A 41232-nucleotide genomic window follows, 5' to 3' on the forward strand; every position below is an offset into this window, starting at 1 on the left:
CCGGAATCGTTACTGCATAGCCCAGGATGGCGGGAAAGATCAAAACCGCGGGTCGAAAGAGGCTGGCCGTGGCACTCCACTCAGTACCCCGGCATCGCTTCCACCTGACCAACCCAACGGTCTCCTCGCAAGCGCGCAAACCGCTGCGCCGCCACGTTTGAACGGCCCTGCCGCAGAGGGGCACGCTGCCAGCGTCTCGATGATCAGCCGCATTTGGTGTAGAACGCGTCGCGAGATTGGACGAGTGAGTCCTGAAGGAGGAACGGTTCATGACGCTGCAAGACATCGACTTCGATCTGTCGGAAGAGGAACGGAACATCCGCGACCTGGTGCACCGGTTTGCGGAGGAGGTCATGCGGCCGGCGGGACAGGGGCTCGATCGCCGTTCGGCGGAGGAGGTCATCGCCCGCAATTCGATCTTGTGGGATGTCCACAAGAAGTGGGACGACCTCGGCCTCCGCGTGCTGACGGGCGGGGAATCGGAGTTTACGCCCGCGCAGCTCGCCCGGCTGAACTGCATTGTCACCGAGGAGCTGGGTTGGGGTGATGCCGGGCTGGCGATCAGCATCGGTGCCGCCGAGTTTCCCGCCATGTTGGCGCAGACCTCGCAGAACCCGGACCTGGTGTCGGCGTTCCCGGTGAACAAGATGGGCTGCTGGGCCGTCACGGAGCCGGATCACGGCAGTGACTCGCTCGACCTGAGCGACAACGGCAAGCGTCCGGGCCTGCAGAAGCCGAACTGCGTCGCCCGCCGCGATGGGGACTTCTACGTCATCACGGGCCAGAAGGCGGCATGGGTATCGAACGGCCCCGTCGCGGAGACTGCGGCGCTGTACACTGCCGTGGACAATGGCGACGGGGTCAACGGTTGCGGCGTGTTCCTCGTGGACCTGACTTCGCAGGGAGTGTCACGCGGTAGGCCGTTGGAGAAACTCGGGCAGCGGGCGCTGCCGCAGGGAGAGGTGTTTTTCGACGCGGTCCGCGTCCCGATGATGAACATGGTGATTCCCCCGGAGATGTACGCCATGGGGATGGAGCTGACGCTGTGCACGGCCAACGGCTACATGGGGTCCACCTTCGTGGGCTGCGCCCGGGCCGCATTCGAGATGGCGCTCGAATACGCCAAGCAGCGCGTGCAAGGGGGCGTGCCGATCATCCAGCACCAGGCCATCAAAATGAAGCTGTTTGAAATGTTCCGGAAGGTCGAGGCCGCCCGCTCCCTCAACCGGCGCGTGGTGCTCTACAATACCGTCAACAACCCGTTCTTTGGTGCGGCCCCGGGTAGCTTCCCCGCCGTCCAATACGCCATCGCGTCGAAGGTGACCTCGACACAGACGGCCTTCGAAGTGGCAACGGAAGCGCTGCAGGTGTTTGGCGGCAACGGGTTGAGCCATGAGTACCCCATCGAGAAACTGCTGCGCGACGCACGGGCGTCTCTGATCGAAGACGGGACCAATGAAGTGCTCGCGCTGCATGCCGCGGAGAAGCTCTAGCGAGGCCGCGGCCTCGCGCATATGGCTGATGGCGGATGGCATATGGTCAGGAACCCATAAGCCATATGCCATATGCCATATGCCAGAACCGGCGCTATCCTACTGGCTCTGGCCGAGACGCAGGTAGGTGCGGAACCACTCAAGCGCCAGGTTGATGGCGGTGGTACGGTGCGGCAGGTCGTAGATCTCGTAATGGCCGATATCCAGGATCTCCAGCCGCTTGGGCTGCCCGGCAGCCGCATACAAGTGACGCAGCTCGCTGACTGGGGCCGCGGTGTCATGCCGGGCGCCAATGAGCAGGAGTGCCCGCGGTGCGATCTGCGTGACGACCCGCTCGGGCTCGTACTCCATAATGCGATCGAGCGCTTCGAGTGGAAGCTGGGTGGCGAGCTGTGGAAGCGCCTTCAATCCGGCGCCGAAGGCCACCACGGACTGCTCATCGTTGAGCACCATTCCTGGGTCGATGAGTGTTGACACACCGGTCTGCACGCGTTGCGCGGCATCGGCAGCCAGCATCTGACGGAGGTGCTCCATCTGCTCCGGATCGGCCTTCTCCCGCATGACTCGCGGCAAGCTGCCGAACCCGACCTGGCCGACGACACACTGCGGGCGCGGATCGATTCCCGCGGCCTGGATCACGTTGGCGCAGCCGAAGCTGGTGCCCCAGAGACCGATACGCTGCGGATCCACCCCGGATTGCACACCGAGGAACGTGATGGCGTTGCGAATATCTTCAACCTGCTCTTGCGGCACGAGTCGGCCGCGCGCGCCATCGCTCTCACCGAAACCGCGGTAGTCGAAGGTCAGCACCGCGAAGCCCGCGGCGCAAAAGGCCTCGGCGAACGGCGGTAACAGCCATTCCTTTATTCCGGTGAAGCCGTGGCAGATGACGATGCCAGGACGCGGCGCCTCGGCGCGCGCGCCGTCCGGCGACCACAGCACCGCTGCGCACTTCGTGCCGCAGCTGAAGAAATCTGTCGGACGTGGTTTCATCGACTTGCCCTCCGAACGCCAACCACCCTACTCGCCGGTGTACTCCGGCAGACCTTTCCCGCTCAGAAAGCGGGCACGCGCTTCCGTGGGATCGCGCCGCGCCAGTTCGAGGTAGGCCTGCATACCGACTCGCGCATCGCGCGAGCACATGACCTTGACGAAGCACTCGCGCTCGATGGCCAGGCCGCGTTCAAAATCCGCATCGCCGCCCTCGTACACGGCACGCTTGATCATTGCCAACGCCTTGGGCGGCTGCTTCGCCAGCTGTCGCGCCCAGTCGAGTGCGATGCCCATGAGGTCATGTTCCGGAACCACCCGGTGCACCAAGCCGAGCGGCGCGGCCTCGTCGGGTTGGTAGACGTTGCCGAACAGCATGACCTCGAGGGCTTTGGCCGCACCGATCAGGCGCGTGAGCCGCTGCGTCCCGCCGCCGCCGGGCAGGATGCCCAAGCGGCTCTCCGGCAGCCCGATGAGGTACGGACCGCTGGCGGCCAGCCGGAAATCGCAGGCCAGCGCCAACTCGAAACCGCCGCCCATGCAGTCCCCGTTAATGGCCGCGATGACCGGTTTGGGGAGCCGCTGCACACCGCTCAACAGGGCGTGAAAAGCGGCCAGGCCCTCGCTGCCGCTTTGCCGATACTGCTCGGGGTCGGAAGCGAAGTGCGCCAGTTCCTCGACGCTGAAGTGCGTGATGAATTTTCCTTTGATGCCGCCGGTCAGAACCACGCATCGGACGGTGCGGTCACCCGCAAGTTCAGCCGTCAACTGAGCCAGTTCGAGCGCCATCGCCCCAACCAGGTAGTTCATCGGCGGGTTGAATATCGAGCAGACAGCAACGCCATTCGTCCGCTCCACACGAAAATACTCCATAGGATTCCTCCTTCAGACGGGGGTCACGGGCGGCCTGGAGTCCGTCCGAACGCAGGGCGTGTTGGTCGTTGCGGTGGCGCCGGGGTTTTGTTGGGAGCGGGGCAGAGGTCGCTGATCACGCATTCGTAGCACTTCGGTTTGCGTGCGACGCAGATGCGGCGGCCGTGGAACTGCAGCAGATGACAAAAATGAATCTGCTCAGGCCTCGGCACGATGGCCGTGAGATCGGCTTCGATCTTGTCGGGATCGTCGTGCCGCGTGAATCCGAGCCGCTGTGAGAGGCGCATCACATGCGTGTCCACGCCGATCGCCGGCTCCCCAAAGGCGTTGCCAAGCACGATGTTGGCGGTCTTGCGTCCGACCCCAGGCAACGAGATGAGGTCCTCCAAGGTATCCGGCACCCGGCCGCCAAATCGCTCGATCAGCTGCTGGCAGCAGCGCTGGATGGACTTGGTCTTGTTACGAAAAAACCCGGTCGGCCGAATGTCCGCTTCCAGCTCCTCCGCTGGGGCGTGAGCGTAATCCGCCGGAGTTCGGTATTTCTTGAAGAGCAGAGAACCCGTCACTTCGTTGACTTTCTCGTCGGTGCATTGTGCGGCGAGAATCAGGGCGACGAGTAATTCGAACGGCGAAGAGAAATTCAGCGCCAGCTTCGCGTCCGGGTGGGCTTTCTTCAATCGGACGATGATCTTCCTGATCCGTTGCCCGTTGTTGATGGGGGGCTTCGCTGCGGCTCGCATCGCACCATCCATTGTGCCAGAGCGGGCTTCCCTCGCGATCGTATCGGGTCCGGCTCGGACTGCGGCAATGTACTCAAGCACGCTACCGCCCGCAATGGCTCCGGTACGTCACTTGACAGTAGCGCAGGAGACAGTAGGATCAATCCATGACGGCACCGGTCACTCGGAATTGCTCACCAGCCCACAGGCCCTCACCGAGCGTGGTGCGGGGCTGAACCCGCCCAGCCGCCAATCACCTTCCATGAAACGCATGCGATTTCTGCTCCTGCTGGCTGCATGTGGCGCGTTGGGTCTCATGGTCGCGGTCTTTCGCCCAGCGGCCGAGGAGGTGGACGAGGGCGAACCGTCAACGGTCAGTGAATCCGACGTGCAAGTCTACATCAAGGTCTACACGGCGATGCAGGACGATCATGACCTGACGGTCGACAACGCCGTCACGCCGCACCACATCTCGCTCGATGACTTCCGCCAACTGGAGCGGCGCATTCAGAACCAGCCCCGGCTCGTCGACCGTGTACGGGAAGCGCTCCTGGAAGATCGCAGGGCACACTCGGCCTTCGCTGAATCGGCCACGCCGACGCCGGTGCGGACCCCCGAAGCAAAGCCGCGGCAGCACAAGAAGAAGTAGGCTGTCGGGATTCGATGTTTGTGGACGTGAGCTGCAAGAAGTGCGGCCACCGCAAGCGGCTCGACGTCGGCCAACCGCGTGCCGGTCAGCCCATGGAGGAGCACCTGCGCTTCCTTCTCGACCGCCTGTCGCATCAGCCGAGCTTCGACTGCTTCGGCGGCCACTTTGAGCTTTCGCCACCCGTGCCTGGCTTTTGGGAGGTACACTGGGATACACTTGCTAACTCCTGAATCGGCCCTTTTTTCAACGCTTGCACTCGCCGCGTATCCCGTGCAGACTTTGATTGCTGGTCTCCGTAGTAAAAGGAGCAACAAATGCCCGACGATAGTAACCAATCCACTGCGGTCGATCCGCAGGAAGCGCTACGGATGCTCGACGAGGCTCGTAGCCGTCTCCGCACGGTGATCTGGGCGCTACACGGGATGCATCAGGATCTCGGCGCGCTGACGGTCGATGACCTCGCCGACATTGAGCATCTTCTGACGGAGATTCTCGATAGCGCTCTCACGCCATCGTACGAGGCAATCAGTCAGCTCCTCGGCACGGGATCGGGCGGCACCGTAACAACCCACTAGGCCGCGCTTCCTTCTGGGCTTTCCAAACCTCGCCGCCAGCGCACACCGGCGACGGGAGCGTTCGCATCGCGGGTTCATCGTGTGCGGTGTTCACCGCGGGGCACCGTCTCCCAGCACCCAGATCCAGATGGCACCGAAAGACACCCGGCAAGCCACGCGCACGGTTTCGCGCCAATCTGGCGCCGGGCTGCAGGCAGTATGCGCCGAGGTCATCGTCTGCCGTCGTTGCCCGCGCTTGTTAGACTACCGCGAGCACGTGGCGCGCGAGAAACGGCGGGCGTTCCGCGACTGGGAGTACTGGGGGCGGCCGTTGCCGGGGTTCGGCGATCCGGCAGCCCGGATCATGGTGATTGGCCTGGCCCCCGCCGCGCACGGCGGCAACCGTACCGGACGCATTTTCACCGGCGACCGCAGCGGCGACTGGTTATTCGAGACCCTCTATCGATTCGGTTTCGCCAGCCAGCCGACCTCGACGCACCGCAACGACGGCCTGCGCCTCACGGATACGTACATCAACGCAGCGGTGCGGTGCGCCCCTCCCGATAACAAGCCAACCAGGGAGGAGGTGAATAATTGTCAGCCGTATCTGGCACGTGAGCTGCAACTGCTCCGCAATCTGCGCGTCATCATCGCGCTGGGACGCTTGGCGTTCGACGCCTACCTGTCCACGCGCCGTGCCCTCGGGCAGCCGGTACCGCCGCCACGGCCACAATTCGCTCACGCCGAGGTGTACGAGCTTTCGAACGTCTGCCTGATCGGCTCCTACCATCCGAGCCAACGCAATACGCAAACAGGCATGCTCACGCATGAGATGTTCGACCGAGTCTTCTCCGCCGCGCGGCAGCTCCTGCCTCCCTCCCTTTCACCCTCCGAGAGACGGCCAGGGTGAGGGCTCGGCAGCGGTGGACAATGCGGCGCAGTGAGTATACACCCTCGCGCCTGATGTCCACGACCTCGCGCCCCCGGAGCGGGGCTCAGGGTGCTGCTCTCCCGCTGCACTCATTGCATACGCGTCTGGCCGCAGCCGGGTACACGCCGGAGGCGCTAAAGCATACGCTCGGCATCACCCAACCCGACGACGTCGGGTTCCTCAATCACGCCCCGGCGCTGGAGCGCGTCAGGGACGACCGCACTGCCGCAGCGACTTTGATTCGATTGTTTTTCCTCGAGGATCAGGAAACCGAGCGACGCGTTGCGACGGCGCTGTCCCGGAAGCTCTACAAAGAACTCGTCGGCGCCGGCCTCCTGCGAAGCTGTGGCGGGGAGGTCTGTGCTCAGTTACGCATCGATCCGGTCGACGACCAGTATTTCCTGGCTGACAGACGCTTTCGTTCGCTCGTCCCCAAAGCCTTGCAGTTGCCGGGACGTGATCCCGTCTATCCGCCGAGCAGCGACTCCCTGATGCTCCGCGAGGCGATCATGGCACCCAACGCCCGTCGAGTCCTGGACCTGTGCACCGGCTCCGGCGTACAGGCCTTGCGGCAGGCGCACGCCGCCGAGCGGATCGTCGCCGTGGATCTCAACCCGCGCGCCGCGGCGGTTGCCCGGCTCAATGCCTCACTCAACGACGCCGCTCATGTCGATGTGCGCCTCGGTGATCTGTATGCGCCCGTTGGCAACGAGCGCTTCGATCTGATCATCGCCAATCCGCCGTTTGTCGCCTCGCCCTACAGCGGTGGTCCGGCCTACCACTCCGGCGGACAGACCGGCGACAGCGTGCTGCGACGCATCATCGCCGGGTGGACAACGCATCTCGCCCCAAGCGGCCGGGCCTTCGCCATCACTCATCTCGCTGTGCGAACCAGCGAAGAGATCGAGACGGTCGCCACGTCATGGTTCCGTCGATTTTCCGGCCGTGCCGTCGTGTTGGTGCTCGAGCGGGGCACAGCCGTCGATCTCGCCGCCGCGCAAGCGCTCTTCGCGCTGAATCATGGGCTAGCGGCCTATGCGCGAGAGGTGCGGCTGTGGGTCGATCACTTGCGCCGGCTTCGCATTCATATAGTGGCGCTGTTGCTCGTCGTGGCGGAACGCAGTGACCGGCAACACCTCGAGGTCATCGAAGCGCAGCCTCGCATCCTTCCCATCCCGTTGACGCCATCGGTACCTGACCGAATCGCCAGCTGGTTGGGCGACGCACTCGGCGTCCGGCCGACGATCGCCAACCCGGCTAGGTGATGTTCCGGTATATTTTCTTCATTGCGGGTTTTGTAGACCACCCGCAGCCTGGCGTCGAGACGCCTCCCCTGCCCTCTTCCCTGCAGCCGTTTGGCACGCGGCTACCCACTTGACGGGATTCGTCCGTCGGCATACGTAAGCCTTCCCGAAGAAGAACTCTGCCACCCGGCACACGGAGGAAATATGACCAGAGCCGCAGTGATGTACAACTACAACGAACCGCTGAAAATCGAGACCGTCGAGCTCAAACCGCCACGGGAAGACGAAATCGTCGTCAAGGTTGTGGCCAGTGGGATCTGCCATTCCGACCTATCAGTGATCAAAGGCAACTTGCCGTTGCCACCCCCAGTGGTCCTCGGCCATGAAGGCGCCGGGATCGTCGAAGAAGTCGGCAAGGGCGTAACGGACCTGAGGCCGGGCGATCACGTCGTCCTGTCCTGGGTGCAGAGCTGCGGCAAGTGCCACTACTGTATCGCGGGGCGGACCCACCTCTGCGAGTGGGGTTATCAAGCCATGATGCAGGGCACGGAGGGCGTGTTCCTCAAGGATGGCATGGAGATCAACCGGATGATCGGCGTCGCTTCGTTTGCCGAGCGAACCGTTGTCCGCGCTGCCGCGGCCATCAAGATTCGAGAAGACGCGCCGCTGGATAGGGCTTGCCTGGTCGGCTGCGGTGTGATGACGGGCGTAGGTGCCGTGATGAATACGGCGAAGGTCCGTCCCGGCGAGACTGTGGCGGTATTCGGTTGCGGCGGAGTTGGCTTGAACGTCATCCAGGGCGCCGCACTGTGTGGCGCCGCAAAGATCATCGCCGTGGATCTCGTCGAACAGAAGCTCAAGTGGGCGAAGGAGTTCGGGGCCACCGACCTGGTGAACGGCAAGGACGTGGATGCCCCCGACGCCATTCGCAGCCTCACGGACGGCCTCGGCGTGGATTACGCCTTCGAGGTCATCGGCGCGCCCGCTCCGATTACCCAGGCCTTCATGTCCCTCAAGCGTGGAGGCGCCGCGGTCATCGTCGGTGTCCCACTCTTCGGGCAGGAGATTTCAGTGCCGGGAGCCATGCTACCGCTGGAGGAGAAATCGCTGATCGGTTCGCTGTATGGGTCGGCAAACATGCGCCGGGACATTCCCAACTTGATTGCGCTCTACATGCAGAAGCGGCTCAAGCTCGATGAGTTGATCTCTCGCCGCATCAAGCTCGACGACATCAACGCCGCCTTCGACGCCATGGAAAAGGGCGAGGTAGCACGCAGCATCATCATGCACGACTAGATTTAACCTTCGGCACCCGCGCCTACATCTCATGGGTCAGAGGAGGCGCGGTCCAATACCGCTTCGGTCAGTTTCCCCTGCGTAGGGAAGAAGTGGAACGGGCCACTGCTGTGGACGATGGGGCGCTCATTCGCGGGGCTCTCGCTGGGCGGCGGGAGGATTTCGATGCCTTGGTCGAACGCTATCAGAAAGCCCTGTACGCGTTCATCTACCGGCTCGTCCACGAGCACGCACAGGCCGCCGACATCGCGCAAATGACTTTTCTGCAGGCCTACACCCACCTCGGACAGTTTGCGGGACGCGCCAGCTTCAAAACCTGGCTGCACCAGATCGCGCTGAACCAGTGCCGGGCAGCGTATCGTGCGGCACGCGGGCGCCATCACGTATCGCTGGACGAGATGAGTGAGGCGGCTCTTCACCAGGCGCGCCTCGACACGGCGAACGCCGCCACCGCCACAGCCGGCGGCGATGCCGGCGGGTCGGACTGGAAACCAGTCTTGGAGCGCCTGATCGCACGCCTGCCGTTACGCCAGCGGTCGGTGGTCACCCTGCGCATCTTCAGCGACTTGCCGTTCAGAGAGATCGCACGGGTCACGGGCATCAGCGAAAACGCCGCCAAGGTGAATTACCACTACGCCATCACGCACCTGCGCCAGTGGCTGCGCGAGGACGAACGATGAGCCGCTGGCGCTGCCGCTTCTATGCGGTGCTGCTGGTGGACTACGCTGGCGGGATGCTGGCCGACCGGCAGCGGCAAAGGCTGGAGCGCCACGTGGAACGATGTTCCGCCTGTGCGGAGGAGCTGGCGGCGCTCCGTGATGTGCCTCCTATCCTCCAAAGCTCCGTGGTTCCTGACCCCGGCGAAGAATTTTGGCGGCAGCAGCGCCAGGCGGTTGGGCAGGCGCTCCGCAGTCTGCCCACACCACAACCGAGCTGGCCGCCGGCCTGGCGGTGGGAGGATCTGCGCCTGGGTGTTTGGCGCTATCCGCTCGCCGCCACCGCCGCACTGTTGGTAGCACTGTTCGTTTATCGGTTCGCCGAGTATCCACAGACGCCTCAGCCCACTGCGGCCGAGTCACAGTTCGCCGCACTCGACACCGACTCGCTTTTGGTAGTGCACGAACTCATGAAGGCGTTAGCGCCGCGCTACGAACAGATGCCCCAAATTCCACCCGACGACGACACGTTACTGGCCGCGCTTTCGGCCGGAGATCTCGTCGGCGTCAATCCGTCGCCGGAAGCACCACAGGTAACGGATCTGACGGAGACTGAGCTGGAGGGAATTGGCAAGCTGGTCGGCGAACTCGGCTAACCGGCACTTCTGCGCTTGCATACGGAGGAGTCATGAAACGAATTCAATTGACCATCGTGTTGCTGGGGTTAGTGGTCGTACCGCTCTGTGTATCAGCCCAACCGCCGGCAGAGGGACCGGGACGGGATCGCGCCCGCACGTTTCTGGTGTTGCGGATTGCCGACGCCCTGAAGCTCAACGAGCAAGAGGCGCTCAAGGTCAGCAACGTGATCCGTCAGTCCGACGACCATCGGCGTGAGCTGGTGCAGCGACGGCAAACTCTGGAACAGCGGTTGCGCGAAGCACTCGCCAAGCAGCCGCTGGACGCACCGACGCTCACCACGCTCATCACCGAAGGCAACGACATCGATCAGAAGCTGGCGATGGTGCCGGAGGAGAGCTTTCGTGAGCTACAGAAAATATTGACGGTGGAACAGCAGGCGAAGCTGATGCTGTTCCGGCGCGAGTTACAGGGCGAGATTCGCCGCGCCCTGCAGGGTCACCGTCCCGCTGGCGGCCGCAAGGGCCGTGGCGCCGCCGGTGGCCCGCCATCTGACTAGGGCGCAGCACGCCCCTACGGGGCAGGCGGGGCAACCGACCACAGGCTGGCTGACGCCCGCGGGAGGGAGGCGGGATCGAACAGGTCGGACGGAACATTGCTGCGCTCGCCCCAGCGTAACCTGAAGGCGGCGCGCGTACGCAACTTGAATGTTTCCATGGAAATGGTCGTCGGCATCCATTTCCGACCGATCAAGACATAGTCACTGTGGCGGCCCATCTTGACGAGGTTGCTGAGCGTGTCGCGGTAGTACAGTGTCTTGAGCGGCACCTTCTTCTGCCGGTCGAAGGTGATGACCTCCAAGCTGTACTGCGATACCTTGGGGACCAGCATCACCGTAAGCTCGGTCGCGGAGTCGTCGGCGATGCGCGGCTGCGTGTAGTGCGACAGCCGGAACGGTTCCAAGTCCTCACGCGTGAAATCACTCTCCGCAAAACTGGCATCCGGCGCGAAGTTATCCCCACGGGTTGCGCCCGCCTTGCGGTAAAATGCCTGGCCGCTGGTGTACAGCAGCAGCGTTTTGATTCCTTCCTGCTGCAGCTCGATGAACGCGTCGGCAGCCGGGCGGATCACCAGCGCCACCTGATCCCGCCGGGTCCCCTCCGGGGAGGTCACCTCGAACTGGCCGTCGCCCCGCACTGGCACCGTCACCCGTGCCGCCTCCTCCGCCTCCCGAAGGAACTGCTCCAGATTGAGCGTGTCGGCCAAGACGGGACCGACCGGGAGTGCGCAGAGCAACACGAGAATCAGGGCCCACACCAGCGCGCCCAGAGAGGAGGTGCACGCAGCGCACCCGGCGTTCACCGGTATTGCATTCCCGGTTCCCCGTTCGCTGTTTTTCATGGTCGTCCGCGCCTCCGAGCCGGCATCCTGCTACAGCTTCAATACCGCGGCTAGCTGCTCCGGCTGGAAGCGAGCGCCAATGTAGAACGAACCGAACAGACCGTACAGGGCACTGGCCGGATCGTAGCGCAGCTCGTAGACGATGTCGCGGATTGCCCTGATATCGCGCGAGAACAGCGTCACCCCCCATTCCCAATCGTCAATGCCGGTGCACGTGGTGATCAGCTGTGTCACGCGGTCGGCAAAGCGCCGGGCCCCTTCGCCGTGTCCGATCATGTACCGTTTGCGGGCATCGAAACCCAGGCGATACCAGTTGTTCGGTTCCTGGCGTGACTTGGCCATCGGGTAGAAGCACAGGATCGGGTAATTGTCCGGCAGCTGCGGATGCAGGCGCGACTCGGCGTACATCATGGTGCGCTTACGCAAGGCGGCCAAGCGCGTGGCAAACTCGGGCGCCGCCGGATCGAGCTTCTGCTCGGTGGTGAGCTGCTTGGTCCAGTCGATTTCATTCGTGATGTATTCACTCGCTTCCGTGAGCGACAGGAACGAGTACGCCGGCACCAGGCACGAACCGAATGCGCCAGCGGGAATCTCCTGGCTCAGTTGCTGAATTCGCCAGAGATCGGGGTGGATGGCCATGAAGCCGATCTCGCATTTCGTCACGCCCGCGAAGGAAATCAACTGCAGGCCGTCTTCACGGGTTCGGTCATCGAGCCAGCTACTGAACTCGCTGATCGCTGCCTCGCGCTCGGCACCGGTAAAGCCCTGCCAGCGGGCGCGATCGATCCGATAGAAAAGATGGATGACGGTCCATCCAACCGATTGCACCAAACCTCGTGGGTCTTCACTCATGACGCAACTCCTCGCCAACCACCGTAGCGCACAGTGCAATCATCATCGCACTCGAAGCAGGGACGCTCAAGTTCTGACGCGAGGCGACGCCTCAGACCGACGAGGCCGTGGCCTGGCGCATATAGCCTATGGCGGATGGTTGGAGGAGCCCCTGGGCAATAGGCCATACGCCCTATGTCAGGGCGTGAGGCCGCTCCCGGTTGGGTCGCCCTTCGACGTCGCTCAGGACATGCTTCGGGCGGTCCGATGACACTCGACTCAAGCGCGGTGAGTTTCGATCACCAAGCCACGCTAGCGGCCGCGCCGTCCACCGCCGTCGAGCTCGCGGCCGGTGTCCGCAACGGTAGCGAGGAAATCGTCATTGCGCTCGATCGCCGCGTGCGCGATCAGGTAATTGAAGAACTGCTCAATCGCCTCGGTTTTGCGCCGCTCCTCGGCCTGCTTGATCAGCTTGTCCTTCTCGCCGTTGAATTTCTCGTCATCAGCGGGGATGCGCTCTTTCAGTACCGCGACGATGCTGCCTCCAGCCACGGCATACACGGACGGGGCGACCGGCTTTTCCGGTGTGAGGCGGAACGCATCCTTCTTCAGCTCCGGCGAAGTGCCGGCCTTAGGTACGGAGGAGACTTGCCGCGAAAAGGGTCCGGTTTCGTCCACTGTGGCATGATGTGCCTTGGCGACGGCATTGATATCCGGGTTTTTCTGCAACTCCGCCAGCGCCGTTTCGGCGGTGCTCTTCGCCAAGGCATCGGCGCGCTCAGTCCGCGCGGCACTTTCCACGCGGTCTCGGATCTCGGAGAGTTCCGGCAGGCGCGACGGGAGCTTCTCCGCTACCCGAAACACCAAGAAGCCCTTGGGCGTGTCGATCACCGGTCCAACGTCGCCGGCAGCGGCGGCAAAGGCGGCCTTGGCGACACCCGGGTCGCGGCCGATTCCCGCAATCGCCTCATTTTGCGCAAAAGGCGACGGCGTGGCGAGGCTCAGCGCGGCAGCCTGGGCCACGCTGGTCAGCGTCTCACCCCCGGCAACCTTGGCTCGGGCCGCTTCGGCCCGGGCGCGCGCGAGCTCGCGTGCTTTCTCTTGCCTCAGCTTGGCAACGATTTGCGGCCGCACCTCGTCGAGCGTTTGGGTACGAGCCTCCTCTTTCCCTTCGACCTTGATGATGTGCAGGCCGAACGGCGATTCGACGAGGTCGCTGGTTTCCCCCGGGGCCAGCGCGAAGGCGGCTTGTTCGAAGGGCGGCACCATCTTGCCCCGCGAAAAAGATCCCAAGTCACCGCCCTGGGCGGCACTGGCGTCCTCGGAATACTGCTTGGCAAGCGCGGCAAAATCCCCGCCGGCCTTCACCTTCGTCAGCACCTCTTCGGCGTGCTTGCGGACGTTCGCCTTCTCTTGGTCGTTGGCGTCGGGCGCGTAGCGCAGCAGGATGTGTCGCGCCTGTACCTGCTCTGGTTTTTCGTACTCGGCGACGTGCTCGTCGTAATAGCCTTTGGCATCGGCATCCGAGATCTGCGCCTCAGCGGCGAATTTCTCCGGCTCGTACAACACGTGCTCGATGCGTACTCGCTCGGGCTCGCGCCACGTCTCTCGGTTCTTATCAAAGTACGCCTGCAGGTCCTGGTCGGTGAGCTTCACCTCCGGCACAAAGCCCGATGCGTCCAGCTTGATGAAGCGCAGGTTCACCGTTTCGTTCTCGAATCGGTAGCGCTCACGGACCTCGGCCTCGCTGACGTGCACGCCGGCGAGGATGAGATTCTGCAGCCTGTCCACCAGCAACTCGTTCTGCTTGGAGTCCTCGAATTCGCCCGGCGTAATGCGGTTGGCCCGCAGGACGCGCAGATACAGGTCCTTGCTGAAGCGGCGATCCTGTTGAAAGGCCGGCATGCCGGCAATGGCGTCGCGCACTTCGGAATCGCCGACGCTCAACCCGAGACGTTGGGCCTCTTGGCGCATGAGGTTGACGCGGATCAACTGATCCACCGCCTTCCCCTTCAAATCGATGGCCTTCATCAACTCGGGCTTGAAATTGTCCTTGTAGATATCCTGGTAGAGCCGCAGGAGATTGTTATAGGCGCGGTAGAAATCCGACGGTGGGATCGCGTCCTTGTTGACCCGCGCAACAAACTGCGCCTTCTCGCCACCAACGATGCCGCCCATGCCCCAGAAGATGAAGACGACGACAATGGCGACGAAAATGAACTTGACCCACGCCGCGTCGGCGTTTCGACGAATGAACTTTAGCACCAGGATTGCCCTCGGCGGGGGACGATAGATGACCATCTCCATAAAATCAATTGCACGGGGCAACCCGCGCCGGGGCCCAGTCCAACATTTGCGGCTGGACAGTCCCTCGCCGGAGCGTTCCAGCCGTGCCTTGACGGCGAACGCCGGAGGCAGGAAGGCCCGGCACAGGTCTCCAACATTCGGCAGCGACGGGTTATCAACAGTTGCTTCGCGTCGTGAAATGCGGGAAACTCCTTGAGTCCACGTGCGGAGAGGTGCCAGAGTGGCCGAATGGGCACGCCTGGAGAGCGTGTGTACCCACAAGGTACCGTGGGTTCGAATCCCACCCTCTCCGTTTTTTGCCGGCTAGCCGGGGAGTTCACCGCCACTGGACGCACGCCTTGAGACATGCGAACATCAGTGCACGTCGGCAACGGCGCAATAGGAGTGGTGGTCAGTGGCGATAGCTAGGTCCCGCGCAAGAGGGCGTCGCGAACCCCGTCAGATCCGGAAGGAAGCAGCGGTACCGATTGCTTCTCTGTGCCGCGGGGAAACCTAGCTATCACTAGTGGTCACCGCTCGCATATGGCTGATGGCATATGGCTTATGGTCACAAAGAAAAGAAACCTGTGGCGGACGGTCGAGCGATAAGCCATAAGCCATAAGCCAAATGAGTTACCTCGTTCTCGCCCGCAAGTGGCGCCCGCAGACCTTCGACGAAATCGTCGGACAGGAACACGTCGTCCAAACCCTGATGAACGCGATCCGTAGCGATCGCGTGGCGCACGCCTTTCTGTTCACCGGCGTCCGCGGTGTGGGCAAGACCACGGCGGCCCGCGTGCTGGCGAAGGCACTCAACTGCGTCAAAGGGCCGACGCCAACGCCGTGCAATGACTGCGTCAACTGCCGGGAAATCACCGCCGGCAACGCCGTGGACGTCCTGGAGATCGACGGTGCCTCGAATACCGGCGTCGATGACGTCCGCGAGATCATCGAGAACGTGCGCTACCAGCCGGCGAAGAGCCGGTTCAAGATTTACATCATCGACGAAGTGCACATGCTGTCCACGAGCGCCTTTAACGCGCTGCTGAAGACGCTGGAGGAGCCGCCGCCACATGTGAAGTTCATCTTCGCCACCACCGATCCGCACAAGGTGCCGCACACCATTCACTCCCGCTGCCAGCGCTACGACTTCAAACGCATTCCGTTCCGGCTCATCGCCGATCGCCTGGCGCAGATTGCCCGCAGTGAAGGGATCGCCGTCAGTGCGCTGTCCTTGGCACTGATCGCCCGTGAGGGCGAGGGCAGCATGCGTGACGCGCAGTCGCTGTTCGATCAGGTGATCGCCTTCGCCGGCAAGGCTATCGGCGATGAGGACGTCATCACCGCCCTGGGCCTCGCCGATCGCAAGCTGCTCTACGGCGCCGCCGAAGCCATTCTGGACCGCAATCCGGCAGGCGCGCTGGAGCGGTTCGATGAGTTGCACCGGTACGGCTATGACATGCGCCGTCTGGCGCGGGAACTGCTCGAGCATTTCCGCAACCTCGCGGTAGCCCGGCTGCTGCCGGACGTGGATTTGCTGTCCGAACTTCCGGACGAGGAACGCGCCGAAGTCGGTCGGCAGGCGCAGAAATGGAGCAGTGAAGACCTCGACCGCGCCTTCCGCCTCCTCCTCGGCGCCGAGGGCGAGGTGGGCCGTGTGCCCTACCCCAAGCTCGTTCTCGAAATGACCCTCATCAAGCTGGCGACGCTGACGCCGGTCGTTCCGGTGAGCGCATTGCTGGATCGGATCGGTGATCTGGAGCGTCGTTTGAATGGCCGGCCGCCCGCGGCAGGCAGCCCGATCCCGCCAGCAGGCGAAAAAGCCCCGGCGCCGCGCGAAGTGGCCAACCGCCCGCAGCGCACCGCCGCCGTGCCAGAATCCTCTGCCCCATCTCCTTCTCCCGCACCGGCTCAACCTGCTGGTCCGCACACCTGGAACGAGTTCCTGAACTTCGTCGGCAAGGAGAAAATCACGCTGCTTCCATATCTCAAGAGCAGCCAGCCAGTGAACTGTGACGGGCCGGAACTCACCCTGAGGGTACCCCAAGGCTATTACTACGACTATTTGGCGCAACGGGACCATGCCGGACTGGTAGAAGACATGGCGCGACGCTTTTTCGGCCGGCCAATGCGCCTCACCGTCAAGACACCCGAAGGTGCGCCAGAGCCCGCACCGGCAGCGCCAGAGCCCCCGGCAGCTTTGCACGCCGCCGCGCTCGGCAACCCGGTGGTGCGCGCCGCCGTGGAAATTCTGGGGGGCGAGGTGCAAGAAGTGAAGTCACGACCGCGTCGTGAAAGAGGAAGCAAATGAGCAAAGGACTCGGCCCGCTGGGCAACATCGTCAAGCAAGCGCAGGAGTTGCAGGAACGCCTCGGTCGCATCCAGGAAGAGGCGGCCGCCAAGACCGTCGAAGCGACGGCCGGGGGCGGCATGGTGACCGTCGTCGTGAGCGGACGCTCACAGGTGGTGGAACTGCGCATCGAGCCCGAAGTGATGAAGGGCGGCGACGTGCAAATGCTGCAAGACCTTGTGATCGCCGCCGTCAACAAGGGCATCCGCGCCGCGCAGGAGATGATGGCGGAAGAGATGAAAAAGGTGACCGGCGGCCTGCAGATCCCCGGCCTGACGGTGTGAGGGACAGTTCACCGTTCATCGTCGACAGTCGCCCGTTCTCCGTTCGCCCTTATCGCCATCGACGATCAACCATCTCCTATCGACTTCTGCCACCATGTCCGCGCTGCCGCCACCGTTAGCCCGATTGATTCACGAGTTGGTGAAACTCCCCGGCATCGGAGAGAAGACCGCGACCCGACTCGCCTTCCATCTCCTGCGCACGGAACGGCGCGATGTCGAGCTGCTGGCGCAGTCGCTGGTCACGATGCGCGACGAAACCAAGCTGTGCTCCATCTGCCTGGGGCTGACGGCGGAAGATCCGTGCGCCTTGTGCAGCGATCCGCGACGCGACGCGACGGCAATTTGCGTCGTCGAAGGCCCCGCCGACCTCATCGCCTTGGAGCGCTCCGGCCAGTTCAAAGGCCGCTACCACGTTCTGCACGGTTGTCTGGCGCCGCTCGACGGCGTCGGGCCGGAGGATCTGCGGATTGCGGAGTTGCTGCAGCGCTTGGAAGACGGCAGCGTACGTGAAGTCGTCATTGCCACCAACCCAACCGTCGAAGGCGAAGCGACCGCGCTGTATCTGGCGCGTCTCATCAAGCCGCTCGGCCTGCGCGTCACGCGCATCGCGCACGGGTTGCCGATGGGTGCCGACGTCGAATACGCGGACTCTATGACTCTCGGGAAGGCACTCGAGGGCCGGCGCGAGATGTGAGGTCGACGTTTCGGTTGCCCGCCACGCACCGGCGGCGATCCACTTGGCGCAGGAACGGTGGCGCTCCTAGTGGACTTTCGTTCACTGCAGGGTAGCATGCGTGCATGGACCGCTGGCCGGAGCATTATTCAGCGAAGGTCGTTGATGCTGCTACAGCAGTACGCCGCGTGTCTCGTGGCAGCCACGTGTTCGTCGGATCAGGCTGTGCCGAGCCGCAGTGTCTGGTGGCGGCTCTCGCCGCGCGTGGCGAGGAGCTCACCGACACCGAGATCTTGCACATCCTGACCCTCGGCGTCGCACCGTACACGGCCTCGAAGTTCACCGGACGCTTTCGGCACAACGCATTCTTCATCGGCGCGAACGTGCGCGACGCGGTCCTGGAAGGGCAAGCGGATTACACCCCCGTCTTTCTCTCGGAGATATCCCGGCTGTTCCGCACCGGCCGGGTGCGGATCGATGTGGCATTGATCCAGGTGTCCCCGCCCGACCGCAACGGCTACTGCAGCTACGGAGTCTCGGTGGACGTCGTGAAGGGCGGAACCGAGAGCGCGAAGCTGGTGATCGCCGCGGTCAACCCTCGCATGCCGCGCACGCACGGGGACAGTTTCATACACGTCGATGATATCGACTACCTGGTCGAATGCGATGAACCCATCCTGGAGGTGGCGCCGGCCCAGCCGGACGAGGTCTCACGGCAGATCGGCCGCTTCATCGCCGATCTGATCGAACCGGGTGCCACCCTCCAATTGGGCATCGGCGCCATCCCGAACGCCGTCCTGAGCTACCTCGGGGATAAGGAGGATCTCGGGCTCCACACCGAGATGTTTACGGACGGCATCATCGACCTGATCCGGCGCGGCGTCATCACCAACCAGCGCAAGACCTTGCACCCGGGGAAATCGATCACGTCGTTCTGCATGGGCACGCGGCAGCTCTATGACTTGGTCGATGACAATCCGGCGTTCGGCTTCTATCCCAGCGATTACGTCAACGATCCCATGGTCATCGGCCAGAACGATCACGTGGTCGCGATCAACTCCGCGCTGCAGGTCGACCTCACCGGCCAGGTCTGTTCCGACTCGATCGGGCACCGTTTCTACAGCGGCATCGGCGGCCAGGTGGACTTCATTCGCGGCGCCGCCCGATCGTACGGCGGCAAGCCAATCATCGCGTTGCCCTCCACTGCCAAGGGTGGGACCGTCTCGCGCATTGTGCCAATCTTGAATGAGGGAGCGGGCATCGTGACCACCCGCGCCGACGTGCACTACGTCATCACCGAATTCGGCATGGCCGATCTCTACGGCCGCAATGTGCGTGAACGCACGTTGGCACTGGTGAGTATTGCCCATCCCGACTTTCGCAATGAGCTTTTGGCCGCCGCCAAGGCCAGGCGGTTCGTCTATGCCGAGCAAATCCCCTTCCCCGCGGAAGGCCTCCCCTACCCGAAAGAGCTGGAACGGTGGGTGACGCTGCGCGACGGCGTGGAGATCTTCTTCCGTCCGATGAAGCCGGCGGACGAACGGCTATTACGCGACCTCTTCTACTCGCATTCTGAAGAAACCGTGTACATGCGCTACCTCACGCCGGTGAAGAAACTCTCCGTGCGGCAGATCCAGGAGTTCGTCACCCTCGACTACAAGGATCATTTGGCGATCGCGGGCTTCCTGGTGCACGACGACATGGAGGAGATGATCGCAGTGGCCCGGTATGTCCTCGATCCCAAGACCAATATGGCCGAGGTCGCGTTCACCGTGCACGACGATTACCAGAACCGAGGCATCGGGCACTTTCTGCTCGAGTACATGAAAGACATCGCGCAGCAGCGTGGTATTGGCGGCTTCACCGCCCAGGTGCTGGGGTCCAACAGCCGCATGCTCCACCTCTTCCACAAAGTGTACTCGCCGTTGCGCAGCGAAATCGAAGCAGGGGTGTACAACATCTCGTGCCGATTCACCGAGATCGATCAGTATAGGCGGCAACACCGGCCGGCGGGGCCACGCGCTACTCCTCCGTCACCGCCGGAGCGCAACCCGCCCCCTCGTCGAACCCGCCCTACAGTGAGAACTCGCAGGTAAAAATGGCGAAACACTCCACAGCGGGAGTGTTTCGCCAAGCCTGTGCTCCAGAGGGATCAGGCTGCCGGCTTCAGGCGCACTGGGTGGGTTTCCGTCTCGATGCGCATGCCGTAGAAGGAGCGGTGCACGAACACCAAGGACGCGAGAAAGAAGGCAAGGGCAAGGAAGTGGGTAACTCCCGACGGCAGGCTGACCGCCAGCTCGACTGCGAGGAGGCCAAAGAGCGTCGTGAACTTGATCACCGGGTTCATGGCGACCGAAGAGGTGTCCTTGAATGGGTCGCCGACGGTATCGCCCACCACCGTCGCCGCGTGCAGGGCGGAACCCTTCTCCTTCAGCTCGACTTCGACCACCTTCTTGGCGTTGTCCCACGCCCCGCCGCCGTTCGCCATGAACAAGGCCTGGAAGAGGCCAAACAGCGCGATCGAGATCAGGTAGCCGATGAAGAAGAACGGGTTGAGGCAGGCGAAGGCAAGCGTGGAAAAGAACACGGTCAGGAAGATGTTGAACATTCCCTTCTGGGCGTACTGCGTGCAGATCGCCACCACCTTCTTGGAGTCGGCGATTGATGCCTTCTCCGTGGTTTCCAGCTTGATGTTTGCCTTGATGAACTCAACGGCGCGATAGGCACCCGTGGTCACCGCCTGCATCGTGGCGCCGGTGAACCAATAGATCACGGCTCCGCCGGTGATCAAACCAAGCAAAAAGAGCGGGTTGAGGATCGAAAGCTTACCGAGGTGCTCCGGCTGAAGGCCATCCGTCAGCGCGACGATGATGGAGAAGATCATGGTGGTCGCACCGACGACCGCCGTGCCGATGAGCACCGGTTTCGCGGTCGCCTTGAAGGTGTTTCCGGCGCCGTCATTTTCTTCGAGGAAGTCCTTGGCACGGTCGAAGTTCGGTTCGAACCCGAACTCTTTCTTGATCTCTTGCTTGATGTTGGGGAGGGTTTCGATGACCGACAGCTCGTACACGGACTGGGCGTTGTCGGTCACTGGGCCGTAGGAGTCCACCGCGATGGTCACGGGGCCCATGCCCAAGAAGCCGAAGGCCACCAGCCCGAACGCGAACACCGGGGCGGTCATGTCCGCCGTTCTGGCGGGCAGCGCGGTGCGCAGCTCGTCGAGGCTGAAGAACCACGCCATGCCCATGAGGATGACGAAGACAATTCCCATCCAGTAAGCGGAGAAGTTGCCCGCGACCAGACCCGACAGGACGTTGAGCGACGGGCCGCCTTCCCGCGAGGCGGTGACGATCTCGCGTACGTGACCCGACTTTGTCGAGGTGAAGACTTTGACCACCTCCGGGATCACCGCGCCGGCGATGGTTCCACAGCTGATGATCGCCGAGAGCTGATACCAGAGTGAGCCACCGCCGAGATCCCCGATGAGGAGGTACGAGACAATGAACGTGAGGACGATCGACACCACCGAGGTGAGCCAGACCAGGGCGGTGAGCGGCTGCTCGAAGTTCATCTTGTCCACGTGGGCGAGGCGGGCACGCTGGATGCCGTCGTTGATGAGGTAGGAGAGACCGCTGGCGACGATCATCATGATGCGCATGGCGAAGATCCAGACGAGCAGCGTGGTCTGCAGCTTGGCGTTGTCCCTGAGCACCAGCAGGATGAAGGTGATGAGCGCCACGCCGGTCACGCCGTAGGTCTCGAAGCCGTCAGCTGACGGTCCCACCGAGTCGCCCGCGTTGTCACCCGTGCAGTCGGCGATCACGCCGGGGTTACGCACGTCGTCCTCTTTGATGTTGAAGACGATCTTCATCAGGTCGGACCCGATGTCGGCGATCTTCGTGAAGATGCCGCCGGCGATGCGTAGGGCGGAGGCGCCGAGCGACTCACCGATGGCGAAACCAATGAAACAAGGGCCGGCGAAGCTCGCGGGGACGAAGAGCAGGATGATGAGCATGATCAGCAGCTCGGTGGAGATCAGCACCATGCCGATGCTCATGCCGGCCTTCAGCGGGATCTCGTACGTCAGAAAGGGCTTCCCCCTCAACGCCGCGAAGGCGGTTCGCGAGTTTGCAAATGTGTTCACGCGAATGCCGAACCAAGCGACGCCGTAGCTGCCGCCGATGCCGATCAGGCTGAACATCAGCACGATCAGGACCTTCACCATGTCGCCCTCGAACGCGCGCGTGAAATACACCGCCATGATCGTGCCGATGAAGAGTTCGAGAAGAAGGATGAACTTGCCCTGGGTGATGAGGTAGGTCTTGCACGTTTCGTAAATCAGCTCGGAGATCTCGCGCATGGCCTTGTGGACTGGAAGGGTCCTGAGCTGCTGGTAGATGGTGATCCCGAATCCGAACCCGAGCGCGCACACGAGCAATCCCCCCGTGAGGAGTGTCCGTCCGCTGATCCCGAGAAAGTCGACCGCTGAGAAGTTCGGAAGAACGAGATTCATCTCGCCGTGCTGTTGACCCTCCGCAGCCAACGCCTGGCTAGCGACAGCTAGGAACATGCCGACCCAGCCGACAAGCGACCATGTTTTTCTGCGTGTGTGTACCATCCCCATTTCACTCCTCGGATTTCGTGCAGGCCCACTCTGTCCCTAGGTGGGTCTGGCTGGGCAGTAGAGTTCGATTGCCTCGCAACCGCGCGTCCACCACGACCGCAGGCTTCGGCGTGTGCGTGGAGGCCCCGTCACGCGGGCTAATTTAAACTGGCGGGTTATGGCAAAACTCACCTCGAAACACAACTCCCCAAGGCGCCAGTCCACGCCCGTGCGTTGACCGGCAGGGGGTGGCCTGCTACTTTTCGGCCTGACATTGACAACCTATCGCAATCCGGTACCGACGGTAGACGCGATCATCGAAGTTCCCGACGGTATTGTTCTGATCAAGCGCCGCTTCCTGCCTATGGGCTGGGCATTGCCCGGCGGTTTCGTTGAGTACGGGGAGACGGTCGAAGCGGCAGCCAGGCGCGAGGCAAAGGAGGAAACCGGCCTCGATGTCTCCCTGACCGAGTTGTTCAATGTCTACTCCGACCCGCTCCGGGATCCCCGTCAGCATACGATCGGCATCGTCTTTATCGGTACGGCCGCCGGTGTTCCCGCAGCGGGTGACGATGCTGCGGAAGCAGGCATCTTCACTGCACAGTCTTTGCCAGCACCGCTTGCTTTTGATCACGGACAGATCCTCGAGGATTATTTCACCTACAAGCGGACTGGCCAGCGACCCCAGCCTCGGTCATGAGCGCCCAACCACCGATCTTTCTTTCGCTGACTGCTGCCGAACGGCGCGAACTGTTGTGGCTGGCGCGCCAGAGCATCCGCACGGCTTTGGATGGTGGGACGCCGCCGGCATGTGCCACCATCACTCCGGCCCTGAACGAACCGGCCGCTGCATTCGTGAGCCTGCATCAGGATGGGCGCCTGCGCGGTTGTATCGGCGCCGTGGCAGCAGAGCGGCCGCTCTACCAGGCCGTCGCACGGCTGGCGGTGTCGGCAGCCTTCGATGACCCGCGTTTTCCGCCGCTGACCAAGGCGGAACTGCCGGCCACAGCTATTGAGATTTCACGTCTCAGCCCCTTGACTCCCGGCCTGGCGGAGGACATTTTCCCGGGCCGCCACGGTGTATACCTCACGCGGGGGGAGCACTGCGGGGTATTTCTGCCGCAGGTTGCGATCGAATATCGTTGGGACCGCGAAACTTTCCTCAGCCAATTGTGTCGGAAAGCGATGCTCCCACCCGATGCCTGGAAGCATCCGGAGACGACGCTGATGCTCTTCGAGGCCGAGGTCTTCTCTGAAGAGGACGCCTATGGTTCATAGCTTATGGCTCATGGCGTATCGCTCGGAAAAGAACCCTGGGCCACAAGCCATAGGCCACGCGCCACAAGCGGGGCCGAAGGCCCCCTACGCCAGCTGGCGTAGCGCAGCGTCGATGCGGTCCAAGCCGCGTTCGAGATTCTCCATCGAGGTGGCGTAAGAGATACGAATGTTCTCGGGGGAGCCAAAGTCACTGCCGCCCACCACCGCGACGTGCGCCGATTCGATGAGGTACGCCGCCAGATCGTCGCCGGTCTTGAGAGCCGTGCCGGCCGCTTCCCGATTGAGGTACGCCGAAACGTTCGGAAAGACGTAGAACGCCCCCTGAGGCTTCGTGCAGCGGATGTTGGGAATGGCCCGCAAGCGTTCCACCACGAACTCCCCGCGCCGTTCGAATTCGCGAACCATCTGTGCCACCGTATCTTGCGGGCCCGCCAAGGCCTCAACCGCCGCCGCTTGCGCGATGGACGAGGGATTCGACGTCATTTGCCCCTGCAGGGTGCACATGGCTTTGATCACATGCGCCGGCCCGGCCGTGTAGCCGATGCGCCAGCCCGTCATGGCGTACGTTTTCGACACCGAGTTGACCACCAGCGTCCGCTCGCGCAACTCCGGCCGCAGGTGGAGAACGTGCGTGCGGCGGAACCCCCCGTACACCATCATTTCATAGACATCGTCTGAAATGACGATCAAATTGTGCCGCGCAATGACGTCAACGAGAGGAGCCAGCTCCGCTTCGGCGTACGCCGCCCCGGTCGGATTGCTGGGGCTGTTGAGGATGACCGCTCTGGTATGCGCGTTGATTGCGGCTTCCAATGCCTCCGGGGTGAGCCTGAACCCGTTCTCTTCGGTGGTGCGGACGATCCGTGGCGCGGCCCCCGCCAGCACCAGCATGTCCGTGTAGCTGACCCAGTAGGGAGCCGGGACGATGACTTCGTCGCCGGGGCCGAAGAGCGCCTGAAACGCCACGAAGAGAGAGTGCTTGCCCCCGCAGCTCGCCAGCACTTCGCGCTTGTCGTACACGAGGCCATTGTCACGTCGTAACTTGGTGACGATGGCCGACTTGAGCGCGTCGGTGCCGCCCACCGGGGTGTACTTGGTTGCCCCGCAGCGCATCGCTTCAACCGCAGCGTTCTTAATGGGCTCCGGGGTGTCGAAGTCCGGCTCACCGGCACCGAAGTCGATGAGATCGGTCCCCTGCGCGCGCAGCGTCGTTGCCCGCTCCGCAACGGCCATGGTGGCCGAGGGCTTGATCAGACTCACTCTGCTGCTCAATTTCATGGCTCAATCTCTACAAAGCCATACCGACACGCGGCTGGCCATCGGCATGGGTGGGTGCTGCTCCGACAAATGTGAAGTTCAACGTTGCGGCCGGATTTTCTTCAAGAGACGGTGGTAGACAGCATCCGGGACCAATCCCCGCACCTCGCCGCCCAAGCTCGCGACCTCTTTGACCAGCCGGGATGCTGTATAGAAGTGGGTCTCCCCCGCGGCCATGAAAAACGTTTCGATGTGCGGCTTGAGGTGGCGATTCATCATCGCCATCTGAAACTCGTACTCGAAGTCAGACACTGCCCGCAGACCGCGGATGATGGCACGTGCGCCCACTCTTTCGCAGTAGTCGACGAGCAGCCCAGTGAAGCTGTCGGCGGTGGCCCGAGGAGCCGGATCAGCGAGTGCCTCCCGGATCATGGCTACGCGCTCTTCCGCGCTGAACAGGGCGCGGTCCTTGTGCGGATCGCTGGTACCGCCTGCAACCGCAACGATGATCTGATCGAACACTTCGAGGGCTCGGCAAACGACATCGAGGTGACCGTTGGTGAACGGATCAAACGATCCCGCGTACACCGCACGGCGGGCAGGTTCCACATTGCTTGGTTTGTTGGGCATACCTTCTTCTGCCACGTACAGCGCGAGGCTTGTATTTCCATAGCGCCGACTCTGGGTCAATCGCAATGGCCCGCAGGCTGGTGGCAGGGGCTCGGTCACCTGCTGTTCGGCAACCAGCCAGGCACCCGGTCGCAGCAACCCGTGCTCAACCACCAGCGAGAGGGTGCGCTCGGGCAACCCTTGTCCGTAGGACGGATCGAGCAGAATGCCATCAAAGCAGGCACCTTCCCGCCCGAGCTGCGCCAGGGCGCGGCCCACGGCGATCGGCAGCACACGGCAGCGCTCCTCGAAGCCGCACAGCCGCACGTTCTCGCGTAGGACCTGCAGCGACGCGGGCGCTTGCTCGACAAAGGTGACAGCAGCGGCACCGCGGCTGAGTGCCTCGATGCCCAGAGCGCCCGTGCCGGCAAACAAGTCCAGCACCTGCGCCGATTCCAACGTGAAGCGGCTTTCCAGAATGTTGAAGAGCGCTCCCTTGACCTTGTCAGCCGTCGGCCGGAGCGCCATGCCACGTCCGGCACGCAGTCGGCGCCCTTTCGCCGTACCGGCAATGACACGCATGGCTAGCCAATAGTGAATCGCAACAACCATGGCAACGCCGGCAGCGCCCTGCATGCAGGCTCCCCAGCGCCGGGCAACACAGCGCCGCGGCAACCCTTGTGTCCCCCCCTGGCGGCGGCTAAAAGAAGGCGACGCGCATTTCCGAAGGAGGCTCTATGCGACACGTTGCTGCCATGAGTATGCTGGTGCTTCTCGCTGGTTGTGGAACGAACAGCGAGGACATGAAGAAGTTACAGGACTCGCAGCGCCAGATTCTGGCGAAGCTGGGAGACCTGGAGAAAAAGGTCGAGCAGATCTCAGCCAAACCCGCAGCACCGCAAGCGCCTCAGATCGACCCGAACAAAGTCTACAACATCCCGGCGGGGAACTCTCCCTTCAAAGGCCCGGCCGATGCTCCGGTGACCCTGGCGTTGTTCTCCGACTTCCAGTGCCCTTTCTGCTCCCAGATTCCCGGTTTGGTGGATCAACTCCTGAAAGCGTATCCGAAAGAGGTCAAGTTCGTGTATAAGGAGTTCCCGCTCGTCACCATCCACCAAAACGCGATGCCCGCCGCGCGCGCGGCTGTGGCGGCAAGCAAGCAAGGCAAGTTCTGGGAGATGCACGACAAACTTTTTGCCAACCAGCGCGCCCTGCAGGCGGACAACCTGAAGCAATACGCGAAGGACATCGGGCTCGACGCTGCCAAGTTCGAGCAAGACCTGGCTTCGCCCGACGTGCAGAAGGAGATTGACGACGACGTCAGGCTGGCCCAGCAGTCTCAGGTCAGCGGCACGCCGACGCTCTTCCTCAACGGCAAGCGGGTAACGAACCGCACCTTCGAGGGCTTGAAGCAAATGGTGGAGGAAGCCCTGAAACAGAAATCGTGACGTGTGATTCGTGACGCGTGACTCGGGAAGAGTCGACGCCGAATCACGGATTACGCCTCACGAATCACGATCATCACGTCCGATAGGCTGAGTTGAAGCGAACGTAATCCAGGCTGAGGTCTGAGGCCATTCGATACGCCTGGGCCTTGCCTGCGTGGAGGTCCAACGTCAGGGAGAATTCCGCGCGCTGGGTCACCGCAGCGGCACGCCGCTCGACTTCTCCAACGATCTCCCGCCCGCGGCGGACGACCTGTACATCATCGAGATACACATCCAGCTTCTGCGGATCGAAAACGGCCCCACTGTAGCCGGCAGCGCACACGAGACGGCCGGTGTACGGGTCACCGCCGAAGAACGCCGTCTTGCACAACGGTGAACGAGCAATGGTGTCCGCCACGCGGGCCGCATCACGGGCGTTGCGGGCGCCCCGGACAGTGATATCGACCACCTTGGTTGCACCCTCGCCGTCTTTGACGATGAGCCGCGCCAGCCGCGTCATGGCCCGTGTCACCGCCTGAGAAAACGCCGGGAAAGCACGCGAGGCCGGCGTCAGGGCAGCATTCTTTGCCAAGCCGTTTGCCATCAGCACAACGGTGTCATTGGTACTCGTATCCCCGTCGACAACAATCGCATTGAAGGAGTCCGGCAGCGCCAACTGCAGGGCTCGCCGCAAACCCGCCGCCGACACCGCCGCGTCGGTCAGGACATACGCCAGCAAGGTGGCGTGCCCGCCGGGCGTTCCGGCTACGGCCATGCGGGGAGCGATCATGCCCGCCCCCTTGGCCATGCCGACGATAGTCACCGTCGTGCCGCCGATCTCAATCGTTTCCGTGGTGAACTTCGCAAACGCGTCCGTGGTCATCATGCCTTCGAGCGCATCATGGAAGCCATCCACAGCCAGGCGTTTGCACGCCGCGCGCACGGCACGTTGGACACGAACGCGCGGCAGGGGAACACCGATACGGCCGGTTGAAGATGGGATCACCAGGTCTGCCCCGATGCGAAGTTCGCGGCTGACGATGGCGCACATCTCGCGCGCCACGGCGAGACCCTCACGGCCGGTATAGGCGTTGGCATTGCCGCTGTTCACGACAATCGCCTGCAGGCGGCCGGCGGCCAGGCGTTTGAGGCCGACCTGCACCGGTGCGGCCTGCACCCGGTTGGTCGTGAAAGCGGCGGCCGCCGCCGCTGGCACATCGGAACAGATCAGGGCCACGTCACGGGCACCACTTTCCTTCAGTCCACCGTGGACGCCGGCAAATCGGAAGCCCTGCAGGCGCACAGGCTTTCGTGGCACGCGAACTTTCATTGTCTCCTCCCGCCGGGGCGCATACCTAAGCCGAACAGCATCGGCGGTCAAATCGGCTACGCGTGACGCGCCTTGCGCCGCGAGCCTCCAATCACATATAGTTGATGCACGGAGACCCGCGCATGTTTGGAATGGGCATCGGCGAGTTACTGGTTATTTTGGTGATCATCCTGATCATCTTCGGCGCCGGGAAGCTGCCCGAGATCGGCGAAGGCGTAGGGCGTGGGATCCGGAACTTCCGCAAGGCCATCAAAACGCCGGATGAAATCGATATCACGCCGAAGAACGACGACGAAACAAAGAATCAAACTTGATGTTGCGCGGCAACGACCTGCGCGCTGAACTCCGCGGGCTCTCGGGGCGGGTCCATGAACACGATCACGAACGTTGACGACTCGCCCGGTTCGATCATGAAGCGTTTCGGGGGGCTGAGCTTCTGCAGGATCGACAGTTCACGCGGCGTAAGGTCCTTGAGCACCTTCGCCGAAATGACGTTGCCACAGTAGATGGTTTTCTCGTCCAGCGCGCGGCCGTCTCGGCCGTACAACTTCCCGGCAATCTGCACACTATGCAGGGCCACCGGCGCGGTGTTGAGGGCCTTGCCGGTGATCACGAACACGTCCTTGCCGTCCTTGATGCGCTGGTAGTTGCCCACCACGTCGGACAGCGCCACTTTGCGCCTCAGCAGGCGGTCGTCCCCCAGATGGCCAATTATCGGCAACCGTCCTATGAGCCGATCGCACAGGACCGGGCTGGCGAAGAGCGCGCGCGCCAGCAGGCCATAGGAGGCAACGACAATGCCGAGGAAGATGAAGATGGGGGTGATCGTACTTGACTCGCGGCGACGCGGTTCCCGGGCGGCAGTACGCCGGCGCGGGGCCCTCTCGACCTCATCCTGTTCCTCATCCTCCTCAATACGAGGGGGAGCCGTGCGCGTCACCATGGGCGTGTCCGCTTCCTCGGGAACATCATCGGGCAAAGAAAACTCCTCGGACTTCTCTTCCATGCCCAGGGTGTACTTCTCGTCGGGTTCGGAAACAGTGAGTTCATCGGCCGGGGCCGCCGTTTGCTCTTTCCATGCGGGTTCGTCAAAAGGTAGCGTCAGGTTCTTGTCCGCGGCTGGCGTGGCCTCCTCAGCAACGGGCGGAGCTGGTGCCGGGCGCTTTTTGGACGTTGGCGCCGGGAAAGTGCGTTGGCACCGCGAACACTTGAGCATCGGGCTCTTGCCGGTGAAACGGGCCGAATCGATCTCGTAGCTCGTAGAGCAGTATGGGCACTGAACGATCATGTCCCGACCAGGGCTGGGGGAAAATTGTATGGCGAACGAATCAAAAAGCAAAGCTCCAAGCGGCACCGTCCACGAGCTGTCGGTGGTCTTGCCCGCCTTCAATGAAGAAGCCAACGTCGAAAGGGTGGTGCGGAGCTGTGCCGCCTACCTCGACGCGCACATGCCCGACTACGAGTTGCTGGTCGTCAACGATGGTAGCCGCGACCGTACCGGCGAGATCCTGAATCGGCTGCAAGGGGAGTTTGTCCGGCTGCGCCCGTTGCACCATGCGCAAAACCAGGGGTACGGCGCCGCGTTGCGCACCGGCTTCGGCGCCGCCACCAAGCGTTTTGTCTTCTACATGGATGGCGACGGCCAGTTTGATATCGGCGACCTCGATCACTTGCTGCCTCTGGCGACTGACGAAGATCACATCGTCACCGGTTTTCGCATCGAGCGGCGGGACCCTTTCATTCGCCGCCTGAACGCCAAGCTGTTTGGTGGCTGGCTGGTGCGGATCATGCTGGGCGTCCGGGTGCGCGACCTCAACTGCGCCTTCAAGCTCATTCCGAAGAAGGTGCTGGATAATATCATCCTGGAGTCACCGGGGGCCCTCATCAATGCGGAGCTGTACGGGCGTGCCGTGCGGCGGGGATTCGGCATCAAAGAAGTCGGGGTACACCATTATCCTCGTTCCGCCGGCGTCCAGACGGGGGCCCATCTCGCGGTGATCATCCGGGCCTTTTATGATCTCTTTCGCCTGCGCCGGAAGATTCTTGCCGGTGATCAGTGATCAGGGTTCAGCAGTTCGCATCGGAGCTGAAGGCTCACAGCTGAACGCTTCTATTTCGTTCCCGGCGGCAGAATGAACTTCTCGATCCGGTGGTTCATGGTGTCGGAAACGTAGACGGCGCCTTGCTTGTCGGCGGCAATGCCGATCGGCCGGTTGAACTCTCCGCGGCCGGTGCCGCTCTTGCCCCACGAGGACACCAGGCTGCCGTTCGAATACCGTGCGCAGCGATGGTTGAAGGAGTCCGTCACCACTAGATCCGCGCCCCGCATGGCCACGTAGGGTTCGGTATAAAACTCCTCCCAGCCCGAGACGAAGTGCTCCTTCACGAACTTCCCCTGCCGGTCGAAGTACTGCATGCGGTGATTGCCGGTATCGGCGACCGCAACCTGCCCGTTGTCGTCCACCGCAATACCAACCGGTTCGATGAACTCTCCCTGTTTGGAGCCCTCGTGGCCCCAGCCTGACAGCTCTTTGCCGTTGGTGTCGAAGCTCACCACGCGCTTGTTGCCGGTGTCCGTGATGTAGACCGCACTGTTATCGGGCGCAACGGCGATGCCACGCGGCCCCCAGAGGTTGGCCTGTGCGTGCCACTCTTGGAGGAATTTGCCGCTGGCGTCGAATTTCTGGACCCGGTGGTTCCATGTATCCGCCACATACACCGAGCCATCGGGCCCGACGGCAACGCCGCACGGGTCCTTGAATTCGCCAGCCCCCTGCCCTTCGTGTCCCCAGGTCAACAGTGGTTTGCCATCGGCGCCGAGCTTCTGGATGCGGTTGTTCTTGCTGTCGACGACGTAGAGATTGCCGTTGGCGTCGGCGGCAAGTCCACGCGGCTCATTGAACTGGCCGGGAGCGGTCCCCTTCTCCCCCCACACCGCCACCGGCTCCAGCACCGACGGCCCCATGGAGTAATTTCGCGCCGCGGGAGGCGGGTTCACAGCTACCGCGGCGAAGGTCATCCCCGGTTTGACGTCTTTCAGCGCGAACATCACGGCATCGCTGGAACCCACCGGGCTGAAGGTCTCGCGGGTGAGGAGGAAGCGCACGAAATTGGTCAGATCGAGCTTGCTCCAGTCCGGTTCCCACCAGCCGCGGATCTGGAAGGGAATCCTTTCATAGCGGTCGCCCAACGCTTGATCGATGGCCTTGGCAGCTTCCGGATCGATGATCACCACAGGCGTATCAACCGTGCGCACATCGGCCGCCCAATTCACCGGGTAGTGACGCAGATACCAACTCAGGGGCCAGGTCGCGTTACCGGACACCGCCAGGCGGGTCTGCGTTCCCGTGCCGAGCGTGCGAGCGATCGCTTCGATCCGATCCATCACCTTCGTATGGATGTCGTATGTCGATTGCACGTAGGCCAGGAGCTCCGCATGGCGTTTGGCCGGCGCCTCCTCCGGATGCGGCGCATCGTAGAGATAGTTGCTCGAAATCAGGGTCCACACCGTGAGCGTCCCACACAAGGCCAACGCCAGCGCCGGCGCCGGCCGCAAGAGGGCGCGCCGCTGGATGAGCTGGCCGAACCACATGGCCGCCAGCAGCGCGGCGGGGACCAGCATCGGCACCAGAAGCCACGGCACCTTCTCCTGGGCCCAGCTGTAGAACCCGATGTTGCCCATTGCCCAGATCGTCAGGAAGCGAGTGAACCGGTCCGGGAGCCATCGCCGCATGAGCGTCGGTCCGGCCAACGCCAGCGCCATCAACAGCACCAGGGGGGCGCGGGTGGGCGCCGCAAAGAGGCACACGACGAACCCGGCGGTCGCCGCCGCCGTGGCGTACGCCAGTATACGTGTGGATGCAGGTTCCCCTGTCCGAGCGCGCAGCAAGGGCCCCAGCAGGAGCAAGAGCGCTGGGAAAAAAATCAACGGTTCGTAAGCTACGAAATGGGGGAAGTAGTACCACCAGGGCCCACCGATGCGTTTGATCTCGTGCTGTCCCCACCAGTAGCTCAGAGCCCGATTAACGGAATTCCAGTTCTTCGTATGGGTGAGTAGCGAGGTGTACAACAGGAGCCAGATCACCGCGAAGATGATGGCCGTCGTGACCAGCGGGATGAGGGCACGCCGCAGCAGCCCCGTCGTCTCACTGGTCACGCCACGCAGGGCCGTCCGCCAATCGGCCGCGTGAACGACTTCCCACACCGCCATGCTGAGCAAACTGATGAGGAAGACCGGGAACAGCGCGTACATGTCTTCCTTGGTGCAGAACGCAATCGCCAGCCCGGCGCCGGCGAGATAGAGATTGCGTGCCTGGCGTGTCTCACCGTAACGAAAGACAAAGTAGATGGCCGCCAGATTGCCGAACGCCATGTAAATGTCGTGCCGCAAAAAGCGGGTGAAATACGTCAGGCTGGGCGAGAAGGTCGCCAGCACCAGGAACGAGAGCGCCCCCCAGCGCCCGAGATAGCGCCGCAGTGGCCACGCGAAGGCGAGGAGCCCCAACCCGAATGCGACCGGGCTGAGGCGGGCGGTGAAGTCGGAGTCACCAAAGAGGCGGAGAGCGAGCGCGGTGGTGTAGTACAAGAACGGCCCGTGGTACACCGGATCGTACTCATAGGCACCGACGCCGTCTTGCGTCACCTTCCAGGAAAAGAACGCGTGGATCGATTCGTCGTGGTGATAGGGACGCACCCCAAGGAGATACAGACGCGCGAACACCGCGATGGCGAACACGGCGATGTACACACACCGCTCCAGGCTCAGGTTGCCGACGACGATCCGATCAAGAACGCTCGGAGATAGCTGCTCGCCCCGCGGGCGCGCCGCCGAGTTGGTCATGTTGCGATCAAGAGCACTCTCTGCCATAGGACCCAAATGTCACGCCGATCTCAGCCTGCGGGGAAAGATGCCCGTGTGTATATGTGGCCGGTCGCCTTGTCAACAAACGCTGCTGCAGCCCAATGAAGCTTTCCGTCGTCATCCCGGTCTTCAACGAAGCCGCGCGCATTCTCCCGTCGCTCGAGTGCCTCTTCGCCTACATGGATCAGCACCACCCCGACTACGAGGTGCTGCTGGTCGATGATGGCAGCACGGACGGCACCGCCACCCTCGTACGGCAACAGTTCGCGCGCCGCTCACAGCTGCGCATCCTGTCCTACACCGGCAACCGAGGCAAGGGCTACGCCGTGCGTTTCGGCTCCGTGCGTGCCGCGGGTGACACGGTCTTGATGACGGATGCCGATCTGTCGACGCCGATCGAAGAACTCGAGAAGCTGCTGCCGCTGCTCGCGCAAGGGTACGATCTGGTGATCGGCAGCCGGGCGCTAGCGCAGTCCGAGATCCGCAGGCGGCAGCCGTTTTACCGCGAAAGCGGCGGCAAGGTGTTCAATCTGCTGGTCCGTTTGATCGTGTTGCCAGACGTGCATGACACCCAGTGCGGTTTCAAGGTCTTCCGGCGGGAGCCGCTGTTGCCGGTCCTGGAGCAGCAGCAGATCGACGGCTTCGCTTTCGACGTCGAGATGATCGCACTGGCGCGCGCACGCGGCCTGAAGGTGGCCGAAGTGCCCGTCGTGTGGATCAACTCTCCCACGTCGCGCGTTCGCATGCGGGCCGCCCTTCGCGCCTTCGCCGATCTCGTGCTGATCCGCAGGCGAGTGCGGCAGGCGGGGACGAGGACGCAACAGGTCAGTGCGGCGCGGCCGGACGCACCCAACTAGTGTCATGAGTCGCAACTTCCTTGAAGATATCTTTTGGAATGAACCGTTCGTCGAGGTTCCCCTCCTTACCAAGGAGGGGCCAGGGGAGGTTGGAAAGCTGACGGTGTCGACGGCTGGCGATGGGATGACGACCTGCCGGGGTTCGGCCTGCGCGTACCCCCGTCCGGCGTCAAAACGCTGCGGCCGAAGCCGTGGGCGCCCGCCTTGCAGCGGCGATGGCACGGCAGAGCAAGAAAGCCGATAATGTGGTAACCTTCGAGCGTAAAGCATCGCAACCGAAGCGAGGGTGAGCAATGGCGGATCATACCTACACCGTGAGAGCCGAATGGGACGGCGAGGAGGCAACATGGGTTGCGGAAGGCGAAGACGTGCCGGGCCTGGTGACCGGTGCCGATACCTTCGAAGCGCTCGTTGAGAAACTCCGGGTGATGGTGCCGGAGATGCTGGAGCTCAATGGCGTGCTGTCGGCGGAGGAAGCGGCTGCCGCGCGCTTCACGGTGATTGCCCACCGTACCGAGCACGCCCGCGCTGTGGCGTAGGTGGCGGACTACACTCCGGAGTTGAAGCGCCTCTTGCGCTCCGCTGGTTGCCGCTTCGAGCGTAACGGGAAGGGCAATCACGAAATCTGGTTCAGCCCGATCACCGAGCACCGGTTCCCGGTCGACGGCAAGATCAAGTCACGGCATTGGGCCAACATCGTGCTGAAGCAAGCGGGGTTGCCGAAACAGTTCTGAAGTCTGCGGCGAGCGGCCAAGACGGTTCGGCCGGTTCTTCACCGCCTAGTTTTGCGGCTATACGTCCAGGACTACCGTCGCCTCCCACCCGCCATTTGTCCGCCGCATATCCAACCGATGCAAGGTCACGGCCTTCACGTCAGCCGACAACTCATGACGGATCGGATCAATACGTTCGCCCTCCAGCGTCGCATCCACCACCCAGCGGCCAGCCTGCTGCATGATGCGGACGCTGGTGGGTCGCAGCAGGAGTTGTTCGGTGTCCTTGTGGTAGATGAGCTCCTCCAGAAACTTGAGCAGCGCCAGGTCCAGCGCTTCGTGTTCGACGTGGAGTCCACGCCGTTCCCGCAGCCGCAACGCCGCAGCGTTGGCCAGCATCACCTCCAGGGTCGCCGCAGCCGCGGCCGTAAAGCATTCTTCCCGCGTTGCCCCGGAGGCAATGAACCCGACATCCGCGGTGAACGCCTCTTCAAGAAAGCGGTAAGGCATCCGCGTCAACCCTTGACGCTACCCACCGGTGTCGCCCGCTGAGGCAGGGCCGAACGGGCAGCGCCTGGAGCACCCATGCCCATGAGCCTACCATCACCGGCTGGCATCGCAACAACCCTGCCGCGAGTTGGTGCCGGCCCTGGAGCTGTGCATCCGGCGGATTCAATGTCAACCGGAGTCGGAGGAAGATGATGAGTGCCAAACAGCCGTGCCACTTATCCTCGACAACGTCCGAACCTTCGAAACCTAAGCCGACGCGAAACCGGTCGACCTCGTGGAGCCGCCACGCGGCGTCGGCATGCATGAGACGGCGCTCCGCGCGGATTTGTGTTACGATGCGGCGATGGTAGACAAGGTGAAAAAGCCCAAGGTAGTCCGCACCCAGCAAGAGAGCGAAGACACAACGCGGCCTGTGAACCCTGATGAGGATGATGCGCTCATCCTAGCAGGTGGGCTCGCTGTACTTCCCATGCTTTTCCGTCGTCGCCCTCCTTCACGCACTCGACCCCGGTCTTGATCGTGCCGCACCACCATGAGCCGCAGATTCCCCTCGCCCTGGAGGCCGTGGTCACACGCCTCGGAGAGCTCGAGGTCGTTTTGGGAACGCAGGTCGCCCCGACGCTGGCGGCCGTGCGGGCCACCTTGGTAGCCGCCATGAGCGCACGTGACCGGGGCGACGTACCGGCCGCAATCGGACACATCGGGCAAGCGATGGATCGGCTCACGGCCCTGGCGGATCAGCTCGATCCCGCGGAAGCCACGCTCATGCGGGCGCTCGCCGGCACCTTCCGCGCGGCCTTGCTGCAGGGTGACGAATCCCGGGTCAAAGAGACGGCTGCGACGATGTTCCAGAAGTCGGGGGCCGTGGAACGGACGAAGAACTGAAAGGGTTCCAGGGTTCCAGGGTTCCGGGGTTCCGGGGTAACTGATCTGATCCGGAGAACGCCGACCCGAACCCTCGAACCCTTGACCCCTCACCTACAGCGATACGTCTTTTGCATTGCCGTTCTGCTCTGCTCGGCAGTGCCGCTTTCTGTTCGAGGAGGCGAGTTCTCCGGTTTCGGGCCGATACCGGTCCGAAACTTTCAGCCGATCCAGTTGATCTTTCTCAACCTGCCGTTTGAGCGCGCCCGGGTGCTGCAACCAGGGGAGTTCACGCTGTATCTCGAATCGGTCGAATCCAACGAAATCGCCACCAACCAAGACACCATCGATGCGCTGCTGAAGTTCGAAACCAATCGGACGGTGCTGGGCGGGAGTCTGAGCCCGGCGCGCAACCTGGAGCTGGGGCTGGGCGTGCCCTTCATTTCGCGGTTCGGCGGTTTCCTTGACCCGTTCATCAACGGCATCGAAGACGTCTTCCAGACGTCCAACCCCGAACGGCACTTGTTCCCCGACAACACCTTCGGCGACTTCTCTGTCCGCCGTGGAGATGTGCCGCTGTTCCAAGGCAGGAAGCAGCAGTTCGAATTGGGAGATGTCTGGGCCAGTGCCAAGTACGAAGCCTGGCACGCGCCCGGCCTGCCGATCGTCGCTGTACGTGGGGCCTTCAAAGCTCCCACGGGACGCGCCAGCGGAGTCTTCGGCAGCGGCAAACCTGATTTTGGGTTGGGCGTGGCCACCGAGTACCAGTTTCTGGACTGGCTCATCGCCTACGGCAATCTCAACGTCACCTACCCGGTCGGCCCGATTACCCCAGGGCACCTGACGCTCAATCCCATGCTAACGGAAGGCGTAGCGGGAGAGGCGCGGCTGTGGCGCCAGCTCTCCTTTGTGCTTCAGCAAGAAACCTATACGAGTCCGTTGCACGGAACCGGCGCGCGTTTGCTCGACGGCACGGTGGTCGAGCTGACGCTCGGCCTCAACTTCGCTTGGAACCCGTTCCTCTTCCAACTAGCCGCCGTCGACAATATCAGTCCGGTGGTCAGTGCTGCCGACTTCAGCGTCCTCTTACGCATGACGTATCAAAGGTGAAGGAGGATGCGTGATCCGTGATTTGGGCGAGAGACCGATCTCGAGGCCTCTTCATCACGCATCACGGCTCACGACTCCTGCGGTTTCCACCCGATCAGCGCGAAGCCCTGCGGCTGGCTGAAGCGTTGATCGATGTTGGTAAAACCGGCGTCCCGCAACCACGTCGCGATCGTTTCTGGTGACCGGATCGCCGGGCTGGCACCAAACGAATCGACCCCCCTGGCGTTGGGCGTCGCCAGCGTGGTGCAGACAAAGCACCCTCCGGGGCTGAGATACGAGAACGCAAGCCGCATCACCGTGCGCACCGCCTCGTCATCCCGAAGCAGCTGAAACACCCCGACGGCAAGGATGATGTCGGGATCATGCCTGGTCAAATAGCTGGCCTCATCGGTGGCATCACCGACCGCAAACGTAAAGTTCTGGAGATTCTCGACAGCCACCAGTTCTCTGCCGAGGACGAGTTGGCGCGGATCGCGGTCGTGCGCGGCGATGATCAGGTCGTCGCCGCCGTACTCGCGCGCCAGCTCACGCAGATAGGGGGCGGTGCCAGAAGCGAGGTCGAGAATCATCGTCGTCCGTCCCGCCGCCCGCCGCAGGGCGACGATCTCCGCCACGATGGCCTTCGTCGTCTCAGTGCGCTGTCGCAGGCCCTGCCACCGGCGTGAACGCAAAAACTTCTTATCGACCCAACGTCCGAACGGTCCGCTGCCGCACGGCTGATTACGGCAGGCGTACTCGAACACCGCACCCGACTTCGAACCGTAGTCCACCACCAGCCGCAACCCTTCCGAATAGCGGGCAAGAAAACGGACGATGCCTTTAGAACCAAGCAGGGGCACGGGTTTCTACGATCCAGGACGTCGTCACTTAGGATACCTGCGAAATTGTCGCAAGGGCTACGCCAGCTCTTCCTGAACTCCCCGTGCTCGGCAACGGCCGGCCAACCACGCGCCGAGCTGCCCATCGATCCTATCGATCCTGTCGATCCTTGCGGCCGTTGATCCAAGCGCGCTAGAGTGCGGTCTCACATCGGGGAGGGTGGCCATGGCTTACGTTCGCGCGGAGGAGCTTTCGTACACGAAGGTGCGTGCGCTCGACATGAGCCGCACCATTTGCTTCCAGCCGGTCAGCGCCCTCGAAGTCCACGGTCCGCATCTGCCGTTGGGAATGGACCTGTTCATGGCGCGGTGGATGGCGGAAGAGACCGGGCGCCGTTTTGCGGACGCACACCCGGATTGGACCGTCGTGCAGCAACCGCCGCTGCCCCTCGGCACGGACGAGCTGCCGCTGGCAGGCTCGATGAACGCGTCACAACGGACCGTGTACGGTGCGGTCACCGCCCATGGGACGTCGTTGGTCCGGGCCGGCTATCGCTACGTTGTGGTGACCAACGGCCACGGCGGTCCGCGGCACGCGGCGGCGCTCGAGGCTGCCTGCCGCCGGGTCAGCAAACGCCACCGCATTCACATGTTCATTCCATCGAACCTGGCGTTGCATCGGATTGTCACCGGCCAGCGCTTTGACACAGTTGAATCATTGCTTGGTCGCCCGCTCACCGACGCCGAACGCCGCGGGCTACTCGCCGGCGAACACGCAGGGAGCTGGGAGACGTCGTTCATGCTGGCGGAACGGCCGGAACTGGTGGAGCCGGGCTATGGACAGCTGGGTCTCGACGGCCCGCCCCCCTTCAAGCCCCTGGCAAGGCTCGGGGAACGGCTGGTCCGTTGGCGCAGCCGCCGCGGCCGCCAGACGGCAAAACTGCAGGAGGCATTTCATGCCCTGTCAGGAGGAATCGGGTGGCTGCTCAACGCGCGCTACGGCTACGGCGGACCGGTAGTCAGCTACCAGGGTGATCCGTCCGTGGCCTCCGCCGAGCTGGGCAGGACGTTCCGCGAAGTCATGGCGCAAGAGTGTTTGGCTATGGTGGAAGCGGTGACCGCCGGCAGACTGGGCGCGACAGATGTCCGCAGCATCGCCTCCGACTACGCCGCCATTCAGCCGCACTTCTGGCCGCGTCTCGGCTTCGCCCTCGCCGCGGTGGTGTTGGCCATTGTGTTTTTCTAGTCGACGGTTGACAGTTGCGCGTCAACAGCCCAAGAAGACGGCGCCACGAGCGATAGGCGCGTATGACCCTGTTCGGCGTTCACACCGGCCCGCAAAACTGCACGCTCGACGATCTGCGTCAGGTCTGGCATTTGGCGGACCGTTCCGGATTCCACTGGCTGTCGATCTGGGACCACTTCTACCCTGCCATGATCATCCCCGGCGACGCGCGGGGCCCCTGCTTCGAAGCGGTGTCCATCATGACGGCGCTAGCGGCCGAAACCACGCAGGCACGCATCGGCAGTCTGGTCTATTGCATGGCGTACCGTCATCCGGCGGTTTTGGCGAAGGCCATGGCCACCATCGACCACGTCAGCGGCGGCCGCATGGAACTCGGCCTGGGCGCGGGTTGGAGCCAAATCGAGTTCGAGGCCTATGGCATTCCGTTCTTGCCGATCAAGGACCGCTTGGACCAGTTGGAAGAAGGCGTGCAGATCATCCGCGGCCTGTTCACGCAGGAAACCACGACCTTCCTCGGCAAGCACTACTGCGTGACCGAGGCACGCTGCGAACCGAAGCCCGTGCAGCCGCGCCCGCGCATCTGGCTCGGTGGTCAGGGCGAGAAGCGCCTGCTCCGAATGGTGGCCAAGTACGCCGACGGTTGGAACGTACCGTTTCTCGGCCCGGAGCTGTACGCGCAAAAGAACCAGGTGTTGACCCAATGGTGCGAGAAAGAGCGGCGCGATCCGCACACCGTGCTGCGCACCGTCAATGTCGGCTTGGCGATCGGCCGCGACGAAGCTGAGGCCCAACGCAAGCGCGCAGCGCTGCAGGAACAATTCGGGGTCGCCCTGGGTTTCCTCGAGTCCGGCATGCTGATCGGCACGCCCCAGCAAGTCATCGATCGCATCGGCGAGTACGTCGATGCGGGCGCGGAGTGGATCATTCTCGCCCTGCGCGGGCCATTCGATGTCGAGGGGCTGCAGGTGTTCATCGACCGGGTACTGCCGGCCTTCCGGTGAGTCCTCAGTGTCTTGAAGCTCTGCGCCGGAAAGTGGTAGAGCACAAGGAGTCACCCCATGATCAAGACCATCCTGATTGGACTCGACGGCTCGGAACACTCGCGCACGGCGATGCGCTATGCCCTGTGGCTCGGCCAGCAGTTGGGCGCCACCGTGATCGGCCTGCATGTGGTCGATATCGTTTCGATTGAAGGCTCATTTTTTCACGACATCTCCGGGTCGCTAGGCTTCGAACCGTACTTGGACTTCTCCTCCAAGATGCGTGAAGTGTTGCACGAGCGCGGCAAGGGGTTGCTGCAGGAGTTCACCGACCACGCGACACAGGCCGGGGCGCGCAGCGATACCGTGCTCGGCATGGGCGTCGTGGCCAACGAAATCGCCGAGCAGGCACGCACGGCGGACCTGGTCGTCATCGGACACCGCGGCGTCAACGAGAGGTTTTCGACCGGACTGCTCGGCAGCACGGCGGAGAGCGTCACACGCAAGTGCCCGAGGCCGGTGTTCATTTCAACGGTGGAATTCCGTCCCATAAGCCGACCGCTCCTAGCCTACGATGGCAGTCAACGTGCGGCGGCGGCCATGCGTGCCGCAGCCGACTTCTGCGTCTCGCTGTCATTACCGCTGACCGTACTCACCGTGGCCAAGGACTCGGAGAGCGGCGACAAAGTCATCGGCGACGCCCGCAAGTACCTGGCTCCATACAACATCGAGTCCAGCTGCGTGGTCCAAACCGGCAACGCACCGGAGCAGATCGTTGCGTACATCAAGGAGCACGGCTTCGATTTGATGTTCATCGGCGCCTACGGCCACAGCCGCATCATCGAGATGGTCCTGGGCAGCACCACCGAGTACGTGCTGCGCAACACCAGCTGTCCGGTCTTT

The 41232-nt window shown here is 63.0% G+C and carries 41 protein-coding genes, 1 tRNA gene and 1 other RNA gene; 29 read left to right on the forward strand and 14 right to left on the reverse strand.

Features of this window, described 5'->3' with window-relative positions; genetic code table 11:
• The first annotated feature begins 269 nt into the window (after positions 1-269).
• Positions 270-1493: an acyl-CoA dehydrogenase family protein gene (locus VF515_15115; protein HEX7408960.1), complete on the forward strand. Its 1224-nt coding sequence runs from the start codon at positions 270-272 to the stop codon at positions 1491-1493.
• Positions 1494-1592: 99 nt separating this feature from the next.
• Here VF515_15115 and VF515_15120 read toward each other — a convergent pair whose 3' ends face one another.
• The 3 genes from VF515_15120 to nth are packed head-to-tail and all read right to left on the reverse strand — an operon-like array spanning position 1593 to position 4096.
• The gene (locus VF515_15120; protein ID HEX7408961.1) at positions 1593-2486 is read right to left on the reverse strand and encodes an alpha/beta fold hydrolase; all 894 of its coding nucleotides are present in this window, start codon (positions 2484-2486) and stop codon (positions 1593-1595) included.
• Between the two features lie 27 nt (positions 2487-2513).
• Positions 2514-3356 (reverse strand): enoyl-CoA hydratase/isomerase family protein, encoded by an 843-nt coding sequence (locus tag VF515_15125; protein HEX7408962.1) that lies wholly within the window; start codon positions 3354-3356, stop codon positions 2514-2516.
• Between the two features lie 23 nt (positions 3357-3379).
• Positions 3380-4096, reverse strand: coding sequence for an endonuclease III (nth, locus tag VF515_15130; GenBank protein HEX7408963.1), 717 nt, complete (start codon positions 4094-4096; stop codon positions 3380-3382).
• A gap of 241 nt (positions 4097-4337) precedes the next feature.
• Between nth and VF515_15135 the strand changes: the two genes are divergently transcribed.
• From VF515_15135 to VF515_15175, 9 genes are all read left to right on the forward strand, one after another.
• Entirely contained in the window at positions 4338-4724 is a 387-nt protein-coding gene (locus tag VF515_15135) for a hypothetical protein (GenBank protein HEX7408964.1), read from the forward strand.
• A 26-nt stretch (positions 4725-4750) separates the two neighbouring features.
• Positions 4751-4954, forward strand: coding sequence for a hypothetical protein (locus VF515_15140; GenBank protein HEX7408965.1), 204 nt, complete (start codon positions 4751-4753; stop codon positions 4952-4954).
• Between the two features lie 84 nt (positions 4955-5038).
• A complete protein-coding gene (locus tag VF515_15145; GenBank protein HEX7408966.1) occupies positions 5039-5299 on the forward strand; it encodes a hypothetical protein in 261 nt (86 codons plus the stop codon).
• Between the two features lie 127 nt (positions 5300-5426).
• Positions 5427-6188 (forward strand): uracil-DNA glycosylase, encoded by a 762-nt coding sequence (locus tag VF515_15150; GenBank protein HEX7408967.1) that lies wholly within the window; start codon positions 5427-5429, stop codon positions 6186-6188.
• Between the two features lie 113 nt (positions 6189-6301).
• Complete coding sequence (locus tag VF515_15155) at positions 6302-7474, forward strand: methyltransferase (protein HEX7408968.1); 1173 nt, start codon at positions 6302-6304, stop codon at positions 7472-7474.
• Positions 7475-7657: 183 nt separating this feature from the next.
• Complete coding sequence (locus VF515_15160) at positions 7658-8749, forward strand: Zn-dependent alcohol dehydrogenase (protein ID HEX7408969.1); 1092 nt, start codon at positions 7658-7660, stop codon at positions 8747-8749.
• A 92-nt stretch (positions 8750-8841) separates the two neighbouring features.
• Positions 8842-9429: a sigma-70 family RNA polymerase sigma factor gene (locus tag VF515_15165; protein HEX7408970.1), complete on the forward strand. Its 588-nt coding sequence runs from the start codon at positions 8842-8844 to the stop codon at positions 9427-9429.
• On the forward strand, positions 9426-10061 hold the full coding sequence (locus VF515_15170) for a zf-HC2 domain-containing protein (protein HEX7408971.1): 636 nt from the start codon (positions 9426-9428) through the stop codon (positions 10059-10061). The genes VF515_15165 and VF515_15170 overlap by 4 nt, the downstream gene beginning before the upstream one ends.
• Positions 10062-10093: 32 nt before the next feature.
• Positions 10094-10600, forward strand: coding sequence for a periplasmic heavy metal sensor (locus VF515_15175; protein HEX7408972.1), 507 nt, complete (start codon positions 10094-10096; stop codon positions 10598-10600).
• A gap of 14 nt (positions 10601-10614) precedes the next feature.
• On the opposite strand, the gene VF515_15180 is transcribed toward VF515_15175, so the two are convergent.
• The 3 genes from VF515_15180 to VF515_15190 all read right to left on the reverse strand — a co-directional run bounded on the left by VF515_15180 (position 10615) and on the right by VF515_15190 (position 14538).
• Entirely contained in the window at positions 10615-11442 is an 828-nt protein-coding gene (locus VF515_15180) for an outer membrane lipoprotein-sorting protein (protein ID HEX7408973.1), read from the reverse strand.
• 30 nt (positions 11443-11472) lie between these two features.
• Positions 11473-12294, reverse strand: coding sequence for a chlorite dismutase family protein (locus VF515_15185; protein HEX7408974.1), 822 nt, complete (start codon positions 12292-12294; stop codon positions 11473-11475).
• Positions 12295-12585: 291 nt separating this feature from the next.
• Positions 12586-14538 (reverse strand): SurA N-terminal domain-containing protein, encoded by a 1953-nt coding sequence (locus VF515_15190; GenBank protein HEX7408975.1) that lies wholly within the window; start codon positions 14536-14538, stop codon positions 12586-12588.
• 248 nt (positions 14539-14786) lie between these two features.
• Between VF515_15190 and VF515_15195 the strand changes: the two genes are divergently transcribed.
• From VF515_15195 to VF515_15220, 6 genes are all read left to right on the forward strand, one after another.
• Positions 14787-14872 (forward strand) — tRNA-Ser (locus tag VF515_15195).
• Positions 14873-14982: 110 nt separating this feature from the next.
• Positions 14983-15081: signal recognition particle sRNA small type (gene ffs, locus VF515_15200), an RNA gene on the forward strand.
• Between the two features lie 106 nt (positions 15082-15187).
• A complete protein-coding gene (gene dnaX, locus VF515_15205) occupies positions 15188-16870 on the forward strand; it encodes a DNA polymerase III subunit gamma/tau (protein ID HEX7408976.1) in 1683 nt (560 codons plus the stop codon).
• Positions 16867-17193: a YbaB/EbfC family nucleoid-associated protein gene (locus VF515_15210; GenBank protein HEX7408977.1), complete on the forward strand. Its 327-nt coding sequence runs from the start codon at positions 16867-16869 to the stop codon at positions 17191-17193. The genes dnaX and VF515_15210 overlap by 4 nt, the downstream gene beginning before the upstream one ends.
• 94 nt (positions 17194-17287) lie before the next feature.
• Complete coding sequence (gene recR, locus VF515_15215) at positions 17288-17887, forward strand: recombination mediator RecR (GenBank protein HEX7408978.1); 600 nt, start codon at positions 17288-17290, stop codon at positions 17885-17887.
• 167 nt (positions 17888-18054) lie between these two features.
• Positions 18055-19962, forward strand: a complete 1908-nt coding sequence (locus tag VF515_15220) for a GNAT family N-acetyltransferase (protein ID HEX7408979.1) — start codon at positions 18055-18057, stop codon at positions 19960-19962.
• A 56-nt stretch (positions 19963-20018) separates the two neighbouring features.
• Here VF515_15220 and VF515_15225 read toward each other — a convergent pair whose 3' ends face one another.
• Positions 20019-22436 (reverse strand): sodium-translocating pyrophosphatase, encoded by a 2418-nt coding sequence (locus tag VF515_15225; protein HEX7408980.1) that lies wholly within the window; start codon positions 22434-22436, stop codon positions 20019-20021.
• A gap of 307 nt (positions 22437-22743) precedes the next feature.
• On the opposite strand from VF515_15225, the gene VF515_15230 reads away from it, so the two are divergent.
• Both VF515_15230 and amrA read left to right on the forward strand, forming a co-directional pair.
• Positions 22744-23169: an NUDIX hydrolase gene (locus VF515_15230; protein HEX7408981.1), complete on the forward strand. Its 426-nt coding sequence runs from the start codon at positions 22744-22746 to the stop codon at positions 23167-23169.
• Complete coding sequence (amrA, locus tag VF515_15235) at positions 23166-23747, forward strand: AmmeMemoRadiSam system protein A (GenBank protein HEX7408982.1); 582 nt, start codon at positions 23166-23168, stop codon at positions 23745-23747. Before VF515_15230 ends, amrA begins: the two co-directional genes overlap by 4 nt.
• Positions 23748-23831: 84 nt before the next feature.
• On the opposite strand, the gene VF515_15240 is transcribed toward amrA, so the two are convergent.
• The gene (locus tag VF515_15240; GenBank protein ID HEX7408983.1) at positions 23832-25007 is read right to left on the reverse strand and encodes a pyridoxal phosphate-dependent aminotransferase; all 1176 of its coding nucleotides are present in this window, start codon (positions 25005-25007) and stop codon (positions 23832-23834) included.
• Between the two features lie 96 nt (positions 25008-25103).
• Positions 25104-26249: a pantetheine-phosphate adenylyltransferase gene (gene coaD, locus VF515_15245; protein ID HEX7408984.1), complete on the reverse strand. Its 1146-nt coding sequence runs from the start codon at positions 26247-26249 to the stop codon at positions 25104-25106.
• Between the two features lie 101 nt (positions 26250-26350).
• Between coaD and VF515_15250 the strand changes: the two genes are divergently transcribed.
• A complete protein-coding gene (locus tag VF515_15250) occupies positions 26351-27061 on the forward strand; it encodes a thioredoxin domain-containing protein (GenBank protein ID HEX7408985.1) in 711 nt (236 codons plus the stop codon).
• Between the two features lie 73 nt (positions 27062-27134).
• Here VF515_15250 and argJ read toward each other — a convergent pair whose 3' ends face one another.
• On the reverse strand, positions 27135-28370 hold the full coding sequence (gene argJ, locus VF515_15255) for a bifunctional glutamate N-acetyltransferase/amino-acid acetyltransferase ArgJ (protein ID HEX7408986.1): 1236 nt from the start codon (positions 28368-28370) through the stop codon (positions 27135-27137).
• A 122-nt stretch (positions 28371-28492) separates the two neighbouring features.
• Between argJ and VF515_15260 the strand changes: the two genes are divergently transcribed.
• A complete protein-coding gene (locus VF515_15260) occupies positions 28493-28684 on the forward strand; it encodes a twin-arginine translocase TatA/TatE family subunit (GenBank protein ID HEX7408987.1) in 192 nt (63 codons plus the stop codon).
• Here the strand turns inward: VF515_15260 and VF515_15265 are convergent.
• Positions 28675-29376: a DUF3426 domain-containing protein gene (locus VF515_15265; protein ID HEX7408988.1), complete on the reverse strand. Its 702-nt coding sequence runs from the start codon at positions 29374-29376 to the stop codon at positions 28675-28677. The two genes, VF515_15260 and VF515_15265, sit on opposite strands and share 10 nt — an antisense overlap.
• Before the next feature lie 310 nt (positions 29377-29686).
• Between VF515_15265 and VF515_15270 the strand changes: the two genes are divergently transcribed.
• Positions 29687-30430 carry a glycosyltransferase family 2 protein gene (locus tag VF515_15270; GenBank protein HEX7408989.1) on the forward strand — a complete coding sequence of 248 codons (744 nt, stop codon included), beginning with the start codon at positions 29687-29689 and terminating at the stop codon, positions 30428-30430.
• A gap of 50 nt (positions 30431-30480) precedes the next feature.
• Here VF515_15270 and VF515_15275 read toward each other — a convergent pair whose 3' ends face one another.
• Entirely contained in the window at positions 30481-33237 is a 2757-nt protein-coding gene (locus VF515_15275; protein ID HEX7408990.1) for a flippase activity-associated protein Agl23, read from the reverse strand.
• Between the two features lie 95 nt (positions 33238-33332).
• Between VF515_15275 and VF515_15280 the strand changes: the two genes are divergently transcribed.
• The 3 genes from VF515_15280 to VF515_15290 all read left to right on the forward strand — a co-directional run bounded on the left by VF515_15280 (position 33333) and on the right by VF515_15290 (position 34822).
• Positions 33333-34088: a dolichyl-phosphate beta-glucosyltransferase gene (locus VF515_15280; protein ID HEX7408991.1), complete on the forward strand. Its 756-nt coding sequence runs from the start codon at positions 33333-33335 to the stop codon at positions 34086-34088.
• A 293-nt stretch (positions 34089-34381) separates the two neighbouring features.
• Entirely contained in the window at positions 34382-34627 is a 246-nt protein-coding gene (locus VF515_15285; GenBank protein ID HEX7408992.1) for a DUF1902 domain-containing protein, read from the forward strand.
• A complete protein-coding gene (locus tag VF515_15290) occupies positions 34628-34822 on the forward strand; it encodes a type II toxin-antitoxin system HicA family toxin (GenBank protein HEX7408993.1) in 195 nt (64 codons plus the stop codon). It begins immediately after the preceding gene.
• A gap of 57 nt (positions 34823-34879) precedes the next feature.
• Here VF515_15290 and VF515_15295 read toward each other — a convergent pair whose 3' ends face one another.
• Positions 34880-35311: an archease gene (locus VF515_15295; GenBank protein HEX7408994.1), complete on the reverse strand. Its 432-nt coding sequence runs from the start codon at positions 35309-35311 to the stop codon at positions 34880-34882.
• Between the two features lie 519 nt (positions 35312-35830).
• On the opposite strand from VF515_15295, the gene VF515_15300 reads away from it, so the two are divergent.
• Entirely contained in the window at positions 35831-36196 is a 366-nt protein-coding gene (locus VF515_15300; protein HEX7408995.1) for a hypothetical protein, read from the forward strand.
• A gap of 138 nt (positions 36197-36334) precedes the next feature.
• Positions 36335-37285 (forward strand): DUF3187 family protein, encoded by a 951-nt coding sequence (locus VF515_15305; protein ID HEX7408996.1) that lies wholly within the window; start codon positions 36335-36337, stop codon positions 37283-37285.
• Positions 37286-37353: 68 nt separating this feature from the next.
• Here VF515_15305 and VF515_15310 read toward each other — a convergent pair whose 3' ends face one another.
• Positions 37354-38124, reverse strand: a complete 771-nt coding sequence (locus VF515_15310) for a class I SAM-dependent methyltransferase family protein (GenBank protein ID HEX7408997.1) — start codon at positions 38122-38124, stop codon at positions 37354-37356.
• A gap of 205 nt (positions 38125-38329) precedes the next feature.
• Between VF515_15310 and VF515_15315 the strand changes: the two genes are divergently transcribed.
• The 3 genes from VF515_15315 to VF515_15325 all read left to right on the forward strand — a co-directional run.
• Complete coding sequence (locus VF515_15315; protein HEX7408998.1) at positions 38330-39349, forward strand: creatininase family protein; 1020 nt, start codon at positions 38330-38332, stop codon at positions 39347-39349.
• 62 nt (positions 39350-39411) lie between these two features.
• On the forward strand, positions 39412-40350 hold the full coding sequence (locus VF515_15320) for a TIGR03560 family F420-dependent LLM class oxidoreductase (GenBank protein ID HEX7408999.1): 939 nt from the start codon (positions 39412-39414) through the stop codon (positions 40348-40350).
• Positions 40351-40407: 57 nt separating this feature from the next.
• Positions 40408-41232 (forward strand): universal stress protein (locus tag VF515_15325; protein ID HEX7409000.1); only part of this gene is annotated, 825 nt, incomplete at its 3' end.

This window comes from Candidatus Binatia bacterium, assembly GCA_036382395.1.
Taxonomy (GTDB): Bacteria; Desulfobacterota; Binatia; order HRBIN30; family HRBIN30; genus JAGDMS01.

Excerpts from the sequence above, each read along its gene's own strand:
- VF515_15210 (HEX7408977.1), top strand. The coding sequence starts at position 16,867 with ATGAGCAAAGGACTCGGCCCGCTGGGCAACATCGTCAAGCAAGCGCAG.
- dnaX (HEX7408976.1), top strand. The coding sequence starts at position 15,188 with ATGAGTTACCTCGTTCTCGCCCGCAAGTGGCGCCCGCAGACCTTCGAC.
- VF515_15265 (HEX7408988.1), bottom strand. The coding sequence starts at position 29,376 with ATGGAAGAGAAGTCCGAGGAGTTTTCTTTGCCCGATGATGTTCCCGAG.
- argJ (HEX7408986.1), bottom strand. The coding sequence starts at position 28,370 with ATGAAAGTTCGCGTGCCACGAAAGCCTGTGCGCCTGCAGGGCTTCCGA.
- VF515_15285 (HEX7408992.1), top strand. The coding sequence starts at position 34,382 with ATGGCGGATCATACCTACACCGTGAGAGCCGAATGGGACGGCGAGGAG.
- VF515_15135 (HEX7408964.1), top strand. The coding sequence starts at position 4,338 with ATGAAACGCATGCGATTTCTGCTCCTGCTGGCTGCATGTGGCGCGTTG.
- VF515_15250 (HEX7408985.1), top strand. The coding sequence starts at position 26,351 with ATGCGACACGTTGCTGCCATGAGTATGCTGGTGCTTCTCGCTGGTTGT.
- recR (HEX7408978.1), top strand. The coding sequence starts at position 17,288 with ATGTCCGCGCTGCCGCCACCGTTAGCCCGATTGATTCACGAGTTGGTG.
- VF515_15280 (HEX7408991.1), top strand. The coding sequence starts at position 33,333 with ATGAAGCTTTCCGTCGTCATCCCGGTCTTCAACGAAGCCGCGCGCATT.
- VF515_15115 (HEX7408960.1), top strand. The coding sequence starts at position 270 with ATGACGCTGCAAGACATCGACTTCGATCTGTCGGAAGAGGAACGGAAC.
- VF515_15270 (HEX7408989.1), top strand. The coding sequence starts at position 29,687 with ATGGCGAACGAATCAAAAAGCAAAGCTCCAAGCGGCACCGTCCACGAG.
- VF515_15170 (HEX7408971.1), top strand. The coding sequence starts at position 9,426 with ATGAGCCGCTGGCGCTGCCGCTTCTATGCGGTGCTGCTGGTGGACTAC.
- VF515_15160 (HEX7408969.1), top strand. The coding sequence starts at position 7,658 with ATGACCAGAGCCGCAGTGATGTACAACTACAACGAACCGCTGAAAATC.
- VF515_15225 (HEX7408980.1), bottom strand. The coding sequence starts at position 22,436 with ATGTTCCTAGCTGTCGCTAGCCAGGCGTTGGCTGCGGAGGGTCAACAG.
- coaD (HEX7408984.1), bottom strand. The coding sequence starts at position 26,249 with ATGCAGGGCGCTGCCGGCGTTGCCATGGTTGTTGCGATTCACTATTGG.
- VF515_15175 (HEX7408972.1), top strand. The coding sequence starts at position 10,094 with ATGAAACGAATTCAATTGACCATCGTGTTGCTGGGGTTAGTGGTCGTA.
- VF515_15185 (HEX7408974.1), bottom strand. The coding sequence starts at position 12,294 with ATGAGTGAAGACCCACGAGGTTTGGTGCAATCGGTTGGATGGACCGTC.
- VF515_15320 (HEX7408999.1), top strand. The coding sequence starts at position 39,412 with ATGACCCTGTTCGGCGTTCACACCGGCCCGCAAAACTGCACGCTCGAC.
- nth (HEX7408963.1), bottom strand. The coding sequence starts at position 4,096 with ATGCGAGCCGCAGCGAAGCCCCCCATCAACAACGGGCAACGGATCAGG.
- VF515_15275 (HEX7408990.1), bottom strand. The coding sequence starts at position 33,237 with ATGGCAGAGAGTGCTCTTGATCGCAACATGACCAACTCGGCGGCGCGC.
- VF515_15260 (HEX7408987.1), top strand. The coding sequence starts at position 28,493 with ATGTTTGGAATGGGCATCGGCGAGTTACTGGTTATTTTGGTGATCATC.
- VF515_15125 (HEX7408962.1), bottom strand. The coding sequence starts at position 3,356 with ATGGAGTATTTTCGTGTGGAGCGGACGAATGGCGTTGCTGTCTGCTCG.
- amrA (HEX7408982.1), top strand. The coding sequence starts at position 23,166 with ATGAGCGCCCAACCACCGATCTTTCTTTCGCTGACTGCTGCCGAACGG.
- VF515_15145 (HEX7408966.1), top strand. The coding sequence starts at position 5,039 with ATGCCCGACGATAGTAACCAATCCACTGCGGTCGATCCGCAGGAAGCG.
- VF515_15315 (HEX7408998.1), top strand. The coding sequence starts at position 38,330 with ATGGCTTACGTTCGCGCGGAGGAGCTTTCGTACACGAAGGTGCGTGCG.
- VF515_15150 (HEX7408967.1), top strand. The coding sequence starts at position 5,427 with ATGGCACCGAAAGACACCCGGCAAGCCACGCGCACGGTTTCGCGCCAA.
- VF515_15120 (HEX7408961.1), bottom strand. The coding sequence starts at position 2,486 with ATGAAACCACGTCCGACAGATTTCTTCAGCTGCGGCACGAAGTGCGCA.
- VF515_15295 (HEX7408994.1), bottom strand. The coding sequence starts at position 35,311 with ATGCCTTACCGCTTTCTTGAAGAGGCGTTCACCGCGGATGTCGGGTTC.
- VF515_15180 (HEX7408973.1), bottom strand. The coding sequence starts at position 11,442 with ATGAAAAACAGCGAACGGGGAACCGGGAATGCAATACCGGTGAACGCC.